General features: G+C 43.6%; 44 protein-coding genes (1 of these 44 cut by a window edge). 36 read left to right on the top strand and 8 right to left on the bottom strand.

The window, feature by feature from the left end:
- Nucleotides 1-45, top strand: the final stretch of a protein-coding gene (locus ACYVRA_RS17630; RefSeq protein WP_461254051.1) for a thiamine pyrophosphate-dependent enzyme. The gene continues 699 nt to the left of window position 1, outside the view; 45 of the gene's 744 nt are visible here — the last part of the coding sequence; its start codon lies off the left edge, out of view; its stop codon occupies nt 43-45.
- A 105-nt stretch (nt 46-150) separates the two neighbouring features.
- Entirely contained in the window at nt 151-387 is a 237-nt protein-coding gene (locus tag ACYVRA_RS17625) for a hypothetical protein (protein WP_461254050.1), read from the top strand.
- A gap of 81 nt (nt 388-468) precedes the next feature.
- Here ACYVRA_RS17625 and ACYVRA_RS17620 read toward each other — a convergent pair whose 3' ends face one another.
- Nucleotides 469-684 (bottom strand): hypothetical protein, encoded by a 216-nt coding sequence (locus ACYVRA_RS17620; RefSeq protein ID WP_461254049.1) that lies wholly within the window; start codon nt 682-684, stop codon nt 469-471.
- Nucleotides 685-714: 30 nt separating this feature from the next.
- On the opposite strand from ACYVRA_RS17620, the gene ACYVRA_RS17615 reads away from it, so the two are divergent.
- The 25 genes from ACYVRA_RS17615 to ACYVRA_RS17495 all read left to right on the top strand — a co-directional run bounded on the left by ACYVRA_RS17615 (nt 715) and on the right by ACYVRA_RS17495 (nt 35,350).
- Nucleotides 715-1,248, top strand: a complete 534-nt coding sequence (locus ACYVRA_RS17615) for a 2-oxoacid:acceptor oxidoreductase family protein (protein ID WP_461254048.1) — start codon at nt 715-717, stop codon at nt 1,246-1,248.
- A 62-nt stretch (nt 1,249-1,310) separates the two neighbouring features.
- A complete protein-coding gene (locus tag ACYVRA_RS17610; RefSeq protein WP_461254047.1) occupies nt 1,311-2,342 on the top strand; it encodes a M23 family metallopeptidase in 1,032 nt (343 codons plus the stop codon).
- A gap of 6 nt (nt 2,343-2,348) precedes the next feature.
- The gene (locus ACYVRA_RS17605) at nt 2,349-2,777 is read left to right on the top strand and encodes a bactofilin family protein (RefSeq protein ID WP_461254046.1); all 429 of its coding nucleotides are present in this window, start codon (nt 2,349-2,351) and stop codon (nt 2,775-2,777) included.
- Complete coding sequence (locus ACYVRA_RS17600; RefSeq protein WP_461254045.1) at nt 2,770-3,318, top strand: YaaR family protein; 549 nt, start codon at nt 2,770-2,772, stop codon at nt 3,316-3,318. The genes ACYVRA_RS17605 and ACYVRA_RS17600 overlap by 8 nt, the downstream gene beginning before the upstream one ends.
- 6 nt (nt 3,319-3,324) lie before the next feature.
- Nucleotides 3,325-4,278 carry a PSP1 domain-containing protein gene (locus ACYVRA_RS17595; protein WP_461254044.1) on the top strand — a complete coding sequence of 318 codons (954 nt, stop codon included), beginning with the start codon at nt 3,325-3,327 and terminating at the stop codon, nt 4,276-4,278.
- Between the two features lie 141 nt (nt 4,279-4,419).
- Nucleotides 4,420-5,418 carry a leucine-rich repeat domain-containing protein gene (locus ACYVRA_RS17590; RefSeq protein WP_461254043.1) on the top strand — a complete coding sequence of 333 codons (999 nt, stop codon included), beginning with the start codon at nt 4,420-4,422 and terminating at the stop codon, nt 5,416-5,418.
- A gap of 152 nt (nt 5,419-5,570) precedes the next feature.
- The gene (locus ACYVRA_RS17585; RefSeq protein WP_461254042.1) at nt 5,571-6,326 is read left to right on the top strand and encodes a hypothetical protein; all 756 of its coding nucleotides are present in this window, start codon (nt 5,571-5,573) and stop codon (nt 6,324-6,326) included.
- Nucleotides 6,327-6,392: 66 nt separating this feature from the next.
- Nucleotides 6,393-9,086 carry a protein kinase family protein gene (locus ACYVRA_RS17580; protein WP_461254041.1) on the top strand — a complete coding sequence of 898 codons (2,694 nt, stop codon included), beginning with the start codon at nt 6,393-6,395 and terminating at the stop codon, nt 9,084-9,086.
- A 27-nt stretch (nt 9,087-9,113) separates the two neighbouring features.
- The gene (locus tag ACYVRA_RS17575; RefSeq protein ID WP_461254040.1) at nt 9,114-12,623 is read left to right on the top strand and encodes an AAA family ATPase; all 3,510 of its coding nucleotides are present in this window, start codon (nt 9,114-9,116) and stop codon (nt 12,621-12,623) included.
- Nucleotides 12,620-13,516 (top strand): AAA family ATPase, encoded by an 897-nt coding sequence (locus tag ACYVRA_RS17570; RefSeq protein WP_461254039.1) that lies wholly within the window; start codon nt 12,620-12,622, stop codon nt 13,514-13,516. The genes ACYVRA_RS17575 and ACYVRA_RS17570 overlap by 4 nt, the downstream gene beginning before the upstream one ends.
- Nucleotides 13,513-14,103, top strand: coding sequence for an FHA domain-containing protein (locus ACYVRA_RS17565; protein WP_461254038.1), 591 nt, complete (start codon nt 13,513-13,515; stop codon nt 14,101-14,103). Before ACYVRA_RS17570 ends, ACYVRA_RS17565 begins: the two co-directional genes overlap by 4 nt.
- Complete coding sequence (locus ACYVRA_RS17560) at nt 14,100-14,837, top strand: PP2C family protein-serine/threonine phosphatase (protein WP_461254037.1); 738 nt, start codon at nt 14,100-14,102, stop codon at nt 14,835-14,837. Before ACYVRA_RS17565 ends, ACYVRA_RS17560 begins: the two co-directional genes overlap by 4 nt.
- 50 nt (nt 14,838-14,887) lie before the next feature.
- Nucleotides 14,888-16,153: a hypothetical protein gene (locus tag ACYVRA_RS17555; protein WP_461254036.1), complete on the top strand. Its 1,266-nt coding sequence runs from the start codon at nt 14,888-14,890 to the stop codon at nt 16,151-16,153.
- Nucleotides 16,154-16,187: 34 nt separating this feature from the next.
- Entirely contained in the window at nt 16,188-17,510 is a 1,323-nt protein-coding gene (locus ACYVRA_RS17550; RefSeq protein ID WP_461254035.1) for a hypothetical protein, read from the top strand.
- A 9-nt stretch (nt 17,511-17,519) separates the two neighbouring features.
- Nucleotides 17,520-19,223: a serine/threonine-protein kinase gene (locus ACYVRA_RS17545; RefSeq protein WP_461254034.1), complete on the top strand. Its 1,704-nt coding sequence runs from the start codon at nt 17,520-17,522 to the stop codon at nt 19,221-19,223.
- Nucleotides 19,224-19,407: 184 nt separating this feature from the next.
- Nucleotides 19,408-22,251 carry a protein kinase domain-containing protein gene (locus ACYVRA_RS17540; RefSeq protein WP_461254033.1) on the top strand — a complete coding sequence of 948 codons (2,844 nt, stop codon included), beginning with the start codon at nt 19,408-19,410 and terminating at the stop codon, nt 22,249-22,251.
- Between the two features lie 28 nt (nt 22,252-22,279).
- Nucleotides 22,280-22,855 carry a zinc-ribbon domain-containing protein gene (locus ACYVRA_RS17535; protein WP_461254032.1) on the top strand — a complete coding sequence of 192 codons (576 nt, stop codon included), beginning with the start codon at nt 22,280-22,282 and terminating at the stop codon, nt 22,853-22,855.
- A 54-nt stretch (nt 22,856-22,909) separates the two neighbouring features.
- The gene (locus ACYVRA_RS17530; protein ID WP_461254031.1) at nt 22,910-24,079 is read left to right on the top strand and encodes a tetratricopeptide repeat protein; all 1,170 of its coding nucleotides are present in this window, start codon (nt 22,910-22,912) and stop codon (nt 24,077-24,079) included.
- Between the two features lie 54 nt (nt 24,080-24,133).
- Nucleotides 24,134-25,756: a tetratricopeptide repeat protein gene (locus tag ACYVRA_RS17525; protein ID WP_461254030.1), complete on the top strand. Its 1,623-nt coding sequence runs from the start codon at nt 24,134-24,136 to the stop codon at nt 25,754-25,756.
- Between the two features lie 30 nt (nt 25,757-25,786).
- Nucleotides 25,787-26,683 (top strand): tetratricopeptide repeat protein, encoded by an 897-nt coding sequence (locus ACYVRA_RS17520; RefSeq protein WP_461254029.1) that lies wholly within the window; start codon nt 25,787-25,789, stop codon nt 26,681-26,683.
- A gap of 38 nt (nt 26,684-26,721) precedes the next feature.
- Entirely contained in the window at nt 26,722-29,241 is a 2,520-nt protein-coding gene (locus tag ACYVRA_RS17515) for a serine/threonine-protein kinase (RefSeq protein ID WP_461254028.1), read from the top strand.
- Between the two features lie 13 nt (nt 29,242-29,254).
- Nucleotides 29,255-30,352, top strand: a complete 1,098-nt coding sequence (locus ACYVRA_RS17510; RefSeq protein ID WP_461254027.1) for a TRAFAC clade GTPase domain-containing protein — start codon at nt 29,255-29,257, stop codon at nt 30,350-30,352.
- A 15-nt stretch (nt 30,353-30,367) separates the two neighbouring features.
- Complete coding sequence (locus ACYVRA_RS17505) at nt 30,368-32,887, top strand: hypothetical protein (RefSeq protein WP_461254026.1); 2,520 nt, start codon at nt 30,368-30,370, stop codon at nt 32,885-32,887.
- On the top strand, nt 32,884-34,686 hold the full coding sequence (locus ACYVRA_RS17500; protein ID WP_461254025.1) for a GTPase domain-containing protein: 1,803 nt from the start codon (nt 32,884-32,886) through the stop codon (nt 34,684-34,686). The genes ACYVRA_RS17505 and ACYVRA_RS17500 overlap by 4 nt, the downstream gene beginning before the upstream one ends.
- 4 nt (nt 34,687-34,690) lie before the next feature.
- Nucleotides 34,691-35,350: a hypothetical protein gene (locus tag ACYVRA_RS17495; RefSeq protein ID WP_461254024.1), complete on the top strand. Its 660-nt coding sequence runs from the start codon at nt 34,691-34,693 to the stop codon at nt 35,348-35,350.
- A 42-nt stretch (nt 35,351-35,392) separates the two neighbouring features.
- Here the strand turns inward: ACYVRA_RS17495 and ACYVRA_RS17490 are convergent, their stop codons facing one another.
- Complete coding sequence (locus ACYVRA_RS17490; protein WP_461254023.1) at nt 35,393-36,175, bottom strand: outer membrane lipoprotein-sorting protein; 783 nt, start codon at nt 36,173-36,175, stop codon at nt 35,393-35,395.
- Complete coding sequence (locus ACYVRA_RS17485) at nt 36,172-38,802, bottom strand: efflux RND transporter permease subunit (protein ID WP_461254022.1); 2,631 nt, start codon at nt 38,800-38,802, stop codon at nt 36,172-36,174. The genes ACYVRA_RS17490 and ACYVRA_RS17485 overlap by 4 nt, the downstream gene beginning before the upstream one ends.
- A gap of 139 nt (nt 38,803-38,941) precedes the next feature.
- On the opposite strand from ACYVRA_RS17485, the gene ACYVRA_RS17480 reads away from it, so the two are divergent.
- The gene (locus ACYVRA_RS17480) at nt 38,942-39,520 is read left to right on the top strand and encodes a TetR/AcrR family transcriptional regulator (protein ID WP_461254021.1); all 579 of its coding nucleotides are present in this window, start codon (nt 38,942-38,944) and stop codon (nt 39,518-39,520) included.
- Nucleotides 39,521-39,524: 4 nt separating this feature from the next.
- Here ACYVRA_RS17480 and ACYVRA_RS17475 read toward each other — a convergent pair whose 3' ends face one another.
- From ACYVRA_RS17475 to ACYVRA_RS17455, 5 genes are all read right to left on the bottom strand, one after another.
- Nucleotides 39,525-41,114: a hypothetical protein gene (locus ACYVRA_RS17475; RefSeq protein ID WP_461254020.1), complete on the bottom strand. Its 1,590-nt coding sequence runs from the start codon at nt 41,112-41,114 to the stop codon at nt 39,525-39,527.
- 76 nt (nt 41,115-41,190) lie between these two features.
- The gene (locus ACYVRA_RS17470) at nt 41,191-42,519 is read right to left on the bottom strand and encodes an InlB B-repeat-containing protein (RefSeq protein ID WP_461254019.1); all 1,329 of its coding nucleotides are present in this window, start codon (nt 42,517-42,519) and stop codon (nt 41,191-41,193) included.
- 19 nt (nt 42,520-42,538) lie between these two features.
- On the bottom strand, nt 42,539-43,687 hold the full coding sequence (locus ACYVRA_RS17465) for a hypothetical protein (RefSeq protein ID WP_461254018.1): 1,149 nt from the start codon (nt 43,685-43,687) through the stop codon (nt 42,539-42,541).
- 24 nt (nt 43,688-43,711) lie between these two features.
- Complete coding sequence (locus ACYVRA_RS17460) at nt 43,712-46,447, bottom strand: hypothetical protein (RefSeq protein ID WP_461254017.1); 2,736 nt, start codon at nt 46,445-46,447, stop codon at nt 43,712-43,714.
- A gap of 138 nt (nt 46,448-46,585) precedes the next feature.
- Nucleotides 46,586-47,428: a helix-turn-helix domain-containing protein gene (locus ACYVRA_RS17455; RefSeq protein WP_461254016.1), complete on the bottom strand. Its 843-nt coding sequence runs from the start codon at nt 47,426-47,428 to the stop codon at nt 46,586-46,588.
- Nucleotides 47,429-47,991: 563 nt separating this feature from the next.
- On the opposite strand from ACYVRA_RS17455, the gene glgX reads away from it, so the two are divergent.
- The 8 genes from glgX (at nt 47,992) to ACYVRA_RS17415 (ending at nt 57,608) form a co-directional block, all read left to right on the top strand.
- On the top strand, nt 47,992-50,145 hold the full coding sequence (glgX, locus tag ACYVRA_RS17450) for a glycogen debranching protein GlgX (protein WP_461254015.1): 2,154 nt from the start codon (nt 47,992-47,994) through the stop codon (nt 50,143-50,145).
- Nucleotides 50,146-50,149: 4 nt separating this feature from the next.
- Entirely contained in the window at nt 50,150-50,761 is a 612-nt protein-coding gene (locus ACYVRA_RS17445; protein WP_461254014.1) for a 5' nucleotidase, NT5C type, read from the top strand.
- Entirely contained in the window at nt 50,758-52,521 is a 1,764-nt protein-coding gene (locus ACYVRA_RS17440) for a B12-binding domain-containing radical SAM protein (protein WP_461254013.1), read from the top strand. Before ACYVRA_RS17445 ends, ACYVRA_RS17440 begins: the two co-directional genes overlap by 4 nt.
- A 273-nt stretch (nt 52,522-52,794) precedes the next feature.
- On the top strand, nt 52,795-53,646 hold the full coding sequence (locus tag ACYVRA_RS17435; protein WP_461254012.1) for an Rpn family recombination-promoting nuclease/putative transposase: 852 nt from the start codon (nt 52,795-52,797) through the stop codon (nt 53,644-53,646).
- Nucleotides 53,646-53,855: a hypothetical protein gene (locus tag ACYVRA_RS17430; protein ID WP_461254011.1), complete on the top strand. Its 210-nt coding sequence runs from the start codon at nt 53,646-53,648 to the stop codon at nt 53,853-53,855. The genes ACYVRA_RS17435 and ACYVRA_RS17430 overlap by 1 nt, the downstream gene beginning before the upstream one ends.
- A 184-nt stretch (nt 53,856-54,039) precedes the next feature.
- The gene (locus ACYVRA_RS17425) at nt 54,040-56,142 is read left to right on the top strand and encodes a metallophosphoesterase (protein ID WP_461254010.1); all 2,103 of its coding nucleotides are present in this window, start codon (nt 54,040-54,042) and stop codon (nt 56,140-56,142) included.
- Between the two features lie 318 nt (nt 56,143-56,460).
- Nucleotides 56,461-57,363 (top strand): Rpn family recombination-promoting nuclease/putative transposase, encoded by a 903-nt coding sequence (locus tag ACYVRA_RS17420; RefSeq protein ID WP_461254009.1) that lies wholly within the window; start codon nt 56,461-56,463, stop codon nt 57,361-57,363.
- Entirely contained in the window at nt 57,363-57,608 is a 246-nt protein-coding gene (locus tag ACYVRA_RS17415) for a hypothetical protein (RefSeq protein WP_461254008.1), read from the top strand. The genes ACYVRA_RS17420 and ACYVRA_RS17415 overlap by 1 nt, the downstream gene beginning before the upstream one ends.
- Nucleotides 57,609-57,671: the final 63 nt, after the last annotated feature.

Here is a 57,671-nt window from a genome sequence, read left to right as displayed (position 1 = left end):
ATGATCCCCGTGTTTCCGTTAGGTGAAATTAAATGCCGGTTGTAATAGATTTGTAACTTTCGCAGTGTCGCTGTTCATTACTAATTGTTAATTTTATTTGCCCTTGCTCATAACTGCCAATTACAGTATATTTAAATTAAGGAGTAATCCATGCCGCAAGCGCAAACCATGACCCTTGACGAAAAACTGGCTATTGGCTGTAAGGCCGCAGAATTAAGGAAAGCCGGAGATAAAGAAGGAGCCACTCGCCTTTTAAGGACAGCCCCTATGCCTCCGTATTTGGCAAAAGTTGCCAAAGAAAAAATAGGCGCGGATTTTCTTATAAAGGGCGGTTGGAATTTGTCAGAAGCGGAGGCGGAATTTGGCAAAGATTGGCTTAGTAAGTAGTATATATGATGCAGCGTTAGCCATTGATTTTGGCAGAAAAGGGCTTGCCACCAGAGGAAAAGCTGAAGAAGGGCGATTATCTTACGAATCTTCGACCCAAAATCCCCTCTTCCTTTTTTCTTTCTTCATTTTTCTTTTTTCTCTCACTCTTCTTTGTGTCCTTCTCTTCCTTAGTGTTCTTCGTGTGAAATTCTTCTCTCCTTCTTCCCTCTTCTTTGTGTCCTCCTCTTCCTTTGTGCTCTTGGTGTGAAATTCTTCTCTATCTTCATTGAAAAAAATAAACAAAAACAGTACCATAAAAAAATAAATCGACAGGAGTCTAACAAAATGACAGAAAAAAGCTTTTTCGCCGGATTTGGCGGTCAAGGTATCATCTCTCTCGGGCAATTATGGGTATATTTTGCCATGCAGGAAGGGAAAAACGTTACTTTTTTCCCATTTTACGGCGCTGAAAAACGCGGAGGCATCGCCCGCGCCAGCGTAATCGTCTCTGATGAAGAAATTGCAAGCCCACTTGTAACAACGCCGGACTCAGCCTTGGTAATGAACACCGATTCCCTGCCTCTTTGTGAAAAAATGCTCAAAAAGGGGGGGCTAATTGTGCTAAATTCGACACTTGTTAAGGAAGATCCCTCCAGAAATGACCTAAAAGTCGTTAAAATCGAGGCTACTGGCATAGCTGAGCAGATTGGAAACCTGCTTTTTGCCAATATGGTGGCGCTTGGGGCTATGGCTAAGCTAACAAATGCCCTTATTTTGACCGATATTGATAACATACTGGAGAAATTCTTTCCAACTGACAAGCGGCAGTTCATACCAATGAACATAAAAGCTATCAGAGCGGGATTTGACTCGGTATAAATGTTTTTATTGACAATTACTGCGCCACCTTGTAAAATGGAAGGGTAATTACAGGAGCTTGAATGGCCTCAGTTCATGAGTATAAACGACTGGAAAATAAAATCGTCCAGAAGGTGATAAACGCCGCTAATAATGCAGTTATCTTTATTGGCAAGTGTTTTAAAGCCATCGGAAGGTTTTTTACCAGACGTTATACGGTAGTTTTTGTCCCTCATTCAGAAAAAAGGGTCTATAACCTTCATGTGACCATTCTGTCAATTTGCTGTTTTTTACTGGTAGTTTTTGGCATTCTTGGGGCGTTTTTCTGGTACAGCGCGACATACAGCAGCACCATGTACGCGATGGCGAACAAGGACGGACGGCTTAAAGACACACAGGCTTCTCTTGATCAGTTACGTGACGAGACAGCGCACCTTCTTCGCGTTGCCCGCAGTTTTGAAAGCTCTCTTTCCGGCGTGTTATCGGCGTTAGGTTTAGGTAATAATAATTCTCTGTCTAAAAATAATTCTGGCGATTTAAGTTCATTCCTCGGTATAAAGGAAACGCCGCAAGGGCTTATTCAGGAAGTTGACGACGTTAGGCGATTAGCCGCGTATCTTTCCGAAGCGGTGGAACCAATTACTGAGTTAGGCGCTCTTATGGATTCGCAAAGCGCCCTGTTGACGGAGATTCCAAGTATCTGGCCGGTGAAAGGCGGGATAGGGCATATTACAATGTTCTTTGGGCAGAACATTCACCCGATAACAGGTCAATGGCACATTCACAGGGGCATTGATATTGCGACTTACCGTTCTGGCGATCCGATAGTAGCAAGCGCGGATGGCCAGGTGGTTACTGCCGAATACACTTACGATTACGGCAACTTTATCATTATCAGGCACAAGCATGGTTATTACACGCGTTACGCGCACATGCTTCGCTTTAATGTAAATGTCGGCCAACGCGTTCAGCAGGGCGAGGTAATCGGCTATATCGGGAATACCGGTGTTTCCACCGGCCCACACCTGCATTATGAAGTACACATAGGTTCTGATGTTGTAGACCCGTACAGATACATTACCATTCGTAACAGCCTGGCTAAACAAGGACGTTGACAGCTAATGGCGCAAGATAGTTCCGATTATTCAATTAACACGATAATAGGTCCCAATACCGGTTTAACAGGTGATATTGAAACCGGAGGCTTTACCCGCATTGACGGAAGCATTCGAGGCGATGTGAGGGCGAAGGGCAGAGTTGTAATAGGGGAACGGGCAAGGGTAAAAGGAAATGTTACGGGAACAAATATCACTATCGGCGGGGTAGTGTACGGAAATATTGTCTCGGACGGGCACCTTGTAATTCTTTCCACGGCTATAGTTATCGGCGATATTATCACCCGCCGCATTCAGGCGGACGACGGCTGTTTTATAAACGGTATGGTTTCCGTATGCTCCACAGACGAACGCTGGACAAAAACAATGTCAGAGCACAAAGACGCGCAGGGAATAAAATCGGCCCTGCCTGTTTTCCATAAAGCCTATGTCTAAAATTGACGGAACAGATCCTTCTATATACATGAATCCCGGCACTTTTGGCCAGGTAAAAGAAGAGAAAAAACCCAAAGGCATACGTCGAGGCGGAAAGACTGAATTTTCCGAGCTTTTTGACAGTTTTCGCGGTAAAACTGCGGATGAAATAGGCCCGCTTAAGAATCTTCCCGCGTCGGATGAAGCGGTTAATGTTTTAATGGACGAAGTCCGAGACGCTGGCGATAGATTAAAAGACCGTCCCTTTGGCGAAGAAATAATGCGTTACAAGCAGGCTGTCCGTAATTTTATCAATTATGTAGTGCAGAATTGCTATTCCAAAGAAAATGACGAGGGCATTTTAAATAAATTAAAGCCGGGTTTTAAGGGGCGAAGAACCACTCCCGAAGCGACAGAAGCAAAACAATATGTTAAAATACAAGTGATAGATAAAAAACTGGAAGATTTGGCGGCAATGCTTCTTTCCGGTCAGCGGCGCCAGATGGAGTTGGTTTCACGTCTTGAGGAAATTAAAGGTCTTCTGATAGACTTGTTACAGTAGGTAAATATGAGTGATTATGACGAATATGAAGATATAGAAGATGATATTTCCTCGCTTGAAGATAACCGTAACGAGATAAAGTTACAGGAGCGCGACGTTATAACGGGAGCGGACGCGGGAATAGAGTCCATTGCCCCCGACGCTCCCATTTACAGATTACGGCTTTTATATTCACAGGAGACTTTCCTTGCCGTTTACCGCGAAGACAACTTAAGCCACAATACGATGGTTATAGTGCCTACCCGTTACGGCCGCGACCTTGCACAAGTTATCGGCTCGGTACACGGCAAACTTCCTTCGGTTTCAGAAATTGCCTGGATTGTCAGGGCTGCGACTCCCGAAGATTTGGAAAAATCGCGTAACAACAGCAAACTTGAAAAAGAAGCGTTTGATATTTGCAAAAAGAAAATAGCGAATCACAAACTGGAGATGAAGCTTGTTCTTGTACACTATCTTTTGGAAGAGCCGAAAATTTTATTTTTCTTTACCGCAGAAAACAGGGTTGACTTTAGGGAACTTGTAAAAGATTTAGTCAGCGTGTTTAAGATGAGAATTGAACTGCGTCAGATTGGCGTGCGCGACGAAGCCAGGGTAACAGGCGGCCTTGGAGTCTGCGGAAGAGGCTATTGCTGCCATTGCGTATCCGACAAATTAAAACCCGTATCTTTAAAAATGGCAAAGGATCAAAAACTGTCCCTTAACTCCGTAAAAATCTCCGGTCCCTGCGGCCGTCTTTTATGCTGTCTTTTCTACGAATACGGCTTTTACAGCGAACAACAGCGCAACCTGCCGCAAGAAGGCATGAAAGCCACCTTCAATAACGAAACATGGAAAATAGCCGAAGTAAACCCCATCGCCTGCCAGATAAAAATCGCTCACGATGACGGACGGCAAGTAACTGTTCCCGCTTGTCAGTTTGAAAGAATTGATAATCACTGGAAAGTAAAAAACACTCCCTAAACCTCTTCTTTGTGTTCTGTGTGTGAACTCTTTACGAATGATCCATCGTTTTCCTGTTGCATAAAAAGAAAAAAATTAATCGCAAAATATTTAAAAATGGTGTATAATGTAGAATCAATTAAATTTAGCTAAGGAGTTTTTATGAACAGAAAAGTGTTTTTAGCGATTGCCTTAATGGCAATGGTGTTAGTTTTTTCATGTGCCAAAAAAGAAGAGCCTGAAAATGATTTTCGGGTAAAACCATTGGATGGCGGTAAAATATTGGAGATTATAGCGTATACGGGAAAAAAACAGACCGTTGTCATTCCTGCACAATTACATGGATTACCCGTTGCCGGTATAGGGAAAGCTGCATTTCAGAAAGATGAAATAATTAGAGTTACAATACCCATCAGCGTGACTACAATTGGGGATAGGGCATTTGCTGAAAATATGCTAACCAGTGTAAATGTAGGAAGCAGCGTGGACACTATTGGAGTAGAGGCATTTGCTAATAATTTGCTTGTAAGCGTAAATATTGGCGGCAGTGTGACCGCTATTGGGGATAGAGCGTTTAGGGGCAACCAAATTACCGGCGTTAACATACCTGGCAGTGTAATTACTATTGGGGATTTGGCGTTTTTTGATAACAAAATCACCACTTTAAATATTTCTAAAAGCGTAACTTCCATTGGGACTGAGGCATTTTCCGGAAATCCAATTACCAATCTTTCCGTCGCTTCAGGTAATGCCGTATTTACTGATAATAATTCTTGTCTTATTAACAAGAATGTAAACCAGTTAGTTCTTTATTATGGCATTGAAAAAGACGTTACCATACCTGAAGGAGTAACAATTATTGCGGCCGGGGCATTTTTCGCAAAGCAAATAACCGGTGTTATTATTCCTAACGGCGTGATTACTATTGAAAATAGGGCATTTTTAGAAAACGAACTGACTGCGGTTACAATTCCTAACACTGTGACGACAATAGGGGATGGTGCGTTTTATGAAAATAAAATCGCCAGTATTACCATTGGTGGGGGTGTTAATGTAGGGAGATTATCTTTTGACGATTCTTCTTTCTACTATGCCTACATCAATTATGGACGCAGGGCTGGAACTTATATCTTCCGCAATGGTTATTGGGCAAGACAATAGTAATGCTATTATATATTTACAAATTGTAAAAATTGCGTTATATTAATTATTAGAGTTGTTCGGAAACTTCAATTTCCGAACAAGTCCATTATTATGTTTTATGGTGACGTTGTATACTGACAATTTCTAACTTTTTTTGGAGGAATATTAAAATGCAAAACAACATTAATCGTACTTTTTTGTTTTTGGTTATGCTTATTGGCTCCGCAATGTTTTGTATGGCGCAAAATATCGGGAATATGTCGATATTCACTTTTAATGGAGGCATGCAGAACGAAGGTAATGACAATGGAAGGTTTTCATTAATTACTGAAGATGCTGAAGAAAGAGCATGGCAAGGAAAAGAAATTCCATTAGAAAGGCAATCCTCGTATTATTCTTATTCTTCTAGCTTCGGCTTAAACATAGCTGTAATGCTCGGATATGATTATAATTTAATGGAGTATGATGATTTTGATATAAAAAATTTAATTTTAGGATTAGAATTAGAATTACGCTTATTTAATTTCTTGGGCGTACAAACCGGATTTGAAGTTCTTCCTTGTATTGATTATGCTTTTTCTGAGCCAATATTAACTAATACTATTATACAGATTCCTGTTTTAGCAAAATTTAATTTATCAATTTTTGATATTTGGGACATATCAGTTTATGGCGGAATAGGTATAAATTTATTATCTATTAATAATAAAGATAATGTTAATTTTTCAATAAGGTCGTTTTCTAAATTTAGTTATATTTTTGGCGGTAAATGGGCTGTTGTGATAGATAATATAAATGTTTTTATAGGTTTTCAATTCAACTGTGATATTTCTGATACCGTGTATCGATATATGGGAAATAGATTTAATTATATATCGGAACGTTCTTTTTTATATGCCGGGGTTGGCTGGTACATACCATTTTAATAGCAGATAAAATTACGTTGCGACAGACAATATGAGCGTTACTAAAAGGAGAGATTTTATTGTAACATGGAAACCCAAATAATTCCCGGACAGACAGAGGTTATTAAAGTTAAGAATTCCGAATATGCATCACAAACCGCGCTTTCAGGCGGGATGCTCCGCTCCGGTGAAGAAGTCGGGGGTTTTATCGTGGACAGGCTACTTTCCGTATCCGGCGGAGAAGCGGAGGTTTACCTGTGTACAAAGGGCGGCGATAATTTTGTCCTTAAATATTTCTACACAAAAAAAGCAAACCGCGAAGCGGAAGAGAAGATAAAATCTTTCTCTCATCAGAACATTATTTCTATTCTTGACTGCGGCGAATATAAGGACAGGTTCTTTACGATTCTTGAGTACGCGTCAGGCGGCGCTTTGGATGACAAACTGCCCGATGGCTCTTACAAATATCTGCCCGTTAGCGAAAAAGAAGCTCCGCAAATTGTGCGTGAGATCATTAACGCTTTTGAAGCATGTCACAAAGTCGGAATTATCCACCGTGATATAAAGCCGGGCAACCTCTTCTATAAAAATCAGGAAATCCTTCCCAACGGCAAGTACAAGGGCAGCCGTCTTCTGGTAGGCGACTTTGGCATTGCCAGCGTCTTTGAGGTTGACGCGGGAATGAGCAAGCACATGACGGAAACCGGCGCGAAAACCGAAGGTTACGCCGCGCCTGAGGCGTACTCAGGAGTTATCGGCAAGGAATATGACTACTATTCGCTGGGCGTTACGCTTTGGGTGCTGCTTACCGGCATGGAGCCTTTTGTCAACGATAAAGGCCAGGCTCTTTATTCCGGCCAGATAACATTGGACACTATTCAAGGCAAGACAGTAGACAACCTCCTCTCCCGTTCCCCAAAGATGAGCGCTTCCATGCAGAAACTCATAAGAGGGCTATTAACCGTGCGCCATGACAAGCGTTGGAAATATGACGAAGTAACGCGCCACCTTGCCGGAGAGAACGTCGAATTGTTCACGGAAGTGCGAACATTGGAACCAGTTGAAATCGGCGGGGAAAGATGCTTGTCATTTCAAGAAATTGCCCGCGCCATCGTCAATCATCCGGAGGAAGGCAAAAAGTTTGTCTTTAAAGACCTTGACAAATATCTTTTTAAAATAGACGAACAGGCGCTTGCGGACAAACTGAGTGTTTTAATTGACAATTACAGCGCAGAGAATCGGGAAGACGAAGGCGCGGTCTTTGTGGCTTATTCCCTTTGCCCTAACTTGGCGTTTCCGCTGGAACACGGCCTTTCAATCAGCAGTCTTGAGGAGATGTTCACGGTTTTAAATACTGACCCAGACGCGATTCTTCCTTATCTTAGGGACGAGAAAAAAGGTTTTTACGCCTATCTTGAAGTCTCCGGTCTTGGTGAGCATGGTAAAAAGGTAAAAGAAATTGTGAACGCCACTACCGGGGATATAAGGGCAGTGTCTAGGATTATTGCTACCTTTCAAGGCAATGAGATAAATCCGTTTCAGGACGGAATTAACAACGAGCGCAGGCTGACTTCTTTGGAAGATATGTACAACTTGCCCGAACACTTAAAAGAGCGGGTAATGATTTTCATTGAACGTAATTACGGACTGCTTCCCGCGTGGATAGAAAACCTTACCGGAAAAAATCTTGACCCATGGTTTGTATTGCTTACAGAGAGAAAAGATCGTATTGCCCGTTGGGGGGCATGGGAATATTTTATTTTATTTATGCAAGGTCTTGAATCTTATGACAAGCTTCAGAAAAACGGCGACTTTATACTGTATGAGAAAAATGGAAAGAAAGGCCTGTATCGTCTCGCGTTAAACTCGAACCATGCGGAACTGCTCTACGGAGTTGAAGTTGGCGGCAATCGGCTTACGCTTAAAAAAGGCGACGGCAGTGTCGTATTCAATGGAACATACGCGGTTAATTTCGCTGACGGGTACGACGAGGGCGGCGTTTCCACACTGCCATTCCTTGACGCGGAAAACAGAATGGCGGTTTTTGACGGTTCTTTGCTTTATTTCTTCCATATAAATACAAATATTAAAGAGCCGCGCTATGAATTAAAAGACGGTGAAATCAATCTGCTCATCGGATTGGGCAGTGCCGTTCCCGTTCTTGATCTTACCCGGAGTTTTAAGGAAAATAATAATTTTTCCGATATGAATAGATTTATCAACGCTTTCTGGAAAAAACTAGGTGAAGAAAAAAAATACGATACGGCGCGGAATCTTTTGCTTTTTATCGATAAAGAAAAAATGGATGGTCTGCCAAGTTCCTTTGATTTTTATTTAAGTGAAATAGGCACTACGTACTTTTGTGAAAATATATACGATAGAGCACTGCCTTATTTTAAGGAGGCATTGTCGATCAATTCCTCTGGTATCGGTTCGAACGGTCAATCGTACAATTACAGTTATGGGTTTGCTCTTTGTAATGAAAGGGTAACGGAGAATTGGGATAAGGTAATAGAATATATGGACAAGGCGATTGAAATTACGCCGGACAAGCCGCAGCCTTTTGTAATGAAAGGCAGTTGTTTGCATAATTTAAACAAGTATAACGAAGCAATTGCCTGTTTGAATATGGCCCTTGATAAAAAGAACAGTTTGTTATCCAATGCCGAAAAAAGAGTCATCTTCACGACAAGGGCTTTATGTTGGAATGCGTTAGGCATGAAAGACAAAGCTGATAAGGACAATACGGAAGCGAATCGCTTAGCGAAACTTCCTTCGTAATAAATTGATAAAGCAAAGGAGTAAGTAATGGCAACATTGATCTGTGCCGCCTGCGGCAGAGAAAATAGAGACATAGCGAAATACTGCCGCTTCTGCGGAAAGATGATACCGGCAACATCTGGCATACCTTCGGCAGTGCCGCAGACGAACACGGCTACCCCGGCTGTTGCGTCTACACCGCAAACGAACCCAGCTACAACAGCCCCGGCTGCTACGCCTACCCCGGCTACAACAGTTACAAAACCATCGACACCGAAGGTTGCGGCGGCAGTCGTCATTCCTTATGATTATGTCGGGCATGACAAAATACGCGCCGAGCTTGAAAAAATAAAGAGCAATATCAAGTTTCAAAAAAAACGGCAGAGCGCCGGAGTGGGCGGAACTATCGGCTCGAAGCTGTTTGTTTTTAGAGGAAAGACGGGAGCGGGTAAGACTCTTGTCGCGAAACATTTTATAGAAGAACTTCGACGGGAAGACTGTCTTTCTTCGGATAGAATTACAAGTAAAGAGGCGCGGGAACTTTCAAAAATTTATGGAGACGAATACGCCATTACTAAATTTCTTTCCGAGACAAAACCTGCTGCCCTTGTTGTGGACAACGCCACGGAAAAACCGGAATATATCCATGAACTGATCCTCGCTGCCAGCAAATCTACGGAGGAGTGCGTTTGCGTTATCATCGGCAACAACGAGGGCTTTGAAGAATTCTTCAGCAAGAACACAGAAGACCGCCAGCGCGTTACTCAGGATTTTAATTTTCAAGACCTTTCGCTTGATGATCTTTCCCTGATACTGATGAAGAAACTCCGTGAGCGCGGCCTTGTCTTTGATCCAGCGCTGAAAAAACATTTTTCTTCTTATATACAGGAACGGAAAAGTGATCCTTCCTGCGAATATAAAAACGGCTGGCTGATTGAAAAAGACGTAATCCCCGCGATTGACAAAAACCAGCAGGCAAGGCTGGAAAAACTTGGTAACGCAACGGATGAGGACTTCAAGACCATAATAGCTGAAGATCTGCCGCTTAAAAACAAACCAAAGACGATAGATGAGATTCTCGCGGAACTTGACGCGATGATAGGGCTTGCCAAAGTTAAGAACGCCGTCCGCGAGATAGCGCAGACAATCAAGATGCAAAAAGAACTTGAAGAAAAAGGCGGCGCAAAGGCAAAGAGTCTTGCAATTCATCTTGTGTTTTACGGAAACCCCGGCACGGGCAAGACCACTGTCGCCCGCAAACTTGGCGCTTTGTTTCAAGCGATGGAACTCCTCCCAAGCGATCACATTATCGAAACCGACCGCAGCGGCCTCGTCGCCGGTTACATTGGGCAGACTGCGCCCATGGTAAAAGATATGTGCGATAAAGCGATGGGCGGCATCCTGTTTATCGACGAGGCCTATACGCTAAGCTCAGGCGGCGGCGGTGACTTTGGCAAGGAAGCGATAGACGCGCTTCTTAAACGCATGGAAGACGACCGCGGAAAATTTGTCGTGATCGCCGCCGGATACAAAAACGAGATGCAGAATTTTATCCAGGCAAATCCCGGCCTTAAAAGCCGTTTTACCCACGAGCTTGAACTTGAAGATTATACTCCCGATGAATTGATCGCTATCTTCATGTCTATGGCAAAAGACAGGGGCAATAAATTGTCAGGCGATGCGGAAGCTGCCGCGAAAGAAGCCATAGCTGACATTCACAGAAAAAAAGGCAAGGACTTTGCCAATGGCCGCACTATGCGTAATCTGCTTGACGATACGATTAGAAAAATGTCAGCCCGTACCTCTAAACTGCCCGAAGCGCAACGCACAATCGAAGCGCTTTCAACAATAACCGCCGAAGATATTCCCTATGAAAAACCAAAAGTTAAAACTGCGGAAGAAATTCTTGCCGAGCTTGACGGCATGATTGGGCTTGCAAAAGTTAAGACTGCCGTGCGGCAGCTTATCGAAACTATCAGTATGCAAAAAGAGCGCGAGGAAAAAGGCGGAGCCGCCGCGAAGAAACAGGCGATTCATCTTTGTTTCTACGGCAACCCCGGAACGGGAAAGACCACTGTGGCAAGAAAACTTGGCGCCCTGTTTCAAACAATGGGGCTTTTGCCGACTGACAATATGATTGAAGTTACGAGGGCGGACATGGTAGCGGGCTATGTGGGACAGACCGCGCCCCTTGTGAATACTGTGTGCGACAAGGCTTTAAACGGAATTCTTTTTATAGATGAAGCCTACGATCTCTGCCGCGACTCCTACGACAGTTTTGGTAACGAAGCTGTAACGGCGTTATTAAAACGAATGGAAGACGACCGAGGAAAGTTTGTAGTGATTGCCGCAGGTTACCGTAAAGAGATGGATGATTTTCTTCAAGCCAACTCCGGTTTTAAAAGCCGTTTCACCCACTTCCTTGAACTGGACGATTACAACCCCGACGAGCTTTTCGCTATTTTCACTTCTATGGCAAAATCAAATGACTACAAACTTTCTGCGGGTGGGGAAAAGCGGGCAAAGGAAGTCATTGCGGAAATATATCGCACAAGGAACAAGGACTTTGCCAATGGCCGCACTATGCGTAATCTTCTTGACGACACGATACGCAGAATGCCAGAACGCCTCGCCTCTCTTACTCAAGCGGAGCGCACGGTCGAGGCTCTTTCGACAATTACCGAGTTGGACTTCTCCTCCGAGAAAAAAGAAGAGCGCAGTGTCAATGAGATACTCGCTGAACTTGACGCGATGATTGGCATGACGGACATCAAAAGAACAGTCCGTGAAATTGCCAACAAGATTCAAATACAAAAGGAACAGGAAGAAAAAGACGGGACAAAGAGCGCGGGCGAGGGCAACAACATTGTCATCACCGGCAATCCCGGCACCGGCAAGACGACTATTGTCCGCACATTGGGCGCGCTGTTTAAAGCCATCGGCCTTCTTAAAACGGAGACCGTCATCGAAGTGAATGGTAATGATCTGAAAGGCTCTTACCTTGGTCAATCGAAAGACAAGGTAAACGAGAAGTGCGATGAGGCAATGGGCGGCATCCTCTTTGTCGATGAGGCATACGTGCTTGCCGATACGCAACGGGGCGGAGCTGCCGACTCATTTGCCAGGGAAGCGGTAGAAATCCTGATGACCCGTTTTGAAAATGACAGAACAAAATTTGTCGGCGTAGTCGCCGGTTACGAAAAAGAAATGCAACTCTTCCTCGACACGGTGAACCCCGGCATGAGGCGGCGCTTTAAGCATTACCTCAGCCTGAGCGATTACAACGCTGAAGAACTTTTCGCTATTTTCGCGTCCATGGTAAAGAAAGCAAGTTACACTTTGACAGATGAGGCAATCGAAGCCGCAAAAGCCGCCATTGCCGACATGTTCAACAACAAGGGGCCGAACTTCGGCAACGCAGGTGAGATCAGAGTGTTCTTTGAAAAAACAACAAGCAGATTGGCGACCAGACTTTCCGCGCTCTCCAAAGAAGAACGCGCCGACAAATTGAAAACCATTGAAGCCTGCGACATTCCTGAAAAAGGAGGCGCAAAATGAGTGCTGTCGAAGCCTTATCAACTATAACTGCCGAAGATATTCCTTATGAAAAACCAAAGGTTAGGACTGCGGTCGAAATCCTTTCCGAACTTGACGCTATGGTAGGAATGAAGGACATCAAAAAAACAATACGACAAATTGCCAACATGATACAAATGCAAATGGAGTTCGCTGAAATAAACGGCGAGGAGTACGACCACTCGCACAATCTGGCGTTTTACGGTAACCCCGGTACGGGAAAAACTACTGTTGCCGGAAAACTTGGGGCTTTATTTCAAACTATAGGGTATTTGCCGACAGACAATGTACTGGAGGTAACAAAAGCCGACATGGTGTCAAGCTACGTGGGGCAGTCTGAGCATCTGGTGAACGAATTGTGTGACAAGGCGATGGGCGGTATCCTCTTTATTGATAAAGTCCACGAGCTTTATAGTGGCATTCAAAACGACAGTCATGGGTGTGAGGCATTAATTGCGTTATGTAAACGTATTCAAGACGACGAGGGAAAGTTCGTAGTAATCATAGCGGACTCCCGTAAAGAAATGGATAATTTTCTTTATTCCAACTTCATTTTTAAAAAATACTTTACCCATTTTCTGGGTTTTGACGATTACAACACGGAAGAACTTTTCGCTATTTTTGCGTCCATGGTGGAGAAAGCAAGTTACACTTTGACAGATGAGGCAAGCGAAGTCGCAAAAGCCGCCATTACCGATATGTTTAACAACAAGGGGCCGAACTTCGGCAATGGGGGTGAGATTAGAGTGTTCTTTGAAAAAACAACAAGCGGGCTGGCGAGCAGACTTTCCGCGCTCTCCAAAGAGGAATGCGCCGACAAACAGAAAACCATTGAAGCCTGCGACATACCGGTTAAAGAAGGAGGCGCAAAATGAATTGCCCAAATAAAATTTGCAAACTGGAAATACCTGATGATTCGTGTTTCTGCGACCAATGCGGCGTTCATCTTCTGCGCTGTGACAAATGCGGCTTTATCGGCACAAGCAAGTTCTGCGGCAAGTGCGGCGGTCCAATGTCTGCCATTCAACCGCCTGCCTCTGACGCGAGTCCTTCTCCGTCAACGCCAGTCAAAGAAACGCCGCCTACTCCTCCACCCTCCGCACCTTCGCCGTCCACTCCTTTGCCGTCCGCTCCACCGGCGGGAGCGACCGTAATTGTACAACTTCCCTCTGAAAAAATTTTTCTGTGCCACCCCGACGGTTGGAAAATGGAAATCGCGGACGGGAATATTCTTGGCAGGACAAATGGCCCGCACTCATCCGCGCTTGGCAAGTTCCCTGTCATCTCATCAAACCACGCGAAAGTTACGCGGACAAATAACGAATGGTTTATCACTGATTTAAATTCCACTAACAAGACTTATGTCAACGGCGCGAAATTGGAGCCGAATGTTCCGGTAAAAATAAAACAGAATGACGTTGTGACGCTCGCCAATGTTACATTTACTGTGAGACTCACATGAAGGTAGCGGCGGGAGCTTATTCCGATAAAGGAGGGCGACCTCACAACGAGGACTCTTTTCTGTGCGCCTTGCATACAGGATGCGATATTAATAACGCAAGCGCGGAATTTCAAGACGTTATAACTTCACCTCTTTTCTTCCTTGTCGCGGACGGCATGGGCGGGCATGACGCGGGAGAAGTAGCCAGCGCCTTTGTAGTACACAATATGCAAAACGCAATAGTAAACGAGACTCGTGTTTTTGACGAAGCCTCTCTTGAGGCGCTGGTAAAATCGGTTCACGCTGCTTTATTAATAGAAGGAAAAGAAAAGGGAACGCCCAATATGGGCTCCACCTTAACCGGCATTTTACTGCAAAGAGACGCTCCCTGCGCTATCATCAACATAGGAGACAGCCGCGTTTACCGTTTGCGGAACGGGTTCCTTCAACAGTTGAGCAGGGACGATTCGCTTGCAAGCATTATGCCGGGCGCGGCAAAAAACATCATTACCAACGCTGTTGGCGCAGGATTGCCGGACGTATCAGTCGCAAGCCGGTTCTCGCTCACAGTCGCCGTTGCGGGAGATGTCTTCCTGATGTGCAGTGACGGCGTTCATGGCTCCGTAAGCGATGATGATCTGGAAAAGTTTCTTGCCCAAACTCCGCCGTTGGAAACCGCGAAACTGATTGTGCAAACGGCAATCGCCAATGATTCTGATGATAACTGTACTGCGGTGGTGGTAAGGATCGAATGAAAAAAGAAAAGAGAAAAAAGGGAAGAGGAAAAGAGCAGAGGTGGTTAGTGATGGCTGAGAATGTACAACAGCGGCAGCAGCAGGAAGCAGCCGCGCAGAAAAAAGAATCCGCTATTCAAGAAACTGCCGCTTTATGTAAGCACTGCGGCGTGGCGCTTGACCCCGATCTCTCATTCTGTCCGGGTTGCGGCGAAAAAGTAGACGGCGGCGAGTACACTTGCGAATTCTGCCAAACAAAAACGTCAAAAGAGATTTGCCCGCACTGCGGCAGGCGGGTTATCCCTATTCCTTGCCCCAAATGTCAAACTCCGGGAATCTATGACGCGTGCGAAAACTGCGGCGCGATTATGAACCCCATCCTTGAAAAAGCACTCGTTCAGGAAGCGCCGGCTGAATTGGCAGCGATGAGCGCCGAGGAAGCAAAAAAAATTGAGGACGAGTTTAAGGCATTGGAATCAAATGAAAGCGCGGAGTTTAAGGCGTTTCAGAAGAAATTGATTGAGCGGCAGACTTTACTTGAGGAGCGGGATTACTTTAACAAGCGTGAAAAACGGATCATCAAAGTATTTGGCAGCCACCCGTTCACGTTGGAACTGCCCGACCCTGCGGAAGAAGCCTTCAGAATGAAGGCCTACGCCGCTCTGGAAAAAACTGTGATTGAGCGCGAGGAGAAAGCGATAGAGGCGGAGTTGGATAAATTGTTTCCGGCGCCGCCTGTGGCTGATACCAGTGCAGAAGATGCAAGGCTTGCGGAAATAGAACGGACTCGCGTTGAGATGGAAAAAAAGTTTAATGAAGCGTTGGCGAATGTAAACAATGAGGTTGAAGATTTCCGCAAGGAAGAAGAACGCAAGCGCATTCTTGAAGAAGAACGCAAGCGGCTTGAAGAAGAACGCCGCCGCCTTGAGGAAGAGCGCAGACGCAAAGAGGAGGAAGCGCGCCGTGAAGCCGAGCGTCTGCGGGAAATTGAGCGCCAACGGTTAGAGGAAGAGAGGCGCAGAAGACGTTTTCAGGGAAATTTTTATCATACGAGTCATAGCGGAATGTTGACAGCGGAATTAAGAATTGGAAGCAGTAAGGCTGAATGTTGGTATCACTGTACTGTCTGCGGACGCGCTACCGTCGTTTATTCAGTTTCAATTAACGGAGACAACATTACATTGACCGGGGGAAGAAAAAACGGTGATTATTGCAGTTTCCAAGAATACAAACTGGTTGAGAATTATTCTGGGACTGTGAACAGTTCAGGAACAGTACTGACCGGGTGCTGGTATAATAATGGTGCAAGCCTACCAATTGTTTTTTACAAACGCTAAATAACAAATGAAAAAAGAGCAGAGGGAATAACTAATGGCTGAGAATGTACAGCGGCAGCAGCAGGAAGCAGCCGCGCAGAAAAAAGAGTCCGCGGTTCAGGAAACTGCCGCTTTATGTAAGCACTGTGGAGCCGCGCTTGACCCCGATCTGGCATTCTGTCCGGGTTGCGGCGAAAAAGCAGAGGGCGGCGATTATACTTGCGAGTTCTGCCAGACAAAAACATCAAAAGAATTTTGTCCGCACTGCGGCAGACGGGTTATTCCTATTCCCTGCCCACAATGTCAAACTCCGGGAATCTACGACGCGTGTGAAAACTGCGGCGCAATTATGAACCCCGTCCTTGAAAAAGCAATTGCTCAGGAAGCGCCAGTTGAAGTGGCAGTGATGAGCGCCGAGGAAGTTAAAAAGCTCGAAGCTGATTTTAAATTGATGGAATCAAATGAAAGCGCCCAGTTCAAGGCGTTTCAGAAGAAACTGATTGAGCGGCAGATTTTGCTTGAGGAGCGGGACTACTTTAACAAACGTGAAAAGCGCATCATCAAAGCGTTTGGCAGTCGGCCATTCACGTTGGAACTGCCCGACCCTTCGGAAGAAGCCTTTAGAATGAAAGCTTATGCCGCGCTGGAAAAAACTGTGATTGAGCGCGAGGAGAAAGCGATAGAGGCGGAACTGGATAAAATGTTTCCGCCTCCGCCTGACACCAGAGCTGAAGACGCGCGTCTTGCGGAAATAGAACGGAAACGCGCCGAGATGGAAAAAAAGTATAGTGAAGCGTTGGCGAATGTAAACAACGAGGTTGACGAGTTCCGCAAAGAGGAAGAACGCAAGCGCATTGAAGAAGAACGCAGGCGGCTTGAAGAAGAACGTAAGCGGCTTGAGGAAGAGCGTCGCCGTCTTGAGGAAGAACGCAAACGCAAAGAGGAGGAAGCGCGCCGTGAAGCCGAGCGTCTGCGGGAAATTGAGCGCCAACGGCTTGAGGAAGAGCGGCGCAGAGAAAGAATAAACGGTTCGTTTTATTATCGTAATAACGATTTTGAAATGACCGTGCAGATTACCGGAATGAGCAAAGGACGGGCTTATTATAATTGTTTTGTCTGCAACGGTCACGCGTATTTGAATTTCGATGTTAAATACAGCGGTGATAACGTCAAATTGAAATGTTGCGGTTTGTCTGGTAATACGTGCGGTTTTGATTCGAGCGGGCATAATGACGACCGGCTTAATTTTACGGGCAAGTTGAATAATGCCGGTACGATGTTGACCGGCTATTGGGGAAATGGCAGCGGTTCGTTTCGCGGCCAGTTTTTCGGCGGCGATCAATCAAGCGCCAGTTCCGGCACATTTTATAAATGCTAAAGGATAGAAATGGAAACGAAGGTAATTGATTTAGCTCACGGCGGCAACACCGTAGGCGGTAGCACGCAAATTCTCTCCGACGGCTCTACCACGGAAACGTGTGCAAACTTCACAGGCGGGCTTTTGCAAATCCACGAAAAGGTTGCGGGCTGGGAAGTGACTGGCAAACTCGGTACGCTCTCAGGCGAAGCGGACATCTACCTTGCACAGAAAGACGGACAGAAAGGAATTGTCAAGTATTATCGGAGTACCACCAAACCAAAGATGGAAATTCTGGAGAAACTCAAAGGGCTTAACCATCCCGATATTGTCATTGTTTATGATTTTGGAATGTACAATGAACGTTTCTACGAAATCATGGAGTACGCGGAAGGCGGCGCGTTGGATACCCGCAACGCGGACGGCTCCTATCGCTATCTCCCGCTTCCCGAAGAAAAAGTGGAAGGCATTTGCAAAGAGGTAATCAACTCCTTTAAAACGTGCCACGAAAAAAATATTATTCACCGCGACATTAAGCCCGCGAATATCTACTATCGCACTTTGGAAATTGAAGAAATTGAAGGCGGCGATGGCGAAGAAAAAAAGACAATCTACAGGGGAGACGATGTAGTCATCGCGGACTTTGGGATTTCCAGCATCATGGACGACGCGGAGCAACTCCATAAAACGCGCACTGGTTCCCGCACCACGGGTTATGCCGCGCCGGAGGTACTCTCCGGTATCATCACTCCCAAGATGGATTACTATGCGTTGGGCATCACTCTTTGGGAATTGCTCACCGGCAAAGACCCGTTCACCCTCGACAATGGCAAGCGCAGAAACGACGCGCACTTGATACGCGACACAATAGAAGGAAGAATCGCCGATGACATTTTAAGCAAGGAACCCAGGGTAAGCAAAAAGATGGAACGCCTAATACGCGGGCTTCTTGTAATCGATCCTGAACACCGTTGGGGTTATAATGAAGTAACGCGTCACCTTGCCGGGGAAAATGTCGCGGTTGAACAGAAGCGTAAAGACTCATGGTCTTTTTCTATTGGCGGGATTGAATGTGCTACTCTTGAAGCTTTGGGAAGCGCGATAATTGAAAATCATGAAGCTTCCAATAAATATATCTTCCGAGGTTTGCTTGCCGCTAAACTTGAGGAGTACTATCCTGATATCGCCAAACAAATTACGCAAATCGCGGAAGAAACATCCGCAGCTAACGATCAAGATAACGGTATTTTTAAAATAGCCTATCTTTTAAATCCAACCCTGCCTGTTAAAATCGCCAACGGTTTTAAGATACAGAACCTTGACGATCTTATTTTCTTTTTGAAATACGCGCCCGAATCTGTCATCCCCGAACTGAGGGACGAAAAATCGAAACTCTACACATGGCTGGAGATTATGGGATACAAAGATATTGTAGATGAAATAAAACTGTTGCCCGGCATTTACTCTGGCGGCATGGGTGACACGGAATTGGCGGGCAAGGCGGAAGTGCTTCTTAGAAACAAAGTCATCAAACCTTTTAAACTTGCCAAGTACGCCGACTTTGAACTTTCCACTCTTGATCAAATTCGCAAAGTGCCAAAAGATATGCAGAGGCGGATTCAAATTCTGGTTAAAGAAAAAAGTTACGAAGGTTTGTTCCTTCCCTGGTTTGAATTGCTCGCGCCTAAGGCCGATGCCTCAGCTCTTCTGACGGAATATTTTGGTTTGTCATAATCTGAAATTGACAAATACAATAAAAAATACCTGAATCTAAAATCTCTAAGTATTTATAGAAAATTTATCAGAAATTGTAAAAAAAGATAACCATTGTGAAAATTAATAAAATTATGTATAATAAAACAAAAGGAGATAATCCGCAGTTTTTCTTTAAATTAGCGGAGAAATTTGTAGTTTATATATGGAAACCCAAATAATTTCTGATGTGGCAAATGGAATTAGCAATAAAAATACCAAAAAAGAAAATGCGCCAGAAACCACGCTTGCAGGCGGTATGCTTCGCCCTGGGGAAGAAGTCAAAAGTTATCGTGTTGACAGGCTGCTTTCCGCATCCGGCGGAGAGGCTGAGGTTTACCTGTGTACGAAGGGTGCCCTGTGTACACAGGGTGCCCTGTTTACACAGGGAGGCAAAAATTTTGTCCTTAAATATTTCTACACAAAAAAAGCAAACCGCGAAGCGGAAGAGAAAATAAAATCTTTTTCCCACGAGAATATTATTTCTATTTTAGACAGCGGTGAGTATAATGGAAGATTTTTTGCGATTCTTGAGTACGCGTCAGGCGGCGCTTTAGATGACAAACTTCCCGACGGTTCGTACAAATATCTGCCAGTGAGCGAAGATGAGGCTCCGCAAATTGTGCTGGAAATTTTAAGCGCTTTTGAGGCCTGCCACAAAGCGGGAATTATCCATCGTGATATAAAGCCGGGCAACCTCTTTTATAAAAATCAGGAAAAACTTTCTAACGGCAAGTACAAGGGCAGCGGCCTTCTGATTGGCGACTTTGGCATCGCCAGCGTCTTTGAAGTTGACGCGGGGATGAGCAAGCATCTGACGGAAACCAGCGCGAGAACTGAGGGCTATGCCGCACCTGAAGCGTACTCGGGAGTTATTGGTAAAGAGTACGACTACTATTCGCTTGGAGTTACGCTTTGGGCGCTGCTTACCGGCATGGAACCTTTTGTCAATGATAAAGGCCAGGCTCTTTATTCCGGTCAGATAACATTGGACACTATTCAGGGCAAGACAGCAGACAACCTTCTTTCCCGTTCCCCAAAGATGAGCGCCTTTATGCAGAAACTCATAAGGGGACTTTTAACCGTGCGCCACGACAAACGCTGGAAATATGAGGAAGTGACGCGCCACCTTGCCGGAGAGAACGTCGAATTATTTACAGAAGTGCGTACCTTGCCGCTAATTGAAATTGGCGGCGACAAATGTTCGTCGTATCAGGAAATTGCCCGCGCCATTATCAATCATCCCGAAGAAGGAAAGAATTTTATCTTTAAGGGCGGGCTATTAAAATATCTTATCCGTATTGATCAAAAACTCGTGGACAGGCTTATCGAATTAATTGAAAATTACAGTTCCGAGAATCGTGAAGACGAAGGCGCGGTTTTTGTCGCTTATTCACTTTGCCCTAACATGGCGTTTCTTTTGGAACACGGTCTTTCAATCAACAGTCTACAGGAGATGTTTACCGTTCTTGATACAGACCCCGACGCGATTCTTCCATTTCTTAGAGACGAGAAGAGAGGCTTTTATACCTACCTTGAAGCATCCGGTCTTGGAGAGCATGGCAAAAAGGTAAAGGAAATTGTAAACGCCACTACCGGGGATATAAGGGCAGTGTCGCGGATTATCGCCACATTTCAAGGTAATGTGATAAAACCGTTCTATGACGGAATTAACAATGAGTGCAAGCTGGCTTCTTTAGACGATCTGTACAATCTGCCCGACTACCTGAAAAAACGGGTGATGATTTTAATTGAGCGCAATTACGATCTATTGCCTGCGTGGATAGAAAACCTTACCGGAAAAAATCTTGATCACTGGCTTACGGCGCTTGCAAAACAAAAAGAGCGGATTGCCCGGATGGGAGCGTGGGAATACTTCACTTTGTTTTTGCAGGGTCTTGACTCTTATGACAAGCTCCAGAAAAACGGCAATTTTATTTTGTATGAAAAAGACGGGAAAAAAGGTTTGTACCGTCTCGCGTCAAACGCGAACCGCGCAGAACTGCTCTACGGGGCGGAAGTTGGCGGCAATAAGATTACGCTTAAAAAAAGTAACGGGGAGATCGCGTTTGACGGAATATACGCGGTTAATTTCGCCAGCGGGTATGACAAGGACGGCGTTTCCACTCTGCCATTCCTTGACGAAAAAGAAAGAATGTCGGTTTTTGACGGCTCCGCGCTTTTTTTCTTCTATATAAGTACTGCTCTTAAAGAGCAGCGCTATGAATTGAAAGACGGTGAAATCAAACTGCTTGCCGGATTGGGCGGCGGTATTCCCGTCCTCGATATTGCGCGGAGTTTTAAAGGAAAAAATAATTTTGCCGACATGAATAAGTTTATCGACGCCTTTTATAAAAAACTGGGAGAAGAAAAAAAATACGAAACAGAGCGGGAACTTTTGCTTTTAATCGACAGAAAAAAGATGGATGGCTTGACGCATACCTTTGATTTTTATTTGAGTGAGATAGGCACTGCGTATTGTAATGAAAACTCGCATGGTAAGGCGCTGTCTTGTTTTGAAGAGGCGTTGTCGATCAATCCATCGGGTGTTAATTCAAACGGTCAATCTTATAATTACAGTTGTGCTCTGGCGCTTTCTTCGGACAAGGCTTCGAAGGATTGGAATAAGGCAATAGCATATTTGGACAAGGCGATGGAAATTACGCCGGACAAGCCGCAGCCTTTGGCGTTGAAAGGCGTTTGTTTATATAACCTGAATAAGCATAACGAAGCAATTGCGTGTTTGAATATGGCGCTGGATAAAAAAAGTGATGTGTTGTCCAATACTGAAAAAAGGGATGTGGTCTCGACAAGGGCAATGTGTTGGAACGCGTTAGGAATGAAGGATAATGCGTATAAAGACAATGCGGAATCTTCCCGCCTTGCAAAGCTTTCTGATACGGCGGCGCGTAACGAGGCTTCATCTGTTGCAAAATTTTGCGGTAAATGCGGCGAGAAGCTAGAACCAGGTGAAAAATTCTGCGGGTCATGCGGGGCGAAAGTTGAGTAAGTAATTTTTATTGGAAAAGGAGTGATATATGGCAACATGTAGTAATTGCGGGGCTGAGTTAAAGCCCGGCAAAAAGTTTTGTACAAACTGCGGGACGGCAGTTAGCGTGCAAGCGTCTGAGATTGCAGAACCGACAGACGCGGCGGAACAGAATGCTCTTGGGAAAAAATATTATGACGGAGAAGGCGTGCCGCAGGATTATGTTAAAGCGGTGTACTGGTACACCAAGGCGGCGGAACAGGGGGGAGCAAGCGCGCAATACAGCCTCGGAGTTTGTTATGATAACGGAAAAGGCGTGCCGCAGGATTACGTTAAAGCGGTGTACTGGTACACCAAGGCGGCAGAACAGGGAAATGCCGGTGCACAATTCTTCCTCGGAGATTGTTATAAAAAAGGAGAAGGCGTGCCGCGGGATTACGAAAAAGCGGTGTACTGGTACACCAAGGCTGCGGAACAGGGAGATGATTGGGCGCAATTCTTCCTCGGAGATTGTTATGAAAAAGGACAAGGAGTGCCGCAGGATAAAGCTAAAGCGGCGTACTGGTATGAAAAGTCAGCAGAACAGGGGAATATTATGGCGCAAGAGAACATAGAGAACTTATAAACTAAATAGGCGTTCTTGGACTGGTAACCCGAGACAAAAAAAAAGGGGGATGATATGGCGAATGAGAGTATAGAGAAAAAAGATGAAACTGCGGAGCCGACAGACGCGGCGGAACAACGGGCTCTTGGAAAAAAATATTATGACGGAGACGGCGTACCGCAGGATTACGTTAAGGCAGCAGACTGGTACAAGAAGGCGGCGGAACAAGGAGATGCCAAGGGGCAAAACAGTCTTGGGTTTTGTTATTGTTACGGAAAAGGAGTGCCTCAGAATTACGAAGAAGCGGCGTACTGGTTCAACAAAGCGGCGGAACAGGGAGACGCTAAGGCGCAAAACAATCTGGGAATTTGTTATAAAAATGGAGAAGGCGTGCCGCAGGATAACGAAAAAGCGGTTTATTGGTTAACTAAGGCGGCAGAACAGGGATATGCTTTGGCGCAACGCAACCTCGGATTACGTTATGATAGCGGAGAAGGCGTGCCTAAGGATAAAGCTAAAGCGGCGTATTGGTACACCAAGGCGGCGGAACAGGGAAATGCTGATGCACAATGCAACCTCGGATTTTGTTATGAGTACGGGCAAGGCGTGCCGCAGGATAAAGCTAAAGCGGCAGACTGGTACACCAAAGCAGCAGAAAATGGAAATGCCAGTGCACAATACAACCTCGGTTTTTCTTATGAGTACGGAGACGGAGAAGTCATGCCGAAGGATTACGCTAAAGCAGCGTACTGGTATGCCAAGGCTGCGGAACAGGGTCATGCTGACGCGCAGTGTAGTCTTGGATTACTTTATAAGTACGGAGACGGTGTGCCGCAGGACTATGATAAAGCGGCGTACTGGTACACAAAGTCTGCGGAACAGGGAAATACCATTGCACAGTACGACATCGGGCTTTGTTATGATAAAGGAGAAGGCATTTCACAGGATAAGGAGAAAGCGGCGTATTGGTACACAAAGGCGGCAGAACAGGGGTATCCTTATGCGCTAAACAAACTCGGAGATTGTTATTATAACGGAGACGGCGTGCCGCAGGATTACGCTAAAGCGGCGTACTGGTACGCCAAAGCGGCGGAACTGGGAAATGCTGATGCGCAATACTACCTCGGACTTTGTTATGAAAACGGGCAAGGCGTACCGCAGGATCACACAAAAGCGGTGTACTGGTTTACCCTGGCGGCGGAAAAGGGAAATACTAAGGCACAGGAAAACCTAAAAAATATATAAATCAAATCGACGTTCTTGGACTAATAAACCAAGACAACAAAATAGGAGGATGATATGGCGAATGAGAGTACAAATAAAAAAGACGAGGCTGCGGTGAACGAACTGGCATCGGAGACTGCTGAACCGACAGACGCGGTGGAACAGCTTGCTCTTGGGGATAAGTATTATGACGGAGATGGCGTACCTAAGGATTACGAAAAAATGGTGTACTGGTACACCAAGGCGGCGGAACAAGGAAATGCTGACGCGCAAAACAAGCTTGCATTTAGTTTAAATAAAGGAGAAGGCGCGCCGATGGATGCCGAAAAAGCGGTGTACTGGTTCACAAAGGCGGCGGAACAAGGGAATGCTAAAGCGCAATTCAACTTGGGAAATTGTTACAAAAAAGGAGAAGGCGTACCGGTAAATGACGAAAAAGTAGCGTACTGGTACACCAAGTCTGCGGAACAAGGGAATGCTAACGCGCAACTCAACCTAGGATTTTGTTATAGTGCCGGAAGAGGCGTGCCTAAGGATTACGAAAAAATGGTGTACTGGTATACCAAGGCTGCGGAACAGGGGAATGTTAAGGCGCAATTCAACCTTGGAGTTAGTTATAAAAACGGAGACGGCGTACCTAAAGATAACGAAAAAGCGGCGTACTGGTACACCAAGGCTGCAGAACAGGGATATGATTTGGCGCAACTCAGCCTCGGAGTTAGTTATAAAAACGGAGACGGCGTACCTAAAGATAACGAAAAAGCGGCGTACTGGTACACCAAGGCTGCGGAACAGGGAGATGCTGATGCGCAATGCAACCTCGGATTTTGTTTTTCAAACGGGCAAGGCGTACCGCAGGATAAAGCTAAAGCGGCATACTGGTACACCAAGGCTGCGGAACAGGGGAATGCTTATGCGCAGTACAGCCTCGGAGTTTGTTATGATAAAGGAGACGGCGTGTCGGTGGATGCCGCTAAAGCGGTGGAATGGTACACCAAGGCTGCGGAACAGGGGAATATTTATGCGCAACTCAACCTCGGAGTTTGTTATGATAAAGGAAAAGGCGTGCCTCAGGATTACGCTAAAGCGGTGGAATGGTACACCAAGGCGGCGGAACAGGGGAGTGATAGGGCGCAACATAACCTCGGACTTTGTTATGGCGAAGGAACAGGCGTGCCGCAGGATTACGCTAAAGCGGTGGAATGGTTCACCAAGGCAGCGGAACAGGGGAATGATCGTGCGCAACTCAATCTTGGAGATTGTTATGAGAAAGGAGAAGGCGTGCCGAAGGATAACGAAAAAGCGGCGTACTGGTACATCAAGGCTGCGGAACAGGGGAATGCTATTCCGCAAAGCAGCCTAGGATCTCGTTATCATAATGGAGTAGGAGTGCCGCAGGATTACGAAAAAGCGGCGTACTGGTTCACCAAGTCTGCGGAACAGGGATATGCTATTGCGCAATTCAACCTTGGAGTTTGTTATGAAAACGGAGATGGCGTGGCGCAGGATGACGAAAAAGCGATGTACTGGTACACCAAGTCGGCAGAACAGGGGAATGATGATGCGCAATGGTGCCTTGGAGAATGTTATCACTTAGGAAAAGGCGTACCGGAGGATAAAGAAAAAGCAATATACTGGTACACCAAGTCTGCGGAACAGGGGAATACTATAGCGCAGAAGTTACTAAAGAAATTATAAACCAATGCTGAGTTCTTGGAAGGGGATGATATGGCGGATGAAAATATAAATAAAAAAGATGAGACAGCGGCTAACAATTCAACGTTGGAGACTGCGGGGCCGACAGACGCGGCGGAGCAGGTTGCTCTTGGCGATAAATATTATGACGGAGAAGGCGTACCTAAGGATTACGAAAAAGCGGCATACTGGTACGCCAAAGCCTCTGAACAGGGAAATGCTAATTCGCAATACGTTCTAGGAATTTGTTATGAGTACGGACAAGGAGTGGCGCAGGATAACGAAAAAGCGGCGTACTGGTACGCCAAGGCTGCTGAACAGGGGAATGCCGAAGCGCAATGCAAACTAGGATTTTTTTGTGAGTACGGGCAAGGAGTAGCGCAGGATAAAGAGAAGGCGGCGTACTGGTACGCCAAAGCAGCGGATCAGGGTGATGCTGAGGCTCAATACAACATCGGCGTTTGTTATGATAACGGAATAGGCGTTTCACAGGATTACGAAAAAGCGGCGTATTGGTTTAATAAGTCTGCAGAACAGGGATATGTTTTGGCGCAGTGCGTTCTTGGATTTTTTTATGAAAAAGGAAAAGGCATACCGCAGGATAAAGCTAAAGCTGCGTACTGGTACACCATGGCGGCAGAACAGGGAATTGATACGGCGCAATTCAGCCTGGGATTGTTTTATTTTAACGGAGACGGAGTACCACAGGATTACGAAAAAGCTGTATACTGGTTAATCAAGGCAGCGGAACAGGATAATATTGGAGCGCAATGTATTCTTGGAATTTGCTATGCACAAGGACTAGGAATAGCGCAGGATAGCGAAAGAGCGGCGTACTGGTATGCCAAGGCAACGGAACAGGAAAACGCTGAAGCGCAAGAGTACTTAGATCAATTAGGGATAATACGGAATAAGGAAAATAAGGAGTGATATAATACGCTGTATTTTACAAAGGTTAGGAGGTAGAAATGGAAACGCAAATTATTGATTTAACTCAAGGCGCCAGCGCCGTAGGTAGCGCTGTTGGCGGTAGCACGCAAATTATCGCCGGTGGCTCTACCACGGAAACCGGCGCGAACTTCACAGGTGGGCTTTTGCAGCTTCACGAACAAGTCGCCGGTTGGGAAGTAACAAGCAAACTCGGCACGCTTTCAGGCGAAGCGGACATCTACATCGCGCAGAAAGACGAACAGAAAGGTGTTGTCAAATATTATCGGAGTACCACCAAACCAAAGACGGAAATTCTCGAAAAACTTAAAATGCTTAATCACCCGGACATAGTCAACGTATACGATTTTGGAATGTACAACGAACGCTTCTACGAAATCATGGAGTACGCGGAAGGCGGCGCGTTGGATACCCGCAACGCGGACGGCTCCTATCGCTATCTCCCGCTTTCCGAAGAAAAAGTGGAAGGCATTTGCAAAGAGATAGTCAACTCCTTTAAAACGTGCCACGAAAAAGGTATTATTCACCGCGACATTAAGCCCGCTAACATTTACTATCGCACTTTGGAAATTGAAGAAATTGACGGCGGCGAAGGCGCAGAAAAAAAGACAGTCTATAAGGGCGATGATGTGGTAATCGCGGACTTTGGAATTTCCAGCATCATGGAAGATACGGAACAACTCCATAAAACCCGAACCGGTTCCCGCACCACAGGTTATGCCGCGCCGGAAGTACTCTCCGGTATAATCACTAACATGATGGATTACTACGCGTTGGGCATCACACTCTGGGAATTGCTCACCGGCAAAGACCCGTTCACCCTTGACAATGGCAAGCGCCGCAACGACGCGCACTTAATACGCGACACAATAGAAGGAAGAATCGCCGATGACATTTTAAGCAAGGAACCTAGGGTAAGCAAAAAGATGGAACGCCTCATACGCGGGCTTCTTGTAATCGATCATGAACGCCGCTGGGGTTACAATGAAGTAATGCGCCACCTTGCCGGGGAAAATGTCGATTTTTATCAAGAGGCTAAAAAGTCGTGGTCTCTTTCTGTCGGCGGCGTTCAATGTACTACCCTTGAAGATTTGGGAACCGCAATAGTGGAAGCTGCCCCTGAAGTTTCCAATAAATTTGTCTTCGGCGGTCGGCTTGCCTCTTTCCTTGAAAAGTACTACCCTGACATCGCAAAACAAATTACGCAAGTCGCGGAAGAATCATCTGCGGCTAACGATCAAGATAACGGCATATTAAAAGTAGCCTGTCTTTTAAATCCCGCCTTGCCTCTTAAATTCGCCAATGGTTACAAGATGCAGAACCTTGACGATCTTAATTTCCTCCTTGAAAACGCGCCCGAATCTGTCATTCCCCAACTGCGGGACGCGAAATCGAAACTCTACTCATGGCTGGAAATTATGGGGTATAAAGGCATAGCGGCGGAAATAAAAAAACTGCCCGGTATTTTTTCGGGCGGCATGGGTAATACGGAATTGGCTGGCAAGGCGGAAGTGCTTCTTAAAAACAAAGTCATCAAACCTTTCAAGCTTGCCAAGTACGCCGATTTTGAACTTTCCACTCTTGTGCAAATCCGCAAAGTGCCAAAAGACATGCAAAGGCGGATTTTAATTCTAGTTGAAGAAAAAAGTTACGAAGGCCTGTTCCTCCCCTGGTTTGAATTGCTTTCACCCGGGTCGGGCGCCTCCACGCTATTAACGGAATATTTTGGTTTGCCGGTAGGCGCGAAATCCGCTCAATCGGCGGGAAATAAACTTTTAAACCAATTAAACGCGCAAATCAGCACTCAAAAACCTTGTGAAATTGACAAAACGCAATCACAAATTAAAAAAGATCAGCTCATTTCGCATAGTAATAATTCGTCATATAGCGTAGAATTATCAATAAAGACAGATTCGGCCATTCCTGATAATGTAACGGAGTTTTGGTATTTTGTCCGCGTAAAATCCGCTGGAAGCGCTGGCGATCCCTGGGTTGAAGCGAAGGAATTAGCATCGGTTAAGGATATGAAAAAAATTACTATTGACGATTATAAAAAAAGAGGCGAAATTTTATTTTCTACAACCGCAAAAGATGAGAACGCTTATTATGTCACCATGTTTACTGTATTTGAGGTAAATGGCAAGAAAAGTATTTCTTTGCCGTCCAAAATGCGTTTTGACCGCAGATTAGACGCCAATGTTTATTGGAAGGTGACAAAGCCGATTATTGGAAAAAGCAAGCTTTCTATCGAGATAAAGCCAAACAGGTCTTTGACGCGCCTGCCTAAATTTATTTTATGCGCCAGTCTTCAAGGCCAACATCTTGAAAAATCTACTGATGGAAATTCAAAAATATTGATGGAGATTCAAGAACAGGAATTAGACGCTCCTGTGGCAGTCTTTAAGAAAGATTATGAAATTGTCTCGCCTGAGTTTTCTCAAGTGACAAAAAACAGCAAATTATTTCTGTTTGTAACAAGCCCTGTTCCAAGTGAATGTTATTCATTACGCTGGGCTGAAAATTTTAAAGGAAAAATATAGGAGGAATAGCTCAATGGCAAAATTTACCTGTCCCTTTTGTTTTGAATCTTACAGTTTAAAAAAGGTTCTGTATGTCTGTCCCGACTGTGGAGAAACTGCGACCCCTGATAGGCTTGAAAAAGAGCCAATCAAATGTAAAAAATACGGCTGCGGAGGTCTTGCAACGCAAAGAAAATGTTGGAAATGCGGTGCTGACCTTCCCAGAATGTCGTTACAGACCCCAAATCTTCCTTTTAGCATAATCGGCGTGTCAAACTCAGGAAAAACAAACTATATAACTGTTATGCTGCATGAGTTGGGAAAAGGGACGCCAGGTCTCCGTTTGGCGCTTGGACACCAAAACCAGGCTACGCTGGATCATCAGAATGAAAATTATAAACATATTTATGAGGATCATACGCCTCCAGCCAGCACGGCGGGAGGCGAACAAACGCCCCAGATATGGTACATCAGAAACCTTCTTAAAAAAAGAGGCAACAATGTTCCCACATATACGTTCACAATATTTGACGGCGCGGGTGAAGATCATGAGCGTATGTCAGACCCTCAGTCCCCCGTAAGAAAGTATATAATGACATCTAAAGCGATTATCATTACTCTTGATCCCCTGATACTGAATGCCATCAAAAAAGGCACAATAGTAGATAAAGAGGTTATGCAAAATTCTCTGGGGGGAGGCAAGGGCGAATATAAAGAAGCGAAGGATGTTGTCAATAGTCTTGCTGATAATATCAAAACTGCCCGTGGAATGGATGTTAGAAAGATAGTTAAAATTCCTGTCGCGATTGTTTTAACAAAATTTGACACTGTAAAAAAAGATTTTAGTGAGAATGACGTTATTAGAAGTCCCAGTATGAATGTGCGAGACGGAAAGATCAGTATGGAAGAAATCCAGCAGGTAGACGAGGAGATACGCAACTGGCTTGAAAAAATCGGCGAGCGTTCATTTATTGACGCGCTTGAGTCGCACTTTAAGGAGTTTCATTTCTTTGGAGTGTCCAGTTATGGAGAGCCGCCTGAAAACGCGACAAAACTCAGCGATAAAATAAATCCCACCCGCGTACTTGACCCGATTTTATGGCTCTTTAAAAAAGCTAAATTTGTTGATTAATGGAGGATTAATAAGATGTTTAGTGAATTGATTTACACCCGCTGCAGGCAGGGGATTGATATTACCAGAAAAGGAAGCAAGATTTCAAGTGATGGATATAAGGTGTATTCCTGCACCCACGCCATTATGAATGAAGGAGCGATTGATTTACAATTTCTTATGAACGCGGCGCAGGCCAAACAGCCGTATACCGATCCTGATTTTATGGATGACGCGTATCTTTTTTATGTTCACGAGGGGAAAAGTTTTTTTGTCAATTTTCATCCGATTCCTTTTGATGCGAATGCCCAGGGGGATTATGCACACAGGCCCGGAAATTTTGTAAATCACGCTCTCCTTGGCGATTTTTCAAAAATTTACCCATATAAAATGTTTCAGGATGACAGTATATGGAACGCAAAAACAAGAGGCGAGGCGTATTATTACGAGAACCCTCCCTCCGATAACGGGCTTCCTGAACGCGGCGACATTATTGATCCGCCGGGAAAATATAAATATGAAGAAATAGGCGCCTTTATCGCGGACGGACGAAAAGAAGCGCTGGCAAAAGCAGTCGCGTTCCTTATCGCGCAGTACAATGAAGAGCCGGAAAAAAGAAAATTTCTTATTATAAAAGATGACACATCAAAAAATATTGAGTTATGGATAGCGGCGATTGAATGTGCTTTTTCGCCGAGGATTGCTTCAGTTGTTCCATTTGCGACTCGCATGGATAAATTTGTAAGCGCTAACAAATATACTGTTAAAATGGGCGTATACCAACAGCAGATTAATTTGCAGGACCCTAACCAAAAACAACGCTACCGCGCCATGATTGTAGGTCTTGATGAGAGGGATAAAGCAAACGTAAGCGCGTTGCGCCCCCTGCCGAATTCTCCATTTGTTTTACTTGACGGCAAGCAAAAACAACTTGCTTTTGAATGTAATATACAACATGGCTATTATCAGCTTATTACAAAATTTGACGATGCACATAAAAAATTTTGCGGTGAATTTCTGCAAGCCTTTAATGTTTTAAAACCAAGCGCGGATATTCTTGATTTATATGAAATATTCACCGTGTTTGAAAAACCGTCATTGCCTGGTACGAGCGTGTTGGCAAATATATTAGACAGGCTCAACAAGTATAAAGCGGCGGAAAAACCTAAAGACGCGTCCGCCATTAAAGCGTCGCCTATTTACGAGATATACAGGCGCGTAAATACTGATGTATCGCGGCTATTACAGGAAGAATTTTCGTTAGCGTTAAATATTATCAACTGGATGTTATCAGCTTCTGAGTTTGTAGGCGATACCGGCGTAAAACAACGTTTAACCGATATTGTCTGTAAGGAATTTACAGGAATTATTTTTGGTAAAACCGATAATACGAAAAAATCTTCTTATTGGACGCAAATACAACGCACCGGATTTAAAATGGACGTAGCCCGTGTTATGACTGACATGAAAGTTATAAGTGATAATTCTTCTAAATTTAAAGCGTTTTCCTCGGCGGATGTCGTGACATTCATAACGATTTATCTGGATTCTTTTTTACAAATTGGCGGCATAGATCAAAAGGACTTAAAGATGGTAATAAAAAACGGAATCGTTATTTGTTGTCATTATACCGATCAAAAATCTTTAGACGAGATTATCTCAACTCTTTCGCGAGTCAAAAGTATTAATTGTCAGGATTTATTATTAGAGTTGGTAAAAGGCGCGGATGTAAAATTAGGCGAATTTGTAATTAAATACATAATTGATCATGATAATACTATACTCGCGTCTGATAAATCCGCGCTGTCATTTTGTGAAAAACTTGAAGAAAAAGGTCTTGAGCAAATGACAGGTGATGTGTTGATAAAGCGCGTTGATAAACTTGTTAAACCTTCTGAAATGGAACAATTTATTAAAATTATCCATGATAAGAATTTTATTAAGGAAGAAATATTGGCGAAGGTTTTTGAATCAATAGACAATAAGATTGGCGCGTCAAAAGATAATATATCACATCTTGTTGAGTTGCTGCAAACGCTAAAACCTAACGGCGCGAAATGTATTAATTCCGCGCATGTTTTCGTTCTTAATATTTTATCCGGTAATTTTAAAAAGAAAAGCCCGATAGAAGTATTTAAAGATTTAAAAAGTCAGGGGTTCCCGACTATTACAGACGAAGGTTATATAGATAAATTCATCGAAGGCTTGATAAAAACAAACCTTCCGGATGAAGAATCGGAATTCATCCTTAACTTCCTGTTTCATGCGCCTAAAGAATACTATTGCGCGTATTTAAAAAAGGTAGCCTGCGCCGCCTCTAAATATAAAGACAAATGGAACGCTTTAATTAATTTTATTTCTGACGGTAAAAAGAAACAGATTGACGATGAAATTGTTCAAGCTCTTGCGAATTCCAAACAAAATGAAAAAACATTGATGTCATTGGGCAGCCTGCTTAAAGAAGAGAACAGCCGTATTTATTATAAATCTATCGCTGATAAAGCAATAGAAATTATTTCATCTCCAAAAGATAAATCGAAGGATGAGCGTAAATGAAAAGAAGTACAGGACATTTTGCGCTTATATTCGGCCTGCTTCTTATAGCGGCTTCAAATAACATGGCTTACGCGCAAACGGATGTTAAAGATGAACTTTCTGTTTCACCAGAATCGGAATTGAATTACGCGGAAAAGAAAGCCCAAATTAACAATGTTGTTTTTCAAAAGTTAAGTGATACTATTCAGTTTATAAAAAAATGTTTGTTAATCCTATGGCGTTTTTTTCTGAAATGTCCGCTATTAATAAAAAGCATAATAATCCTCGCATTTTTGCCGGCATGTTTCATAATAATCTCAAGCCAAGTGATCGGACTATATCAAAACAGGGACAGATGGGAAAAACATCCCTATTACAATCTTATGTACAGTTATTTTGTAAAATCGGGAACTTTACAAAGGAAGGAAAGTTATAGAGACGCTCATTCTTTATTATACGATCATAAATGGTCATGGATAAGTTTTGCGGGATTAGCCTATAGGTTGGGTAACTATGACAATAAATCTGTTATGCACATATTTGCATTGACATTTGTTTATATTCCGTTGTTTGTTCTTGGATTTATTGAAATGGTTTTTAGAATTTCATTGGGTACTGTCTGGTTGGTGGCATTTAATCTGCTTCATAAATTAGCGCTTTTTATTACAAAACTTATTACTTACCTGTTAGTGCCGGCTGCAAATATCATCGACAAGTTTATACAGAAAACGCAATATTGTCCGCATTGTTATGATAAATTTAGTTTGCCTAAATTTATTTGTCCCTCTTGCGGTAAAGAACATGATAAATTAATTCCGGGAAAATGCGGCGTTTTATTTGCCCGTTGCGCGTGTAATAAGGTTTTCATACCGTGTGTATCATTTACAGGCCGTTCTTTTCTTGCTTCAAAATGCCCTTCCTGTTCAGGCGAACTTTATACGGCAAACGCCAAACATTTTTCAGTTGCGGTAGTAGGCGGCGACAATGTGGGCAAAACGGCGTTTATTTCGGCATTTTCAAATTTATACACGTCTGCGATTAAGCATAAGTATATTTTAACCATTAAAGGGAAGCCGGAGAATTATTTTAATGAATTAATAGATATGTTCAATTCCGGCGTTACTCCGTTAGATACCGAATCCCGCACATACAGTATAATTCACCGACGTGGAAAAATAGAAACTGATAATTTAGTGTTTTATAAGACTTTTGCCGAATATATTATGTCGGAAAAATATTCGCGCAGTCCCAAATACTTTAGATTTTGCGACGGCATAATTTTAATTATTGACACATCATGCTCTCAGACGGTAAAAGAAGAACTTGCAATTGATGAAAACAGCGTTTATGCCTCTTCTTATTCGCCCGATAATACCAATGAATTTGTGGTTCAATTTATTTATCAGTTTAATACGATTAAAGGCTCTGCGTCTGGAGAATTGAGCCCTGTGCCAGTCGCCGTGCTTATAAACAAGGCTGATATTGATATTGTAAAATGTGAAATTGGCATGGACAAAATAAAAGCATTGTATAAAGAAAATCCATCGGCGTATAACAATAACGAAAATGACGCTAGAGATCAAATATGTAAGGAATATATGACAAAGATAGGGCTAATAAATGTGTTGAATAATATTGATGCTACATTTTCCAATGTGAGTTATTTCCCTGTGAGCGCGGTAGGGCATAAGGCTGAGAAAGGCAAAGCTTTTACCCCTGTCGGAATTATGGAACCGCTTGAGTGGCTCGCGAATAAGGGACGTTCCCGAATTGCCGGTTTGCTTTCAAGCAGCGTAAAATATATCAGTAATAAGAGGTGATATTATGACTGTCCGAAAAACGACATTAACTACATTATCGGTTTTAGTTTTAATAACAGTCTTTGTTCTCATTAGCAAATTCTACATCGTAATATTGTCAAGGATTATGCATACAATATTCCATATTGATAAGTATGCGCCTATTATCCTTGGAAAACTTTTTCCCAATAATTATATTGGCCATTACTATCCCTTGCTTTTTTATATTTGCATAATAGCAATAATTGCCGCGCGTATACTAGACGCGATTATAGATGGAGAAACCGCGTTTAAAGTTCTTTCTCATTTTATTTCTCCGTTAATCATGACAGGCATAATAACAATAGCCTTATGTATTAATATATTAAATATGTTTCAACTATGGGGTATTATTTATCTTTGCGCGTTAATTTGTTTGCATTTAACTTTCAAGAAAATTCTTGTACAAACTGAATCAGTTGGAATCAACGTTTATATGAATTTAATAAAAGATTTCTTTGAAACAATTAAGGATACTATAGAAAAAGCTGTTTCTACAGGCATTGATAATTTTAGAAATCCTGTAGATGAAGTAATCACTCTCTTTATGTCAGCTGTTGTTTTTTTATTGGAAGCCATGGTATTTGTTTCTTTTATTGTTTATATGTCTATGCATTGGAGGGTAATATTTTTACCGCAAATATAATTTAATTACTCCAATGCATGACAATTAGAAACAATTCCCGCTTTATTTTACCTTCCCCGTTTCAAGATAGGCGGTAGTAAATACCGCTTCAGGTATTGGATCGTCGTATTTAATAATATCCATGTAAATTGTTGTAAATGTTCCCGCTCCAACAGTGGATATTTTAGTCTGCATGGGCGTAAGCCGCCCCTGCGCGTCTTTATAATCTGACATTTCCATCAACTTTATCAGCTCTCCGCGGCGGTTATACATTTCGCTTTTGTATGTCAGATAACGTGTCTTATCGATCCATGATATTGATTTTGAATACTGATAAGTACTGTCTTTTGGGACGGATTGAATCACATAACATGGGTTTCCGTTCAATGTTTCTTCGCGTAATATTGTATGGGTATCAAGGTTAGTTTTTCTGCCGATTAAAGAGATGTCGTCATAAGAAAAATCCGTCCCCATAAAACTGCCGCTGCTCTCCGAAGCCGCAACCCGCCGCACTTTACCCAGGCTTGGTAAAAATATCCATCTATCAGAACCGCCTGAGCCGGTATCCAAAGTTAGGAACCGGGATCCCTTTACGCTGGCTGGACTTTGAAATACAATCACAGTACGCGCTCCGTTAGGACCGTCCTTTGAATACTGATCGATAACCCGTTCCGTCGTGCTTCCGTCCTTAGCGGTAATCACCATACGGGAGCGTGAGGACATAGTATCCGATTTAATCCGGTTTCTTGCCGAGTTCATAATTGAATCTGCATTTGCCGCCGCGTCTTGAGCGTTCAGATAACAAACGCTCGCCAATAACATCGCCAATACGATAATTTTTTTCATTGCGTATCCTCCTTAGTTTTATTATATATAAATTTTGGTTTTATTACCATAAGCAGAGCCGGTATTACCGTAAGACTGACAAAGGCGGTAATCAGCATGCTTAAAGCGATAATCGCGCCTAGCTGCGCGATAATTCTGAATTGTGAAAGTACAAGCACTCCAAATCCGACGCCCACTGCAAGGGCGTTAATTAAAATGGCTTTTCCGCAGCCGATAAAAGTGCGGCGAAGGAAGTCAGGTTCTCCTGACTGGTACTCGTGCTTAAAAAATTCGATAAAGTGAATTGTGTAATCAATACCGATGCCGACCGCAAGGCTGGAAATCAGAGCGGTTCCAAGACTGAGTTTAATTCCAAGAAAACCCATCACCGCGAAATTGCAGAGAATTACTATCATTAATGGAACGGAACCGATGACTCCGGCAATAAGCGATTTGTAGGAAATCGCGATAATTAAAAACACTATAAGCACGGAAATAAAAATTGATATAAGCTGGGAATTAAAGATCAGATCGGTAATCGCCATTTCATACGTTATGCCGCCGCCGATTATCACCTTTACATTTTTTGGAAAGTTTACGGCGATATATTCCTTAATAATGTCGATAACGGCCTTTGAATCCATGCTTCCCGTAGTTCGCATTTGTATCATTGTTCTGATCGCCGTAGGCTCAAGCGGGTCATTTGAGTATCCCGAATCTTCAGCTCCCGCGAGCAGAACAAGATAATTCGCTATCAGCCGCTGAAGCTCCTCATCCGTTTCTTTACCGTAACGCCGTGGATTTGAAGGAATCTCATAATAAGCCATGCCGTCATAATTGGTAAGGCGTTTCAGTTCTCTTACCAAATCGTTGCCGCTCATTCGTGGAGATTTTCCCGCGGCGCTGTCTAAAAACCGTAAAATATCCGCCGTATTGTATTGGCTTATATTAAAATTATTTTCCTGCCGTGCTATTTCAGTATATTTAGTATCATCAGAACTAAAATCGTTAAAACCAAAATCATCGCTATCATCAAATCCAAAACTGTCCCCTGCGTTATGCGACACAGTTTTTTGCAGCCCATCCGGGCTTTCGCCCACGTTAAACACCTGATTGATTCTCTTGATAATGTCCGTAAAGCCGACAACTTTCCCCACGTCGGGAACATTATTTGTAAGGTATGTGGAAAGATTATCCACTGCTTGTAACACGTCGGGGCGTAAAAGTTCTTCCGTAGTATCGGCGGTGATCACAAGATTTAAATCTTTTGAGCCGCCAAAATACTCGCGTATAAACCTGTCTGAGCGGCTAATATCAGTCTCATTTTTAAAAAATTCAACAATCGCGTTATCAATTATAACTTTTGAAAGCCCGTAAAGCGAAATGATCACGGCCAGCGCAGCAAGAACAAGCACTAATTTTTTTCTCTTTGCAATAGCGGTAAAAATTCCCGCGATATTATTGCTAAGACCGCCGTTTTTATTTTTTTCTTCCTTCTTCTCCGGCAGTACCTGACTACTTTGATAAGTGGTAGGGCGGAGCAGGAACATTGACGGAATAAACAGCACCGCTACAACAAAAGCGGCAATAACCCCGATACTGGCGCAATACCCGAATTCCCTCATCGGGACAATCGGCGTAAAACAGAACGAGATAAAACCCGCCATTGTAGTAAGCGCCGCCAGAAATACCGGCTTAATCAATTTTCTAACCAAATCTAAAACCAGCTTGCGATGTTCTTCAACAGTCAGCGGCTTATTTCGAGTATCTTCCATATAATGGGTAACTATATGAATACCGTAAGCGCTGCCGACCGCTACCAGAATAACAGGCAGTATTGTCGTAATAACCGAAAGTTTTATCCCGAACAGCGCCGCCATCCCTATAGCCCAGACAACCGCTATTATCACTGTTAAAAACGGCAGCACTACAAATGTAAATCGCCTAAACGAAAAAAACAACATTCCCAGCAGTACAATGACAACTAACGGTATCAGCAAAATGTTATCTGAAATCATGGATTTATTGATAATCGTGTTGATAATCGGCTGTCCTGTGAAATACACCTCCGCCTCGCCTGTAAAAATTTCTCCCGCTATTTTTCGGATTTCTTCGATACTGAGCGTCACTTCGGGGCGCGTAAAGTCCTCGGTTAAAGCGTCCAGAGTAATTAAAATCTGCGTTGCCGAAAGATCATCAGAAACCAGAGAACCGCGGAACAAATCCCACGACGCTATACGCCGCGTAAGTTCGGTAATTTCCTCGTCAGTCCCTGAAAAATTTTCCGGTACTAAATCGGAAACGACGATACTGTCGCTATCGCCGGTTATGTACTGCGTTGACATAATTGAATTGACAGATTTAACATAATCGATATTTTCAACTTTCCGCGAAAAATCCCGAACCCGCTCCAAAAAACTCTTTTCAAAAACTGTCCGGTAAGGGCGCTCAAGCCCGACCAGAATCATAACCTGCCCGCCGAAAGTTTCATCGATATATTCCGAGATAATTTTCGCCGGATTTTTATTGGGTAAAAAACGGATATTATTGTTGTCCAACTCCGCGCGCGGAAGCTGGAGGCAGAAAAACACCGTGATAATCGTAATAATACCGACAATCAACCCCGGATGTTTAAAAATTTTTTCCATATATTGACTCATAATATTATATGACCTACAATGTAAATAGAAAGCTACATACAGTTTGATTAGATTTGAAGTGTATCCTACACAACGCTATGTTCCTGTTTGATACGCTACATTTTTAATTAAAATGTAGGGAGAAAACATGGTAAATAACACGGGAAAAAAAGAAAACCGCAAGAGCCGTTATACAAAGATGGTAATACGTGAAAGTTTAACGGAATTAATGAAAGAAAAGTCAATTTTAAGCGTATCCGTCAAAGATATATGCGACCTTGCCGACATAAGCCGCTCGACTTTTTATGATCATTATAAAGATCAATACGATTTATTAAAGCAAATAGAAGACGAAACACTTGATTATTTTGAGGACATGCTGAACAGGTATAAGGATAAACAGACAAAAAAAGAAACCGGCCAAATGGTTGAAGAAATGCTGACCTATATCGCGAATAACGGCAACACCATTCACGTATTATTAAGTGAAAACGGCGATCTTGATTTTCAAAAAAAATTATTATACCACTTTGTTATGCACAATCAGATAACAAAGTATTTCTCCGAGAAACAACAAAGCGAAGAAACAATGCCCTATTATACCGTTTTCCTAGTACACGGCGCTATCGGCCTGATTCAACACTGGCTAAAAAACAACATGGCGATGCCAGTTTCCCAATTAGCCAAAATGCTGATGAAATGGACTGAACATCAGATTAAGTTTTAAGCATTTATTTTTCCAAATAAACCTTTTTCCGTGAATTCATACTCCACGTACTATCAGCCGCATAGAAAGCCGGCAGATCATAATCGACCGGTGACGGGGATAGAGTCTTAGTACCGTCATTGTTGGTCATTCTGATGTTTCTGATGTGGGAAGTATAAGTAAATTGACTTGTAATAGTAGTTATTCCGAGTCCGAAATATATTGTTCCTGATGTATCTGCGGGGAAGTATGTACCCGAATCGTAATAAGTAGGCCTATTGCCCGTAAACGGAAATTCAAATTCTTTCCACTGGCCGGAAAAGAAACCTACCTTTACTAACCTGGCAGAAGCCACAAGATTATTCAGTATGGAAGGATCGTTAGTAGCGCTTGACGGCATATTGACTCTATAGCCGACCGTAACGCCAGATTTTTCCACTGGAAGGAGTTTATCCTGGGTGTAAGCCCCCATAAGCCTCATTCTGCCGTCTCTTATTTCAAGTATATCGTAAATTTCACCGTCAATAATCGGGTTCTCAATCATGTAGTCTACGATAATTTTTGTGTAATCACCTAACGTAGTTTCCGCCGGAATGTCAAACTTGTAGAGCGCGAACTGGCCGTTACCCAGAATATGTCTTTCCACGAGATACGGCAAAGTTGTTTTGGAAGAGGCGTCGGCAGTACCGGCTATTGTTTCACGCGGGTTAGACTCCCATTGAGAGTCAGTTGCGGCGAAGGCCGGTACGCTAAAGCCGGAACCGGTTGACGCTGTTGTTTTATCACCCGCGTCATTGCTGAGCCTGATGTTTTTTGTGTAAGAAGTGAATGCGCCGTCGCCCGCTGATGCCGTTATCCCAAGACCGAAATAAATGTATTTGGTAAGGTCGTCCGCTTTGGGAAGGTACTTGTTATCAAAACTGCCATGCCGATTGCCGTAGAGCGTATATTCAACAGTCTTCCACTTGCCGACAGAAAAGCCTTGATCAATTAACTTAACAGAACTATAGAGGTTATTTATTATTGACTCATTGGTAGTATTGCTCGCAAGGGGAAACCGTATGCCGATCACCTGATCGTTATTTTTTACTTGCTCAAACATAAGCCCGTTATAAACCCCATGCAGAATCATTCCAACATTTGTGTTGTTAATTTGATCTTCATCTTCCACAAGATAATCTACAATAATTTTGGTGTAATCATCAAAGGATTGATCTTCGGGAATGTCAAACCGGTAAAGCGCGAACTGACCGTTACCCAGGGTAAGTTTTTCCGTAAATTCAAGATCAGCATAGGCGTAGACGGTAAAGTCTGTCTGGGGGTTACTCGTAACTACGCCGCCGGATGCCGACGCGGACCAACCGTGAAAGACAAAAATATTACCGCCGCTCAAGGCGGGGAGCTGTGCGGCAGGTATTGGCTTGCCTTTTTCAACCTGTACCGATTCGGGCATATCAATACCCAGTATACCGTTGGCGTTATAGCTCATGGTGACATATTCTTTTTCTGGATCGATTGGATCAGGGTTATTCCCCGATGAATTATTGCCGCAGCCTATTACAATGAATAGAATACATAAAACAAAAGCAAGTATGGGTAGAAAATTTTTCTTCACCGAGAACCTCCCCAATTAAGGTTATTATACCACAAGGCTGTCCGAAAAACAACTTTTCGGACAGCCCCTGATGGCTTTATCTCACCGTAATCTTAATGGACTTAATAGTAGCCACGGTAGGAGTATCATAATCTTGACCAGTGGCGCCTATTCTGTTTGTCTGAAAGAAAACATAATCTACATCATCAGGCTTCTTCTCCCTGTTTCCTTCTTCAATTACAAGATCTTTCTGTTTGAGTTGTTCAAACGGTATCATAGGATCGGGAGAATGATTTTTGGTTAAATTCCAACCTTCAGCGTATGTAATAGTATTGCCTATAAGTATACGGAAGAGGCGATCGTCAGGCCCCGCCGTTCCATCAACTTCCACGGTAACGGAATTTGCTACCAACAGCAGTGCCCTTAATTCTTCCGAAGTTTCTATAGCTATAGCTGAATTTTTCTCGCTAAAAGTAAAGACATAAGCGCCATCATCATTAAGGGTCACAGTCGGAAGAGGGTAATTAAGTAACGGATGATTATCTCCCCTATGCCGTGTGTAAACTTGAGCCTTATCGCCTTCGCCTACCGTATCCTCATACTCCTCCCCCGGAACGGTAAGACAGTAGCTTAAATCTATGTTGAATGTTTTTTCCTCTACAACATAACGCCACTGTGCGACCAATGTAGTGTTACGCGTGATTGGCGTGCGTCCGGTGTATATAATGTTTTGCCCGTCAGGATCAAATACCCATTCTCTAAAAGAACGGCCGGTTGCGGGCGGAGGTACGGGATCCGTATATTGAGGAATTAGATTCGAATACCGATTTTCCCATTCATCTATGCAATCACCGGCGTATACCTTTATGGAGTTTATAGTTGTGGCTCCTGCGCCGGTGTTAAAGGTTACGGTAAATTCCCCCAACTGTCTCCATTGCGCTGTTGCGTCAATGTTTGCGGTAATCGGAGTGTCACTTGTAAGAACCGCATTATCGCCGTATGACCATTTATCCAAAGTATAACCTTGCCGTCTTGGATTACTGGGGAACCTGACGCCTAAATTTGAGCCTTTTGGTACTGTAATAGGGGCAATGTCTGGCGTACCGTTATTAGAATCAAATGTAACAGTAACCAATTCATATTCCCAATGCGCGACCAATGTAACATCTACATAAAGCTTGGTATCTTTAGTACATTCATTAAATCCGTCATACCATGTCTTAAACGCGGCCCCGTCTATTGTCGGGGTAGGGTACTTGCCTCCCAGACTCTGACCTCTTTCAAGAGTTACAGGTTTTACATTAGTTCCCCCTCTGGAATCAAAGGATACGGTAATCGGATATTTGATTTCTTCCAGGGCGCAAGCCATAAAGAAACTCATCAACACGGCACTTGCGATAAGCGCAAAAGTAATTTTAGTTTTCATATTCAAATCCTCCATAAAATTAATATGTTATGCCAAAACGCAGATTCATCCACTGCGTTTGCTCTTCCGGCGGAGTTCTGGCGTATTTATACTCCATCCTGTAGTAATATGAAAAAGCGACATAAGCGCCGGGAGAAAAGTTCACCTGTACCTTAGGTTCAAATTCCAAATACGCGAATGGCGAATCGGGGTATCTCTTGCCTTCGCCGAAATCCTGCGCGTAGCAGAACATTATGCTGGGTACAATCAGTTTGCCAAGAAAGTTGTAAGCGAAATATGGTTTCGCGTACGCTACAGCGCGGTTCTCGGATTTTTCAAACCCAAAGCGTATCTGTGCGGTAAAATCCGTAGGCGCGTATTGGACAAAGAGCCAGTTTCTGGTAAAGAAAAAACTTGGGTCGCTGGCTCCAATCCCTGTAAACTCGCCAAGCGCCCATATCGAAAGACCGTCTAGCGCTCTCTTTAGCATATACTCTTCAACGCGGTACACAAACTTGGTTCCCTCCTGTCCGTCGCTTCCTGATCTTGCCCCTCCCTTGTCAAGATCGCTGTCAAAACGGTAGGCAAAACGCAGCATAAAATAATCATTGGCGTAGGACATGCCTACTACCGATTCCTGTAAAAGATCAAGAATTGTAGGTTCCTTTGTGCCTCCCGCGTCGGCGACATCATCATACCAATTCAATACAAAACCAATATTCAATTTTCCGGGAACAAAAGAAGGCTTATACTCAATACGCATTCCGCCGAAACTTGACACTTCCAGTTCCCGCCACATTTCCGGCCCGCCGGAACCCCACGGCGACCCACCCAGCTTTCCAAGAGATAAAGTAAGCTGATTATTAAAAAAATTACCCCAGCCAAAAGCATAGGACCACGTTGGCCCGCCGTTACTGCTGGTATAATTGTCCCAATTCAAGCGGGCTTTAATCCCAAGATTTCCCGCGGCATTAGTGTAGTCCGCGTTGATGCGGAAGCGCCCATAAGAGTCGCCAGCGTCGTCTTTACTGTTCAGTCTGACCCTTTCAATATTATCCACATCCGGCTGTCTATTTTCGATTTTTTCCCAAAGAATACCGCCCTTTACTTCTCCGCCTACATTAAACTCCTGGGCGAATACCGAAACGAAAGACACCGCCGCTAACAGTACAATAAAAATTTTTTTCACAAACATTCCTCCTCGAAACCGCCGTTATCTGGTAAATCTTACCGAAAGAATCTGACTGACAGGCAGCGTTACATAAGCGGAGTTTCTATCTTGGTTTATATCCACAGTTTCCCAGACCGGCTCTTTGGGATTCTGGCGATCACCCACATCCGCCTCGGTTGATCTCATGGCTGTCGCGCCTCTGATTGTAAAGCCTTGTGGAAGCTGCAATTTAACGGTACCCAAATCATAACCTCCTGTGTTATTTGTAAGCGTAGGAGTATACATTACAATATTAATTTCGCTAATATCGTCCATGGATACGTTCTGCCCCTTCCAGTTGACCGGATACACTTCCCCGCCTTTTAGCCTTACGAAAGCCATTACTTTCACCGCCCTACTTGGAAGATTACTGGTACTGTCAGTTACGCCTGATAAATTGGTATAAGTGTCAGGATTAATATTGTCTTTGGAAAGCGTAGTCGTTCTGTCAGCCAGTGTGCCTGAGTATGTAACGCCAACACGGTAAGTTTCGTTGGCAAACTTGGCAAAATGCGCCATTCCCCAACCGCGTGGGAGAATTTGATGGTCGGCGGTACCATATTGGCCGTCGCCGATCATGCTGTAGAAACGTTTTAAAGACCACCATATATAACCGCTCTCATGATTGTTCCGTATGGTAACATCAATGGAATTTAAGAACTGCCATATCCACGGCCATCTTGAATCCAAATTATATTCATCCGCGTTATTGCCGTTAAGGTTATACTCGGTCATCCAGACTTCTCTTGGATCAGTAGGATGGTATATGGTATTTGCGTTATTGGCGGTATTGTAGTAGTTGGTATCACGATCGCCGTAAATATGCCGGCCAATAAGATCGATATACTGCTTTGCCGGAGTAGGAACTGACGCAGACACGGTAATATCGTTCATCGCGTTATTGTTAATATTGATATTATTTGCGGATTCTCCGTTCATTGTAAGAACATAAGGCAATTCCCGCCCTCCGCCATAACCCGGTACATTGCCGGCATAAACGGTTTTATTGCTGCCTTGTTCACCCCCTTTAGTAAAGCGCCCCACCTGCCGGAAGAAATCCCTCATTTGAACGCCTGTCCATTCGCATCCCTCATAACCGCTTGCCACATAATTAGGCTCGTTCTGTATGGAAATTACATATATCGGGGCGCCGTTATTGTACATATTCTGAGCAAAGTTCCTCAGATAGAATGCATAATCCTGATAATTTGCGGTACGAAGCGAGCCGCCGCCGTTTGTGCTGTTATTGGTCTTCCATTCCATCGGGGGACTCCAGGGGCTTGCAAGGACATAGCCGTTGTATCTGTTGACCAATTTGACAAACTCGTAATAATTCTCCCTGTGTTTTTCGGGCCATAACAGGTTATTGGTAATCTGATACATGGTTTCATTTATGTCGATATTTTGTGGCGATATTATAATACGGAGCATATTGTACCCCAGCCTGTCAGGGTTAAACATATTTTCATAATCCGCCATAGTGTAGTCCGGAAAATTACTCCATACCACGTCCTGTCCGCCGAAACCTCGGACAAACTGATATTTGTCATCAAGGTTTATGGTTATAGTCGCGTTCGGGTTTTTTGAAGCGTCCGTAGACGGGGATATTACAACTAACTCCGCAACTTTACTGGTCGTAGTAGAGGTTGGGTTTGTCGCGAATGTATTGGTATTAGTGATAACTACATAATAGTAATATCGTTCTGCTGTAGTTGTGCTAATGGTAGGAGTATAAGAACTTTTGGTTGCTCCCTGTATCTCTGCCCCATCTTTATTAGAGGACGTTGTATTGGAATACCACTTATAACTTAGCGTACCGCCATCGTTGGATTCCGCCGTCACCGTTAGCGGGGTAACAGTAGCGGAACTCCCTATAAAATAAATTTCCCCCGAAGGCTGACTGGCTATTTCCGGCACGGCGGCGTTTGGATTTCTACTTATCCGTATTAAAGCCGGGCTGCTTATAACAGAGGATACTCTACGTCCTGTAACGCTATAATCAGTATTGGTAACAACGACAAAGTAGTAATAGTCACCGGGTTCATTTACCTCTTGAATACGTCCCATAGGATTGAAAGATCGGATTGTACCGCCTTCTATTAATGTTCCATTATCGTTAGTCGGCGTTCTTGCTTCATACCATTGGTATGTTATATCCCAGTGGTAGCCCGACTCGTCCTTATCGGTATCCTTAATGTTGTCAGTGACAGTAACATCCAATGGGGTTATTGTCATGTTTGATCCCAAGAAAACTTCACTTCCGCCCGTCGGCTGCTTAGTAATAATTGGGTATCTGGCGTTTCTACCGTCATTTACGACAATCGTTACCGGATCGCTTCTAACCGATACAATTTTCCTTCCTGTTACATTCTCATTAGTGTTAGTGATAATAACGTAAAAGTGGTAAACTCCCTCTCCGGTAAAAGAGGCGGTATAAGAAGTACCTTTCGCGTTCTGAATCAACTTCCCTGTATGGTATTCATATTCAATATGCCTTGTATAGGAAAACCACTGATAAGATAATTCGCCTTCACCCTCCTCAAGAGCGGCGACCGTAAAAGTCATAGTAAAACTTTGTTCTGTCTCAATATCGATTGATCCGCCAGTTGGCTGTGTTGTAATTTGCGGCATTACCGCGTCCACAGGCGTTACCGGAGCTTCATAACTCATATCGCAGGTTATAACTGACAGAATAATCACCAAAAAGCCCAGTATTTTTAAAATCATAGTTTTTTTCATTATTGATTTCCTCCGAAATATTGGTTTACGCGGAATGCTGTCCGTTACAGAACACTCTCTTCAATAAAAATTAAGTATCTATATTATGCTTCCATTCAATTAATAAAACAATGTTTTTTTAGGTATAAAATCAATATGTTAATGTTTGCTTTTTCTAGGAATACACGATGAAGGAGAAATCCGGTATATACGCTTAAAATGTTTGTAAAAGTGATATATATCGCCGTATCCGCAACGTTCTGCCGCCTCTGAAACTCTAAATTCGCCGCTTCTCAGGAAATTTTCCGCGTATTTTATACGTGTTTTTATAAGGTATTGCAACATAGTCATGCCTGTTTCGCGTTTAAATAAAGCTCCAAAATAAATAGGATCAAGGTTACAAAGATTTGCCATTTTTTTTACGGTAATTTTTTCCGGATAATGGGTTGCGATAAAGCGCAACACTTTCTGAATGCGTGAATCACTAACCGTTGAATTGGTATTATACAACGCGGTTTCCATAAACCGGTGAAGGATAAGCATAAACAAAGCGCGAATTTTAAAAGTATAAAGCGGTTGAGGGTTAATCCATGTAAAAACCAACTCGTTAAAAAGCTGGATAATATCTTCTCTTATGCCGATATGGCTGACAATTGGCAGAGGAATTACAGCCGGTTTCCCTTCTTCAAAGCTTCTTAAGGTAAAATTTACCGCGAAACAGTGCATAAGATTGTCAGGCCAGGTTCTTGCTTCACGGGTATGTCCGGGCGGAAAACATAGCAAATCGCCCGCTGTCAGGTCATAATTTATCCCGTCAATAATATAACGCGCGGAACCCTGGGTTACATAGGTTATATCCCAATAATTAAAGACCGGCAATCTGTGTTTAATTCCCCATTCAGGCGTACATTCACGATACACAAGGTACCCAATTTCAGGAATAATCCGATCATCAATCACAGGACTGTAAAAATCGGGGTTTGGTGGCGGGTAGCCATCCATAATAATCTCCAGAATGCAAGCTAATCAAAATTGATTAAACAATGTTTTTTAGGTATAAACTAAATATTAGTATTAACTAGGTATAAAGTCAAGATAATTTTTGCCTAAAAATCTTCTATAAATAGGTCAAATTATACTTTAGAACAACAATTAGAGGGATTTAAAAATTTTTCTCACACAAAGGAAGAATGTGAAACCATTCTAAAGGAAGCTCGTGGCATATGAGTAATAATCCGGTAGAGACTGCTAACAATTCAACAGAATTAGAAACCTATTTGCTAAAGAAATAATTTGATTATTTCATTACATTTAAATATGATAGCGATTCTAATTGGTCTTGATTATATACAGAAAAAAATTTCTGATATACCCGTCAAAATTTTAGATGAGCTTATATATACCATTAAACATAGGCATGTCAATCAGGAAACATTAGGTCTTGTTTTTGATACCTTAAATGGCGAATAGATCAAAACAATCGAGCCTGTCCTTACTTCAATCTCTTCGGGAATAGGTGATTATTAGCTATGGTTTTACTTTTGTTTCTATGATATGATTTACTTATGACTCTTATCAATCTTACGGCGGAAACGGGAAAGGCGTTGCCGCTGGGGGCGTCGTTGGCTCATGGGGGCGTTAATTTCGCGATTTTTTCGAGACACGCTACCGCGATTACGCTTATTATTTTTGAGTCGGCGGAAAAAAATAGCCCGCGGTTGGAAATCCCTCTTGATAAAAAGACTCATAAGACTGGAAATATCTGGCACTGTTTCATCAGAGGGTTGCAGGCGGGGACTTGTTATCTGTACCGCGCCGATGGTCAGTATGTTCCTGAAAAGGGACAGCGGTTTAATCCGCATAAAACTTTGCTCGATCCTTACGCTAAAGCTTTGACCGATATTAGCGATTGGGATTACGGAAAATGCGCCGGGTATGATACCGAGAAACCGGGGCGCGATCTTACCTATTCTTACGACGATGACATCGCTCATCAGCCGCGCTGTATCGTAGTCGATGATAATTTTGACTGGCAGGGCGATATGCCGCTAAATTATCCGCTTCGTTTCAGCGTAATTTATGAAACTCATGTTAAGGGGCTTACCGCTAATCCCAATTCGAGAGTGGAACATCCGGGTACTTACCGCGGAGTAATCGAAAAAATTCCGTTCTTAAAAGATTTGGGAATAACAAGCGTGGAATTTTTGCCTGTTCAGGAATTTAACGAAAATGAAATGATCAACCATCATACGCGCACCGGAAAAAAATTGACCAATTACTGGGGCTATTCTACAGCGGCGTTTTTTGCGCCGAAGGGCTCTTATGCTTCGGATAAAAGTCCGGGCGGACAGGTCAACGAATTTAAAGAAATGGTGCGGGAAATGCATAAGGCGGGTTTAGAAGTAATTCTTGACATTGTTTTTAACCACACCGCCGAGGGTAATGAAGAGGGGCCGACTTTTTCTTTTCGAGGGCTTGATAATTCAGTCTATTATATACTAAACGAAAATAAACGTTTCTATCAAAATTATTCAGGCTGCGGCAATACCGTAAATTGTAATCATCCTGTGGTGCGGACGTTCATTATGGACTGTCTTCGTTATTGGGTTATGGAAATGCATGTTGACGGGTTCCGTTTTGATTTGGGGTCGATTCTTGGGCGCGATCAATCGGGGAGGATTATGGAAAATCCGCCGACTCTTGAACAGATTGCCGAAGACCCGGTTTTAAATTCGACAAAAATTATCGCGGAGGCGTGGGACGCGGGCGGCGCTTATCAGGTGGGATGGTTTCCCGGAGGGCGCTGGGCGGAGTGGAACGATAAATTCCGCGATGATGTGCGAAGATACTGGAGGGGTGATTTAAAAGAAACGCGGTTTCTGGCTACCCGTATCGCCGGCAGTTCCGATTTGTATTTGCGCGATGGGCGCAAGCCTTTTCACTCAATCAACTTTATTACAAGCCACGACGGTTTTACGATAAATGATTTAGTTTCGTATAACGATAAGCATAACGAAGAAAATGGAGAGAATAACTGCGACGGCAGTAACGCTAATTTCAGTTATAATTACGGGATTGAAGGATTAACCAACGATCCTATTATCAGTACTATTCGAGAGCGGCAAATAAAGAATTTTTTCGCCACTATGATGGTTTCGCTCGGTACGCCTATGATTCTTGGCGGCGATGAATTTGCACGTACTCAAAGCGGCAATAATAACGCTTATTGTCAGGATAACGAGATTTCTTGGTACGACTGGTCGCTGCTAGAAAAAAATGCCGGTGTGTTCCGTTTTGTAAAAGAAATGATTGCTTTTCGCTTTAGGCATCCTGGTTTTATGCGCCCTGAATTTTACACCGGCAGGGGCGGCGCGTATAACGCGATTCCCGATATTACATGGTTCGACGAAGGCGGCGTTTCTATCGACTGGGAAAAGATCGGCTATTATCTGGCTTTACGCCTGATTGGCACAAAAGCCGACACGTTAGCTGATAGGGATGATAATGATTTTTACATTATGCTTAATGCGAATTCCGATCTTAAAAATTTTACGGTCGCCGATCCGCCGCCAAAGAAAAAATGGTTTCGCGCCGTCGATACGGGGCTGTCGTCACCTAACGATATTCTTTTGCCCGGAAGTGAAGAGGCTCTTGCTTCTCAGCGTTCTTTTCCGGTTAAAGCAAGAAGCATAGTAATTTTAATTTCAAAGGAAACGTAAAAAAATGGATGACAGCAGTTTTATTTTTGGCGTTGATCTTGACGGAGTAGTCGGCGATTTTTACGGCGAGATGAGAAAAATCGCCGCCGAATGGCTAAACAGACCGGTTGAATCCCTTACTACCGAAGTTTCTTACGGTTTTAAAGAGTGGGATATCGACGAGTTTGGCGGTTACGACAGATTGCACAGATTCGCCGTAACGCAGCGAAATATTTTCGGCAGCATGGAACCGATTCGCCACGCTCCGGCTATTCTGCGGAAATTATCCAGCAAGGGCATAAGAATCCGCATTATCACACATCGGCTTTTTTTAAAATATTCCCACGCCGCGACAATTAAACAAACAATAGATTGGCTTGACAATTACGACATTCCCTACTGGGACATCTGCTTTATGAATGACAAAGGCGCTGTCGGCGCGCACGTTTATATTGACGACACTCCCGATAACATTATCAGTCTACGCAAGCAGGAATGTAAAACAATTGTATTTAGTAATTCCACAAATCGCGATCTTCCCGGCCCCCGCGCCGAAAACTGGTTTGACGTTGAAAAACTTGTAATGGAAGCCTGCGAAGAATGGAAAACCGGCACTGTGGGGCTCTTTGTTAATTGAGCGCTATTGTTCTTACGACAATTAACGCCAAATGGACACATCCTTCTCTAGCCCTGCGTCTCCTAAAAGCCAATCTCGCTTCTCTTGAATCTCAATGCGAAATAATCGAGTTTGCCCTGCGCCAACCGTTATGTGAAATGACAGCGCCCCTGCTTGCGGCGCGTCCTGGCGTTTTAGGAGTCTCGGTCTCTATTTGGAACCACCTTGCTACGATAGAACTGCTTTCTGCGCTGGAACATCAATGGACAGCGTACGGTGGGCAGAGACCCATAATCGTTTTGGGTGGTCCCGAAGTTTCTTTCTTATCTGATAATGCGGATATTTTTAAGTTTGCGGATTATGTTATTTGCGGAGAGGGAGAAAAAGCATTTTGTATGCTATGTGAAAATATCCTAAATTGCAATCAACTATCCTCTGATCGAGAGGCTTTTTTTACTCCCCATAAAAACCTCTTACAAAATGAAAATAAAATGTTTAGCGCAGGTACGCAAAGCTCTGCCGGCGACATATGGCTGAATTTCCCAAACGGCCACGCCAAAGCGTGCGTCAATCAATGCCAGCCATCCGGAGCTGGCAGGGCTTTGCGTACCTGCGCTAAAGATATGATCTTCAATATGCAAGATGATTTAACTGAGATAAAAACTGCCTATCATCTCTATACGGATGAAGATATTGCGCGGAAATTAATTTATGTGGAATCAAGTAGGGGGTGTCCGTTTGAGTGTGAGTTTTGTCTTAGCGCGGTTAGAGCGAAAGAGCGTGGCGGAGCGGAAATGTTAAAGAAAAGCGATAGAGCGGTAAAATCGGAAAAGCTTGGTGGAGCGGTAGAGGCAGAAGAGCGGGAGGGCGCGGTAAAGGCGATGGAGAGTGGCGGAGCGGTTAGGGAATTTCCGCTTGAAAAGTTTTTGAATGAGATGGATACACTTGTTAATCGTGGGGTGAGGACTTTTAAGTTTTTGGATAGGACTTTTAACGCTAATATTAAACGCGCTGTAAAAATTTGTGAGTTTTTTCTTCGGAAACTGGAGGAGAGAGGGGGAGAGGGATTTGCTCCTTTTGTCGTTCATTTTGAAATGGTTCCTTCGCTTTTTAATAGGGAGTTATGTGAAATACTAGCGCGGTTTCCGCCGGATTCACTGCGGTTGGAAATCGGGGTTCAAACATTAAACCGCGAAGTTTCTGCGCGAATTCGCAGGCCGGGGTGGCGGAATCAGGTTATTAATCCGGAAAAAGAATTGGAAACTATTCGCTTTTTACGGAAAAATACTAATGCTATTATTCATGCGGATCTTATTGCGGGGTTGCCAGGGGAAGACCTACAGTCCTTTGGCATGGGATTCGACCGTCTTTGGCAAGCGGTAAGCGAAGACGGCGACTTGTCTCAAAAGCGCGAAGCGAAAAATCCGCAGGTAGAGATTCAGGTTGGTATTTTAAAACAGCTTCCGGGGGCGCCGATTTCGCGACACAATGATGTGTTCGGTATGCGTTACAATCGCAAGCCGCCTTATGAAATAGAAGAAACTTCATCAATTTCCGAGGTTGATTTACGGCGGGTGAAAAACTTCGCCGCTTTTTGGGAGCGGCTTGTGAACCGCGGAGTGCTTTCTATTGAAAGCAGACTGGTTTTTGAGAAATTTATGGCGCTCTCGGATGGGCTTTTTGAGCATTTCGGAAAAAATTGGGGAATTGATAAGTGGGAATTGATTAAAGTGGCGACTGATATTTTACATGAAAATTTAATCGAAAAGAACTCACAATAAGATTACAAAGAAACAAAGAACACAAAGAGGGAAGAGGTGGTTTTTGTCCGCAATCCAATCGTAAAGCCCACGCCCAGCCCTCGGACAAAAACCCCCTGATTCTCCGACTATCTACTACACGTATATTTGTAGTAAATCTCTAATCTCTCTTGGTTCGTTCTGGTTCGTGTGGTTCGTGGTAGAATAATTTTCCAAAAAAACTTTCAAAAACAGTCAAGCAAAACCGCGAGTCCGCACCCATATAGGGAAAACACTTTTTGAGGAGGCTCAATTATGAGTATCAATAAAAAATTCAAGAGCAGCGTTTTCTCCTTCATCTTCAGCAACCCTGACGTATTAAGAGAACTCTACTGCGCCCTGGAGGGCATAACCCTCACCCGCGATGTCCCTGTCGTCATCAACACCCTTGAAGACATCCTGTACATGGACACTTATAACGACATTTCCTTCGAAATCGGAGGAAAATTGGTAGTCCTGATCGAACACCAGTCCAGCATAAACCCGAACATGGCACTGCGTCTGCTAATGTACATAGGCAGGGTTTATGAAAAAATCATCGATGACAGGAAAATCTATTCATCGGCAACGCTCTCCATCCCAAGACCTGAGTTTTTCGTGCTGTACAACGGCGTAGCCCCGTTCCCCGACGAGAAGATTGTAAAATTATCGGATTTGTTCATAAGCACGGAAGGCACGGAGTTTTCAAAAGTCAAGTTTCCCGCCATGGAACTGGAAGTGAGAGTAATAAACATTAACGCGGGAAAGAACGAACAGATAGCGCAAAAATGCCAAACCTTAGCCCAGTACAGCGCGTTTATATCGAAGGTGAGGGAGTTTCTGAAAGAGGGTATGCCCTTAAAAGAAGCGATGAAAAAAGCCGTGCAATACTGCCGCGAACATGATATATTAAAAGAGTTAATGGAAAACCACGCCAAGGAGGTAATGAGCATGCTGACAACAAAATGGAACTGGGATACCGCGAAAGAGGTTTGGCAGGAAGAGGCTCGCGAAGAAGGCCGAGAAGAAGGCCGAGAAGAAGGCCGAGAAGAAGAACGAAAAGAAATCTTTAAACTTCTTAAGCAGGGATTATCAGTTGATGAAATAGAAGAAAGGTTGAAAAAATAATGGGTTTTCTAACAGCAAAATGGAACTGGGACACTGCGAAAGAAGTCTGGCAGGAAGAAGCCCGAGAAGAAGGCCGAAAGGAAGGTCGAGAAGAAGCTCGCAAGGAAGCCCGCGAAGAAGGCCGAGAGATTGAGCGCAAAGAAATACTTAAGCTTTTTGAACAGGGCTTGTCAGTTGATGAAATAATAGAACGGTTGGAAAAACAATGAGTTTTCTAACAGCGAAATGGAACTGGGACACCGCGAAGAATTTTTGGAGTCCTCTTCTAGCCTGTGTGCGCTCAAAACTCTCCTTAGAATTTTGGTAGGAGTTACAATATCATAAATTAATATTGACAAATTATTATATATATGTTAAAATTAACAAATGTTTAATCTTTTATAGGAGAATATTATGAAAAAATTCCAAAAACTAGCAATTGTAATTGTGTTTTTACTTTGTATTTGCGGGTTCATAGAAAATTGCAATAATAATTCAGAAACGGATTCGGTAACGAGTATTAGGCTAAAATACAATAATAATGAGATAACTGATGATTCGTTTACGGTAAATTTGGAAGACGGTACAATAACATTCACGGCTGACGTTCAAGTGACCGGTAAGGCGTCTAAAAATTTCACGCTCACAAGTTCCGATCTTGATATTGCAACCGTATCGGATAAAACCGTCACTTTGCTTGCGGAAGGGCAGACGACCATTACGGCAACCGCTGAAGACGATTCAACCAAAACCCACGCCATTACATTGATTGTTACAGCACAGGATTCAGTAAAGAGCATTAAACTAAAATACAAAGACAATGAGATCGACGATTCGCTTACGGTAAATTTATCGGATGGTCCGTTGACGTTTACGGCGGATGTTCAGATAACCGGTGGAGCGTCAAAAGATTTCACGCTTAAAAGCTCCAATACTAGGATTGCGACAGTAGCAGCGGATAAAAGAGTTTTTTTAGTAGCAAAAGGTCAGACGACAATTACGGCAACCGCCGTAGGCGATTCAACCAAAACCCACGCCATTACTCTGAATGTATCGGTGGAGTATAAAATTTCCATCACCGGAGGTACGGCGGATATGACAACGGCATTATTAGACCAAACAGTTACGCTTACTCAAGAAATACCACCCGGCAAGATATTTATTGGTTGGACTATTACCCCGGCCAGCGTGCAGATGCTTTCCGACAATTCGTTCAAGATGCCGTCAGCCAATGTCACTGTTACGGGCAACTATGGAGACAACAAACCGTATTATATAACGAATAATTTTGCTGAGGACTCGTCTACAGGGTTTTTGGTGCAATGGCATCATTTTACTGACTCGACGCAGACCTTGCAGTATGTAAACGAGGACGGCAATTTTGAAAATGCGACAACAATAAATGTGGTTGGCGTACCATTTCAAACATTAGGCGTTGTCGGAAATTTTGGGTCCAGGAAGATTTTCAGAGCGAATTTGACCGGGCTTACCCCGAATACTCGTTATAAATATCGTATGGGCAGCCCGGGAGCGTGGTCGGACGAATACCATCTTTTAACGTCAAGTGGAAATGCCGATGATTTTAGCTTTACCGTAGTTTCTGACCCGCAAAGCGAAGAGCACACCGACATGGTTAATGTATTAAACGCGGCCGACGCTTTTGATACAGATAACAAATTCTATCTTATGGGCGGTGACCTTGTAGATGCGATTGGTGGAAGACCGAATGAAATTATTAGTTACACAAATGCGGCAAATGGATTTAACAACAAAAAGCCAATAATCGCGACGCAAGGCAATCACGATACCTATTTTATTGATGGTTCTTCATACCGTTTCGGTGAAGCCGAAGTATTTAACGCTTTTATTACATTCCCCGATAACGGCGGAGACACTCAGGCGAATAAGGCGAAACTAAGTCAAAGCTATTATTTCTATTACAATAAAGTGTTAATTATCATGCTCAATACTATGGCTACGAGTACTGGTACGGGAGGCAACCCCGATTATACAAGACAGGCGAACTGGTTAAAGGAAGTCCTGGAAAAAGACCGCCAAAACCATTTAAGCAGGTATACGATTGTATTTACGCATATCGGTCCCTTGGGAGGCATAGAGAATAGCCGATGGCTGACACCTGAATCCCGCGCTGCATTCGGTAAAATTTACACCGATTACAACGTTGATATTGTCTTTTCCGGCCACGACCATGTGTATGCCCGCTCGAATACCATTAAAATTGGGGGAGATTACTCGCTCACAGCAATGGAATCGGCAGGGAATTTCAATCCTATCTCCGGCGGAACGGTTTTTTCAATCGCCAGTGCGACAGGACCAAAATTTTACGCTATCAGCAAAACAGATACATGGATACCTAAGTATTTCCCGGCAAGAACCGATGAGCAATCACCCGGCGTATTTATAAACGTCAAAGTAACCGCAAGCAAACTCATTGTTACGGCTAAAAAAGTTGGAACACCAGCACCGTTGGATACCTATGAAGTAAGCGCAAAATAAAGATATGCGGCATTTCGCTAAAACCGAAGTGCCGCATACCATGAAATTTATCATTATCTGGATATTACGCCAAAGAACTCACACTAAGCTCACAAAGGTACAAAGATCACAAAGGGGGAAAAGGGGTTTATGTCTGTTATCTTATCGTGAAGCTCATGCTTAGCCTTCGGACAAGAACCCCCTCTTCCTTAGTGTTCTCCGTGTGAAATATTTTCAAAAATTTTTCAAAAACGGTCAAGCAAAACCGCCACCTCGCGCCATATATAGGTGAACCTTCTTTTTGAAGGTTCGGAAAAAATTACTTTTTGGAGGCCACTTATGAAAAATGTGAACAAAAAATTTAAAAACAGCGTTTTCTCCTTCATTTTCAGCAAGCCTGACGTTCTAAGAGAACTCTACTGCGCCCTGGAGGGGATAACCCTCGACCGCGATGTCCCCGTCGTCATCAACACCCTTGAAGACATTCTGTACATGGACATTTACAACGACATCTCCTTCGAAATTGGAGGAAAACTGGTAGTCCTAATCGAACACCAGTCCAGCATAAATCCGAACATGGCGCTGCGCCTGCTAATGTACATAAGCCGGGTTTATGAAAAAATCATCGATGACAGGAAAATCTATTCATCGGCAACGCTCTCCATCCCAAGACCTGAGTTCTTCGTATTGTACAACGGCGTAGCCCCGTTCCCCGACGAGAAGATGGTAAGATTATCAGATTTGTTCATAAGCACGGAAGGCACGGAGTTTTCAAAAGTCAAGTTCCCCGCCATGGAACTGGAAGTGAGGGTAATAAACATAAACGAGGGCAAGAACGAACAGATAGCGCGAAAGTGCCAAACCCTAGCCGAATACAGCGCGTTCATATCAAAGGTGAGGGAGTTTCTGAAAGAGGGCCTGCCCCTAAAAGAAGCGATGAAAAAAGCCGTGCAATACTGCCGCGAACATGATATATTGAAAGAGCTAATGGAAAACCACGCCAAGGAGGTAATGAGCATGCTGACAACGAAATGGAACTGGGACACCGCAAAGGAGGTTTGGCAGGAAGAGGCTCGTGAAGAAGGCCGAGAAGAAGGCCGCGAGGAAGGCCGCGAAGAAGGCCGCGAAGAAGGCCGTAAAGAAGGCCGTAAAGAAGGCCGAGAAGAAGAACGAAAAGAAATCTTTAAACTTCTTAAGCAGGGATTATCAGTTGATGAAATAGAAGAAAGGTTGAAAAAATAATGGGTTTTCTAACAGCAAAATGGAACTGGGACACCGCAAAGGAAGTCTGGCAAGAAGAGGCTCGCGAAGAAGGAATTAGTGTAGGTCTGGCTCAGGGCCGCGAAGAAGGCCGTGAGGAAGGGATAAGTGTAGGTTTGACTCAAGGACGTGAAGAAGGCCGCGAGATTGAGCGCAAAGAAATCCTTAAGCTTCTTAGACAGGGATTATCAGTTGATGAAATAGAGGAAAGGTTACTAAAACAATGAGTTTTCTAACAGCAAAATACAACGGAGACAGGAGGTTCCCTTTATAGTGTATGAATTTTCATA

The organism is Treponema sp. R8-4-B8, from assembly GCF_054786175.1.
This window is presented reverse-complemented; position numbering and strand designations above follow the sequence as displayed.

What these genes read in the sequence shown, in the direction of transcription:
- ACYVRA_RS17625 (WP_461254050.1), top strand. Translation starts at nt 151, where the DNA reads ATGCCGCAAGCGCAAACCATGACCCTTGACGAAAAACTGGCTATTGGC.
- ACYVRA_RS17620 (WP_461254049.1), bottom strand. Translation starts at nt 684, where the DNA reads ATGGTACTGTTTTTGTTTATTTTTTTCAATGAAGATAGAGAAGAATTT.
- ACYVRA_RS17615 (WP_461254048.1), top strand. Translation starts at nt 715, where the DNA reads ATGACAGAAAAAAGCTTTTTCGCCGGATTTGGCGGTCAAGGTATCATC.
- ACYVRA_RS17610 (WP_461254047.1), top strand. Translation starts at nt 1,311, where the DNA reads ATGGCCTCAGTTCATGAGTATAAACGACTGGAAAATAAAATCGTCCAG.
- ACYVRA_RS17605 (WP_461254046.1), top strand. Translation starts at nt 2,349, where the DNA reads ATGGCGCAAGATAGTTCCGATTATTCAATTAACACGATAATAGGTCCC.
- ACYVRA_RS17600 (WP_461254045.1), top strand. Translation starts at nt 2,770, where the DNA reads ATGTCTAAAATTGACGGAACAGATCCTTCTATATACATGAATCCCGGC.
- ACYVRA_RS17595 (WP_461254044.1), top strand. Translation starts at nt 3,325, where the DNA reads ATGAGTGATTATGACGAATATGAAGATATAGAAGATGATATTTCCTCG.
- ACYVRA_RS17590 (WP_461254043.1), top strand. Translation starts at nt 4,420, where the DNA reads ATGAACAGAAAAGTGTTTTTAGCGATTGCCTTAATGGCAATGGTGTTA.
- ACYVRA_RS17585 (WP_461254042.1), top strand. Translation starts at nt 5,571, where the DNA reads ATGCAAAACAACATTAATCGTACTTTTTTGTTTTTGGTTATGCTTATT.
- ACYVRA_RS17580 (WP_461254041.1), top strand. Translation starts at nt 6,393, where the DNA reads ATGGAAACCCAAATAATTCCCGGACAGACAGAGGTTATTAAAGTTAAG.
- ACYVRA_RS17575 (WP_461254040.1), top strand. Translation starts at nt 9,114, where the DNA reads ATGGCAACATTGATCTGTGCCGCCTGCGGCAGAGAAAATAGAGACATA.
- ACYVRA_RS17570 (WP_461254039.1), top strand. Translation starts at nt 12,620, where the DNA reads ATGAGTGCTGTCGAAGCCTTATCAACTATAACTGCCGAAGATATTCCT.
- ACYVRA_RS17565 (WP_461254038.1), top strand. Translation starts at nt 13,513, where the DNA reads ATGAATTGCCCAAATAAAATTTGCAAACTGGAAATACCTGATGATTCG.
- ACYVRA_RS17560 (WP_461254037.1), top strand. Translation starts at nt 14,100, where the DNA reads ATGAAGGTAGCGGCGGGAGCTTATTCCGATAAAGGAGGGCGACCTCAC.
- ACYVRA_RS17555 (WP_461254036.1), top strand. Translation starts at nt 14,888, where the DNA reads ATGGCTGAGAATGTACAACAGCGGCAGCAGCAGGAAGCAGCCGCGCAG.
- ACYVRA_RS17550 (WP_461254035.1), top strand. Translation starts at nt 16,188, where the DNA reads ATGGCTGAGAATGTACAGCGGCAGCAGCAGGAAGCAGCCGCGCAGAAA.
- ACYVRA_RS17545 (WP_461254034.1), top strand. Translation starts at nt 17,520, where the DNA reads ATGGAAACGAAGGTAATTGATTTAGCTCACGGCGGCAACACCGTAGGC.
- ACYVRA_RS17540 (WP_461254033.1), top strand. Translation starts at nt 19,408, where the DNA reads ATGGAAACCCAAATAATTTCTGATGTGGCAAATGGAATTAGCAATAAA.
- ACYVRA_RS17535 (WP_461254032.1), top strand. Translation starts at nt 22,280, where the DNA reads ATGGCAACATGTAGTAATTGCGGGGCTGAGTTAAAGCCCGGCAAAAAG.
- ACYVRA_RS17530 (WP_461254031.1), top strand. Translation starts at nt 22,910, where the DNA reads ATGGCGAATGAGAGTATAGAGAAAAAAGATGAAACTGCGGAGCCGACA.
- ACYVRA_RS17525 (WP_461254030.1), top strand. Translation starts at nt 24,134, where the DNA reads ATGGCGAATGAGAGTACAAATAAAAAAGACGAGGCTGCGGTGAACGAA.
- ACYVRA_RS17520 (WP_461254029.1), top strand. Translation starts at nt 25,787, where the DNA reads ATGGCGGATGAAAATATAAATAAAAAAGATGAGACAGCGGCTAACAAT.
- ACYVRA_RS17515 (WP_461254028.1), top strand. Translation starts at nt 26,722, where the DNA reads ATGGAAACGCAAATTATTGATTTAACTCAAGGCGCCAGCGCCGTAGGT.
- ACYVRA_RS17510 (WP_461254027.1), top strand. Translation starts at nt 29,255, where the DNA reads ATGGCAAAATTTACCTGTCCCTTTTGTTTTGAATCTTACAGTTTAAAA.
- ACYVRA_RS17505 (WP_461254026.1), top strand. Translation starts at nt 30,368, where the DNA reads ATGTTTAGTGAATTGATTTACACCCGCTGCAGGCAGGGGATTGATATT.
- ACYVRA_RS17500 (WP_461254025.1), top strand. Translation starts at nt 32,884, where the DNA reads ATGAAAAGAAGTACAGGACATTTTGCGCTTATATTCGGCCTGCTTCTT.
- ACYVRA_RS17495 (WP_461254024.1), top strand. Translation starts at nt 34,691, where the DNA reads ATGACTGTCCGAAAAACGACATTAACTACATTATCGGTTTTAGTTTTA.
- ACYVRA_RS17490 (WP_461254023.1), bottom strand. Translation starts at nt 36,175, where the DNA reads ATGAAAAAAATTATCGTATTGGCGATGTTATTGGCGAGCGTTTGTTAT.
- ACYVRA_RS17485 (WP_461254022.1), bottom strand. Translation starts at nt 38,802, where the DNA reads ATGGAAAAAATTTTTAAACATCCGGGGTTGATTGTCGGTATTATTACG.
- ACYVRA_RS17480 (WP_461254021.1), top strand. Translation starts at nt 38,942, where the DNA reads ATGGTAAATAACACGGGAAAAAAAGAAAACCGCAAGAGCCGTTATACA.
- ACYVRA_RS17470 (WP_461254019.1), bottom strand. Translation starts at nt 42,519, where the DNA reads ATGAAAACTAAAATTACTTTTGCGCTTATCGCAAGTGCCGTGTTGATG.
- ACYVRA_RS17460 (WP_461254017.1), bottom strand. Translation starts at nt 46,447, where the DNA reads ATGAAAAAAACTATGATTTTAAAAATACTGGGCTTTTTGGTGATTATT.
- ACYVRA_RS17455 (WP_461254016.1), bottom strand. Translation starts at nt 47,428, where the DNA reads ATGGATGGCTACCCGCCACCAAACCCCGATTTTTACAGTCCTGTGATT.
- glgX (WP_461254015.1), top strand. Translation starts at nt 47,992, where the DNA reads ATGACTCTTATCAATCTTACGGCGGAAACGGGAAAGGCGTTGCCGCTG.
- ACYVRA_RS17445 (WP_461254014.1), top strand. Translation starts at nt 50,150, where the DNA reads ATGGATGACAGCAGTTTTATTTTTGGCGTTGATCTTGACGGAGTAGTC.
- ACYVRA_RS17435 (WP_461254012.1), top strand. Translation starts at nt 52,795, where the DNA reads ATGAGTATCAATAAAAAATTCAAGAGCAGCGTTTTCTCCTTCATCTTC.
- ACYVRA_RS17430 (WP_461254011.1), top strand. Translation starts at nt 53,646, where the DNA reads ATGGGTTTTCTAACAGCAAAATGGAACTGGGACACTGCGAAAGAAGTC.
- ACYVRA_RS17425 (WP_461254010.1), top strand. Translation starts at nt 54,040, where the DNA reads ATGAAAAAATTCCAAAAACTAGCAATTGTAATTGTGTTTTTACTTTGT.
- ACYVRA_RS17420 (WP_461254009.1), top strand. Translation starts at nt 56,461, where the DNA reads ATGAAAAATGTGAACAAAAAATTTAAAAACAGCGTTTTCTCCTTCATT.
- ACYVRA_RS17415 (WP_461254008.1), top strand. Translation starts at nt 57,363, where the DNA reads ATGGGTTTTCTAACAGCAAAATGGAACTGGGACACCGCAAAGGAAGTC.